General features: G+C 68.7%; 52 protein-coding genes and 1 tRNA gene (2 of these 53 cut by a window edge). 25 read left to right on the forward strand and 28 right to left on the reverse strand.

What is annotated here, in order from left to right:
- Positions 1 to 96, reverse strand: partial view of a YajQ family cyclic di-GMP-binding protein gene (locus H4281_RS08390; protein ID WP_009072171.1) — the 5' end (the start) only. 396 nt of this gene lie to the left of the window's left edge; only the first 96 of its 492 coding nucleotides appear in the window; its start codon is at positions 94 to 96; the stop codon falls past the left edge of the window.
- 118 nt (positions 97 to 214) lie between these two features.
- On the opposite strand from H4281_RS08390, the gene H4281_RS08395 reads away from it, so the two are divergent.
- The 4 genes from H4281_RS08395 (at position 215) to H4281_RS46550 (ending at position 2054) form a co-directional block, all read left to right on the forward strand.
- Positions 215 to 296 (forward strand) — tRNA-Tyr (locus H4281_RS08395).
- A 102-nt stretch (positions 297 to 398) separates the two neighbouring features.
- Positions 399 to 710, forward strand: a complete 312-nt coding sequence (locus tag H4281_RS08400) for an EthD family reductase (protein ID WP_182890323.1) — start codon at positions 399 to 401, stop codon at positions 708 to 710.
- A 43-nt stretch (positions 711 to 753) separates the two neighbouring features.
- Positions 754 to 1242: a VOC family protein gene (locus H4281_RS08405; RefSeq protein WP_182890324.1), complete on the forward strand. Its 489-nt coding sequence runs from the start codon at positions 754 to 756 to the stop codon at positions 1240 to 1242.
- A gap of 17 nt (positions 1243 to 1259) precedes the next feature.
- Complete coding sequence (locus H4281_RS46550) at positions 1260 to 2054, forward strand: MerR family transcriptional regulator (protein WP_182890325.1); 795 nt, start codon at positions 1260 to 1262, stop codon at positions 2052 to 2054.
- Between the two features lie 5 nt (positions 2055 to 2059).
- Here H4281_RS46550 and htpX read toward each other — a convergent pair whose 3' ends face one another.
- Positions 2060 to 2908 carry a zinc metalloprotease HtpX gene (gene htpX, locus H4281_RS08415; RefSeq protein WP_182890326.1) on the reverse strand — a complete coding sequence of 283 codons (849 nt, stop codon included), beginning with the start codon at positions 2906 to 2908 and terminating at the stop codon, positions 2060 to 2062.
- A 147-nt stretch (positions 2909 to 3055) separates the two neighbouring features.
- Between htpX and H4281_RS08420 the strand changes: the two genes are divergently transcribed.
- The 15 genes from H4281_RS08420 (at position 3056) to H4281_RS08490 (ending at position 17983) form a co-directional block, all read left to right on the forward strand.
- Entirely contained in the window at positions 3056 to 4018 is a 963-nt protein-coding gene (locus H4281_RS08420) for a YncE family protein (protein ID WP_182890327.1), read from the forward strand.
- Between the two features lie 39 nt (positions 4019 to 4057).
- A complete protein-coding gene (locus H4281_RS08425; RefSeq protein ID WP_182890328.1) occupies positions 4058 to 4927 on the forward strand; it encodes an LLM class F420-dependent oxidoreductase in 870 nt (289 codons plus the stop codon).
- Positions 4924 to 5796 (forward strand): LLM class F420-dependent oxidoreductase, encoded by an 873-nt coding sequence (locus tag H4281_RS08430; RefSeq protein ID WP_182890329.1) that lies wholly within the window; start codon positions 4924 to 4926, stop codon positions 5794 to 5796. Before H4281_RS08425 ends, H4281_RS08430 begins: the two co-directional genes overlap by 4 nt.
- Before the next feature lie 202 nt (positions 5797 to 5998).
- The gene (locus H4281_RS08435; RefSeq protein ID WP_182890330.1) at positions 5999 to 7237 is read left to right on the forward strand and encodes a class I SAM-dependent methyltransferase; all 1239 of its coding nucleotides are present in this window, start codon (positions 5999 to 6001) and stop codon (positions 7235 to 7237) included.
- Positions 7234 to 8022 carry a glycosyltransferase family protein gene (locus H4281_RS08440; protein WP_182890331.1) on the forward strand — a complete coding sequence of 263 codons (789 nt, stop codon included), beginning with the start codon at positions 7234 to 7236 and terminating at the stop codon, positions 8020 to 8022. Before H4281_RS08435 ends, H4281_RS08440 begins: the two co-directional genes overlap by 4 nt.
- The gene (locus H4281_RS08445) at positions 8019 to 8663 is read left to right on the forward strand and encodes a PIG-L deacetylase family protein (RefSeq protein WP_182890332.1); all 645 of its coding nucleotides are present in this window, start codon (positions 8019 to 8021) and stop codon (positions 8661 to 8663) included. Before H4281_RS08440 ends, H4281_RS08445 begins: the two co-directional genes overlap by 4 nt.
- 4 nt (positions 8664 to 8667) lie before the next feature.
- On the forward strand, positions 8668 to 9690 hold the full coding sequence (locus tag H4281_RS08450) for an NAD-dependent epimerase/dehydratase family protein (protein WP_182890333.1): 1023 nt from the start codon (positions 8668 to 8670) through the stop codon (positions 9688 to 9690).
- A complete protein-coding gene (locus H4281_RS08455; protein ID WP_182890334.1) occupies positions 9690 to 10955 on the forward strand; it encodes a DUF4910 domain-containing protein in 1266 nt (421 codons plus the stop codon). The genes H4281_RS08450 and H4281_RS08455 overlap by 1 nt, the downstream gene beginning before the upstream one ends.
- Positions 10956 to 10995: 40 nt before the next feature.
- On the forward strand, positions 10996 to 12288 hold the full coding sequence (locus tag H4281_RS08460) for an MATE family efflux transporter (protein ID WP_246411632.1): 1293 nt from the start codon (positions 10996 to 10998) through the stop codon (positions 12286 to 12288).
- The gene (locus tag H4281_RS08465; RefSeq protein WP_182890335.1) at positions 12285 to 13238 is read left to right on the forward strand and encodes a glycosyltransferase family 2 protein; all 954 of its coding nucleotides are present in this window, start codon (positions 12285 to 12287) and stop codon (positions 13236 to 13238) included. The genes H4281_RS08460 and H4281_RS08465 overlap by 4 nt, the downstream gene beginning before the upstream one ends.
- Entirely contained in the window at positions 13235 to 14416 is a 1182-nt protein-coding gene (locus H4281_RS08470; protein ID WP_182890336.1) for a polysaccharide pyruvyl transferase family protein, read from the forward strand. The genes H4281_RS08465 and H4281_RS08470 overlap by 4 nt, the downstream gene beginning before the upstream one ends.
- Positions 14413 to 14952, forward strand: a complete 540-nt coding sequence (gene rfbC, locus H4281_RS08475; RefSeq protein ID WP_182890337.1) for a dTDP-4-dehydrorhamnose 3,5-epimerase — start codon at positions 14413 to 14415, stop codon at positions 14950 to 14952. The genes H4281_RS08470 and rfbC overlap by 4 nt, the downstream gene beginning before the upstream one ends.
- 6 nt (positions 14953 to 14958) lie before the next feature.
- Complete coding sequence (locus H4281_RS08480; protein ID WP_182890338.1) at positions 14959 to 16269, forward strand: glutamate-1-semialdehyde 2,1-aminomutase; 1311 nt, start codon at positions 14959 to 14961, stop codon at positions 16267 to 16269.
- Between the two features lie 345 nt (positions 16270 to 16614).
- Positions 16615 to 16803: a hypothetical protein gene (locus tag H4281_RS08485; RefSeq protein WP_182890339.1), complete on the forward strand. Its 189-nt coding sequence runs from the start codon at positions 16615 to 16617 to the stop codon at positions 16801 to 16803.
- A gap of 22 nt (positions 16804 to 16825) precedes the next feature.
- Positions 16826 to 17983: an SGNH/GDSL hydrolase family protein gene (locus H4281_RS08490; protein WP_182890340.1), complete on the forward strand. Its 1158-nt coding sequence runs from the start codon at positions 16826 to 16828 to the stop codon at positions 17981 to 17983.
- A 42-nt stretch (positions 17984 to 18025) separates the two neighbouring features.
- Here H4281_RS08490 and H4281_RS08495 read toward each other — a convergent pair whose 3' ends face one another.
- From H4281_RS08495 to H4281_RS08560, 14 genes are all read right to left on the reverse strand, one after another.
- The gene (locus tag H4281_RS08495; RefSeq protein WP_182890341.1) at positions 18026 to 18667 is read right to left on the reverse strand and encodes a phosphatase PAP2 family protein; all 642 of its coding nucleotides are present in this window, start codon (positions 18665 to 18667) and stop codon (positions 18026 to 18028) included.
- Between the two features lie 8 nt (positions 18668 to 18675).
- Positions 18676 to 19845: a glycosyltransferase family 4 protein gene (locus H4281_RS08500; RefSeq protein ID WP_182890342.1), complete on the reverse strand. Its 1170-nt coding sequence runs from the start codon at positions 19843 to 19845 to the stop codon at positions 18676 to 18678.
- Positions 19842 to 21050 carry an O-antigen ligase family protein gene (locus H4281_RS08505; protein WP_220506938.1) on the reverse strand — a complete coding sequence of 403 codons (1209 nt, stop codon included), beginning with the start codon at positions 21048 to 21050 and terminating at the stop codon, positions 19842 to 19844. Before H4281_RS08505 ends, H4281_RS08500 begins: the two co-directional genes overlap by 4 nt.
- 1 nt (position 21051) lies before the next feature.
- Positions 21052 to 22575, reverse strand: a complete 1524-nt coding sequence (locus tag H4281_RS08510) for a right-handed parallel beta-helix repeat-containing protein (RefSeq protein WP_376771851.1) — start codon at positions 22573 to 22575, stop codon at positions 21052 to 21054.
- Positions 22572 to 24452, reverse strand: coding sequence for a heparinase II/III family protein (locus H4281_RS08515; RefSeq protein ID WP_182890344.1), 1881 nt, complete (start codon positions 24450 to 24452; stop codon positions 22572 to 22574). The genes H4281_RS08510 and H4281_RS08515 overlap by 4 nt, the downstream gene beginning before the upstream one ends.
- The gene (locus H4281_RS08520; RefSeq protein WP_182890345.1) at positions 24452 to 26617 is read right to left on the reverse strand and encodes a bi-domain-containing oxidoreductase; all 2166 of its coding nucleotides are present in this window, start codon (positions 26615 to 26617) and stop codon (positions 24452 to 24454) included. Before H4281_RS08520 ends, H4281_RS08515 begins: the two co-directional genes overlap by 1 nt.
- Positions 26614 to 28518, reverse strand: coding sequence for an asparagine synthase (glutamine-hydrolyzing) (asnB, locus tag H4281_RS08525; protein WP_182890346.1), 1905 nt, complete (start codon positions 28516 to 28518; stop codon positions 26614 to 26616). Before asnB ends, H4281_RS08520 begins: the two co-directional genes overlap by 4 nt.
- Before the next feature lie 14 nt (positions 28519 to 28532).
- Positions 28533 to 30134 carry a Wzz/FepE/Etk N-terminal domain-containing protein gene (locus tag H4281_RS08530; protein WP_182890347.1) on the reverse strand — a complete coding sequence of 534 codons (1602 nt, stop codon included), beginning with the start codon at positions 30132 to 30134 and terminating at the stop codon, positions 28533 to 28535.
- A complete protein-coding gene (locus H4281_RS08535) occupies positions 30131 to 31432 on the reverse strand; it encodes a YveK family protein (protein WP_182890348.1) in 1302 nt (433 codons plus the stop codon). The genes H4281_RS08530 and H4281_RS08535 overlap by 4 nt, the downstream gene beginning before the upstream one ends.
- Before the next feature lie 149 nt (positions 31433 to 31581).
- Positions 31582 to 32703 carry a glycosyltransferase family 4 protein gene (locus H4281_RS08540; RefSeq protein ID WP_376771852.1) on the reverse strand — a complete coding sequence of 374 codons (1122 nt, stop codon included), beginning with the start codon at positions 32701 to 32703 and terminating at the stop codon, positions 31582 to 31584.
- A gap of 82 nt (positions 32704 to 32785) precedes the next feature.
- Complete coding sequence (locus H4281_RS08545; RefSeq protein WP_182890349.1) at positions 32786 to 34120, reverse strand: nucleotide sugar dehydrogenase; 1335 nt, start codon at positions 34118 to 34120, stop codon at positions 32786 to 32788.
- Positions 34121 to 34340: 220 nt separating this feature from the next.
- Complete coding sequence (locus tag H4281_RS08550; protein WP_182890350.1) at positions 34341 to 35027, reverse strand: glycoside hydrolase family 75 protein; 687 nt, start codon at positions 35025 to 35027, stop codon at positions 34341 to 34343.
- 205 nt (positions 35028 to 35232) lie between these two features.
- Complete coding sequence (locus tag H4281_RS08555) at positions 35233 to 35865, reverse strand: polysaccharide deacetylase family protein (protein ID WP_182890351.1); 633 nt, start codon at positions 35863 to 35865, stop codon at positions 35233 to 35235.
- Between the two features lie 177 nt (positions 35866 to 36042).
- On the reverse strand, positions 36043 to 36504 hold the full coding sequence (locus tag H4281_RS08560; RefSeq protein ID WP_182890352.1) for a CGNR zinc finger domain-containing protein: 462 nt from the start codon (positions 36502 to 36504) through the stop codon (positions 36043 to 36045).
- 97 nt (positions 36505 to 36601) lie between these two features.
- Here H4281_RS08560 and H4281_RS08565 point away from each other — a divergent pair, with 97 nt between their 5' ends.
- Entirely contained in the window at positions 36602 to 37462 is an 861-nt protein-coding gene (locus H4281_RS08565) for an alpha/beta fold hydrolase (RefSeq protein ID WP_182890353.1), read from the forward strand.
- 29 nt (positions 37463 to 37491) lie between these two features.
- Here H4281_RS08565 and ddaH read toward each other — a convergent pair whose 3' ends face one another.
- Positions 37492 to 38337, reverse strand: coding sequence for a dimethylargininase (gene ddaH / locus H4281_RS08570; RefSeq protein ID WP_246411613.1), 846 nt, complete (start codon positions 38335 to 38337; stop codon positions 37492 to 37494).
- 74 nt (positions 38338 to 38411) lie between these two features.
- Between ddaH and H4281_RS08575 the strand changes: the two genes are divergently transcribed.
- From H4281_RS08575 to H4281_RS08590, 4 genes are all read left to right on the forward strand, one after another.
- Positions 38412 to 38855, forward strand: coding sequence for an Lrp/AsnC family transcriptional regulator (locus H4281_RS08575; RefSeq protein WP_037712217.1), 444 nt, complete (start codon positions 38412 to 38414; stop codon positions 38853 to 38855).
- A 284-nt stretch (positions 38856 to 39139) separates the two neighbouring features.
- Positions 39140 to 39901, forward strand: a complete 762-nt coding sequence (locus tag H4281_RS08580; RefSeq protein ID WP_182890354.1) for an enoyl-CoA hydratase — start codon at positions 39140 to 39142, stop codon at positions 39899 to 39901.
- A 286-nt stretch (positions 39902 to 40187) separates the two neighbouring features.
- Positions 40188 to 42116, forward strand: coding sequence for a 2-oxoacid:acceptor oxidoreductase subunit alpha (locus H4281_RS08585; protein ID WP_182890355.1), 1929 nt, complete (start codon positions 40188 to 40190; stop codon positions 42114 to 42116).
- Positions 42113 to 43177, forward strand: coding sequence for a 2-oxoacid:ferredoxin oxidoreductase subunit beta (locus H4281_RS08590; protein WP_182890356.1), 1065 nt, complete (start codon positions 42113 to 42115; stop codon positions 43175 to 43177). Before H4281_RS08585 ends, H4281_RS08590 begins: the two co-directional genes overlap by 4 nt.
- Before the next feature lie 72 nt (positions 43178 to 43249).
- Here the strand turns inward: H4281_RS08590 and H4281_RS08595 are convergent, their stop codons facing one another.
- Both H4281_RS08595 and H4281_RS08600 read right to left on the reverse strand, forming a co-directional pair.
- A complete protein-coding gene (locus tag H4281_RS08595) occupies positions 43250 to 44683 on the reverse strand; it encodes a sunset domain-containing protein (protein WP_182890357.1) in 1434 nt (477 codons plus the stop codon).
- Between the two features lie 12 nt (positions 44684 to 44695).
- Positions 44696 to 45733, reverse strand: coding sequence for a polyprenyl synthetase family protein (locus tag H4281_RS08600; protein WP_037816359.1), 1038 nt, complete (start codon positions 45731 to 45733; stop codon positions 44696 to 44698).
- Between the two features lie 249 nt (positions 45734 to 45982).
- Here H4281_RS08600 and H4281_RS08605 point away from each other — a divergent pair, with 249 nt between their 5' ends.
- Positions 45983 to 46633, forward strand: coding sequence for a hypothetical protein (locus tag H4281_RS08605; protein WP_182890358.1), 651 nt, complete (start codon positions 45983 to 45985; stop codon positions 46631 to 46633).
- 257 nt (positions 46634 to 46890) lie between these two features.
- On the opposite strand, the gene nuoN is transcribed toward H4281_RS08605, so the two are convergent.
- The 9 genes in view from nuoN to nuoF are tightly spaced (at most 13 nt apart) and all read right to left on the reverse strand, a layout consistent with a single transcriptional unit that may run on beyond the window.
- Positions 46891 to 48456: an NADH-quinone oxidoreductase subunit NuoN gene (gene nuoN, locus H4281_RS08610; protein ID WP_220507000.1), complete on the reverse strand. Its 1566-nt coding sequence runs from the start codon at positions 48454 to 48456 to the stop codon at positions 46891 to 46893.
- 12 nt (positions 48457 to 48468) lie between these two features.
- A complete protein-coding gene (locus H4281_RS08615; protein ID WP_182890360.1) occupies positions 48469 to 50019 on the reverse strand; it encodes an NADH-quinone oxidoreductase subunit M in 1551 nt (516 codons plus the stop codon).
- A gap of 1 nt (position 50020) precedes the next feature.
- Positions 50021 to 51928, reverse strand: a complete 1908-nt coding sequence (gene nuoL / locus H4281_RS08620; protein WP_182890361.1) for an NADH-quinone oxidoreductase subunit L — start codon at positions 51926 to 51928, stop codon at positions 50021 to 50023.
- 13 nt (positions 51929 to 51941) lie between these two features.
- Positions 51942 to 52241 carry an NADH-quinone oxidoreductase subunit NuoK gene (gene nuoK, locus H4281_RS08625; RefSeq protein WP_033291119.1) on the reverse strand — a complete coding sequence of 100 codons (300 nt, stop codon included), beginning with the start codon at positions 52239 to 52241 and terminating at the stop codon, positions 51942 to 51944.
- Positions 52238 to 53116: an NADH-quinone oxidoreductase subunit J gene (locus H4281_RS08630; protein WP_182890362.1), complete on the reverse strand. Its 879-nt coding sequence runs from the start codon at positions 53114 to 53116 to the stop codon at positions 52238 to 52240. Before H4281_RS08630 ends, nuoK begins: the two co-directional genes overlap by 4 nt.
- Positions 53113 to 53658 (reverse strand): NADH-quinone oxidoreductase subunit NuoI, encoded by a 546-nt coding sequence (gene nuoI, locus H4281_RS08635; RefSeq protein ID WP_182890363.1) that lies wholly within the window; start codon positions 53656 to 53658, stop codon positions 53113 to 53115. The genes H4281_RS08630 and nuoI overlap by 4 nt, the downstream gene beginning before the upstream one ends.
- On the reverse strand, positions 53645 to 55003 hold the full coding sequence (nuoH, locus tag H4281_RS08640; RefSeq protein ID WP_182890364.1) for an NADH-quinone oxidoreductase subunit NuoH: 1359 nt from the start codon (positions 55001 to 55003) through the stop codon (positions 53645 to 53647). Before nuoH ends, nuoI begins: the two co-directional genes overlap by 14 nt.
- Positions 55000 to 57504, reverse strand: coding sequence for an NADH-quinone oxidoreductase subunit G (locus H4281_RS08645; RefSeq protein ID WP_182890365.1), 2505 nt, complete (start codon positions 57502 to 57504; stop codon positions 55000 to 55002). The genes nuoH and H4281_RS08645 overlap by 4 nt, the downstream gene beginning before the upstream one ends.
- Positions 57501 to 57671 carry the 3' end of an NADH-quinone oxidoreductase subunit NuoF gene (gene nuoF, locus H4281_RS08650; protein WP_182890366.1) on the reverse strand. The gene runs 1113 nt beyond the window's last position, so 171 of the gene's 1284 nt are visible here — the last part of the coding sequence; the start codon falls outside the window, past its right edge; its stop codon occupies positions 57501 to 57503. The genes H4281_RS08645 and nuoF overlap by 4 nt, the downstream gene beginning before the upstream one ends.

Raw genomic sequence — 57671 nt, forward strand, 5'->3', positions numbered from 1 at the left:
GAACCGCGTGCCCAGTTCCTTGCTGGCCTGGTTGAGCGCGTTGTCCACCTCCTGGCGGTCGACCTTGCTCACCACGTCGAAAGAGGGATCCGCCACGTGTCCTCACACCTTGTCTCAGCTCGTCAGGGACCCCCAGCGTAGCGCCGGGGGATCCCGGTTGACCGGCCGTCTGGACCGTTGGGTATCCTTCTTCCCGGCCGGTTCGCCCGGCCATGGCAGGTTACCCAAGCGGCCAAAGGGATCTGACTGTAAATCAGACGGCTCAGCCTTCGGGGGTTCGAATCCCTCACCTGCCACACCAGCCAAGAACGCCCCGGGCCCCTGCCCGGGGCGTTCTTCGTGTGCGTGGACCAGCCCGGACGGCGGCTGTCCGGTGCCTCCAGGATGTAATGGCTCTCATGCACAAGCTGGTCGTTCTGTATCCCAAGCCCGCCGATCCCGAGCACTTCCGCGACTACTACGTGTCCACCCACCTCCCGCTGGTCGCACAGATGCCGGGCCTGCTCGCGTACCGCTACAGCTTCGACGTGACCGGGGCGCCCGGACAGGAGCCGTACTTCGCGATCTTCGAAGCTGACTTCGCGGACGGTGCGGCGATGACCGCGGCCAGGTCGTCTGAGGAAGGGCGGCGGGTGTCCGCCGACGTCGTCAACTACGCCACCGGCGGGGCGATCGTCATCGACTATCCGGTGCGGGACGGCGTCGTCTGACGGGCTTGACCCTCCTGCGACAGGAGGCTGCACGCTCTTCGGCATGAACGAATTTCGCGGCCCGGTTCCGACTCCCGCCTACGACGCGGTGTCGCCGGGCAACTATCTCGGCTTCTACGGGATGCCGATGTTTCCCAACGTGCCCACCGCCGACCTCGAAGCTTCGACCGACTTCTGGCTTCGCGGGCTCGGCTTCGACAACCTTTTCGCCATCCCCGGCCAGGTCGTGCACCTGCGTCGCTGGGCGTTTCAGGACGTGCTGCTCAAGCCGGGGACCCCGGCGGCCCCGAGCGAGGTCAGCATCAGTTTCTCCTGCGTGCTCAGCGAACTCGACGAAATCGCCAAACGGTGCGAGGAAATCGCGCCGGCGTGCACGAGCGGACCGGAGTTGATGCCGTGGAACTCGCGGGAGCTGACGGTCGTCACGCCGGAGGGCACGAAGGTCGTGATGACCGCGGCGGAGCCGATCGATCCGGACGGGCCCGTCGCGGAGCGGTTGCGTGCTGCGGGGATCGACGTGCCGCGGCCGTGACCTGCGACACTGAGGTCGTGACCGAGCAAGACGGCCTCACTGTCGGACGCACGGCGACGCTGGTCGGCGTGAGTGTCAAAACCCTGCACCACTGGGACGCTGTCGCCCTGGTGCGTCCGAGCGGGCGCACCAGGGCCGGCTACCGGGTGTACTCCGCCGAGGACATCGCGCGGTTGCATCGGGTGCTCGTTTACCGCGAGCTGGGCTTCCCGTTGTCGGAGATCGGCCGCCTCCTGGACGACCCGACCACCGACGCACACGCGCATCTGACCCGGCAGCGACGCGAGTTGCGCGAGCGGATCGAACGGCTGGAGCACATGGTGTCCGCAGTGGACCGGATGGCGGCGGCCACTCGTGGCGGGATGCAGTTGACGGCCGAGCAGCAGGTCGAGATCTTCGGGTCGGACTGGAACCCGGAGTGGGTCGACGAGGCCGCGGAACGCTGGGGCGACACGCGGCAGTGGGCGGAGTATCGCGAGCGGACCACCGAACTGACCCCGCAGGACTGGCGGGAGGCCGCGGCCGAGCACGAGACGCTCCACGCGGACCTGGCGGCGGCGCGGCGGGCTGGGGTCGAGCCTGGGTCACCGGAGGCGAACACGCTCGCGGAGCGGCATCGGGCGACGTTGTCGAGGTACTTCGACTGCACGCATTCGATGCAGGTGTGCCTGGGCCGGAAGTTCGTGGAGGAGACCGGGTACACCGAGTACTACGACGGGTTGGCTCCCGGTCTCGCCGGTTGGCTGCGGGACGTGATTTTCGCCAACGCCATCGCGCACGGCGTCGATCCGGCTACGGCGGTGTGGGAGTAACGCCGTCAGCGGCCGCGGGCCATCTCCTCGAGCCGCCGGATCCGATCCTCGATCGGCGGGTGCGTGGAGAACATCTTGCTCAGCCCGGCCCCGGGCCGGAACGGGTTCGCGATCATCAAATGCGACTGCGACACCACGGCGGGCTCCGGAGCCAAAGGAGCAGCCCGAGTCCCCCGCTCCAACTTCCGCAACGCCGAAGCCAACGCCAGCGGATCCCCTGTCAGCTCAGCCCCGGAAGCATCCGCCTGATACTCCCGAGACCGGCTCACCGCCATCTTCACCACGCCGGCCGCGATCGGCCCGATCAGCACCAGCAGCAGCGACATGAACGGGTTGCCCTCGCGGTCGTTCCCGCCGAAGAAGAACGCGATATTTGCCAGCACACTGACCACGCTCGCCAGCGCCCCGGCAACGCACGAGATCAGAATGTCACGGTTATACACGTGGGACAGCTCGTGCCCGAGCACCGCGCGCAGTTCGCGCTCGTCGAGCAACTCCAGGATCCCGGTGGTGCAGCACACAGCCGCGTGCTGCGGGTTGCGTCCGGTCGCGAAGGCATTGGGCGCCGCGGTCGGGCTCACGTACAGCGAGGGCATCGGCTGCCGCGCGGACGTCGCCAGCTCCCGCACGATCCGGTACATCGCGGGCTGCTCGACCTCCGACACCGGCCGCGCGTGCATCGCGCGCAGGGCCATTTTCTCGGAGTTGAAGTAGGCGTAGGCGTTCATCCCCAGCGCCACGACCAGGCCGATCACCAGGGCGCCGCGACCGAACAATCCGCTGATCCCGACGATGATCGCCGAAAGCAGACCGAGCAGCATCGCCGTCTTCAGCCCGTTGTGGTGCTTGTGCACGCGCGCTCGCCTCCGTCCGCTCTGGCAGGTGCCGCAAGGTGGGTTACTCACTGGAAACAACGCGATCGGGGGACCCGAAGTTCCTTCGCCCGATCCTTGTCCGAGTTAGGGTCGGCGGGCAACCCAACCGACCGGGGCAGGTGAGCGATGCGCGGTTCCCAGTTGTCCCGGAGAGGGCTGTTCGGCCTGGTCAGCGCGGGTGCGGCGGCGTTGCTCGGCGGTACCGCGGGCGCGGTCGAGCGGGTCACCAGCGTGCAGGTCGGCGGGACTCTTTCGGCGCTGGCCGTGAGTCCGGTCACCGGGCTCGTCTACGCGGCTGACCAGGCGTCCGGCATGGTTCTCGTCCTCGATCCGGACGCGGGGCGGGTCGTGGCCGCACTCGCGGTGGGCGGGGAGCCGAGCGACGTCGCGGTGGACACCGAGCGGATCTACGTCGCCAATCCGCCCGGCGGCACGGTGCTCGCCTTCGACAGCCAGACGCATCGGTTGCTGAGCGTGGTCAGCGCGGGGGCGGGCGCCTCGGCGCTCGCGATCGATCCGCGGGCCAACCTCGTGTACGCGGTGAGCGGCAAAACCGGCACGTTCGCGGTGCTCGACAGCATCAGTCTCACTCAGCAGGACCTGCTGCCCGCGCCGAAGCCAGGATTAGCCGGTATCGCGCTCGACCGCGGCAGGCGGCGGGCCTACTGCACCAGCCCGACGACGAACTCGGTCGAGATCTGCGACCTTGACCAGGGGGCGTTCACCGCGAGTGTTCCGGTGGGGGCGTCTCCTGCCGGGATCGGCGTGCACGAACTGAGCGGCTCGGTGTACGTGGCGAATTCGGCGATCCACCATTTGTCCATTGTAGACGGATCAGCGCGGGCGCAGGTCAAGACGGTGTTGTTGCGCAGCGAGGCGTCGTCGCTCGCGGTGCACCAAGGCAGCGACGTCGTATACACCAACGGCGGGCAAAATGGACTGTCTCGTGTGGACGGACAAACCGGAACCCTTACCGGCGAGCTGAGTCTCGGGGTGAATCCGGGCGACGTGGCGGTGGATCAGCGCACGCGCACGGTGTACGTCACCGATCCGCTGCACGGCACGATCAACGTCGTGCGCGATTTCTGACTGCTCGCATGAAGTTACTCCAGGTATACGGTGTCGAGTATGGAACTTGGCCTCCAGGTCCCCGACTTCACCGTGCCGGGAGGGACCGCCGCGCTCGGCGCCGAACTGGCCGGGACGGCGCGGGCGGCGGACGACGCGGGGTTCGCGTATCTCGCGGTGATGGACCACTTCTTCCAGATTCCCAGTGTCGGCCCGAGCGACCGCGCGATGCTTGAGGCGTATACGACGCTCGGCTACTTCGCCGCGCACACCCAGCGCGCGAAATTGTTCACCTACGTCACTGGCGCGATTTACCGGCATCCAGGGCTGCTCGCGAAGACGGTCACCACGCTCGACGTGCTGTCCGGCGGGCGGGCCATGCTCGGCATCGGAGCCGGGTGGAACGAGGAAGAAGCCCGCGGGCTCGGTTTTCCGTTTCCGTCCACATCGGAGCGGTTCGAGCTGCTCGAGGAGAACCTGCGGTATGTCCGGCAGATGTGGAACGAGGACGACAAACCGTTCTCCGGCAAGCATTTCACCGCCGAAAGGCTGCTCAACAGCCCGCAGCCGCTGCGCCGGCCGCCGATCATGGTCGGCGGTGGCGGCGAGAAGAAAACCCTCCGGCTGGTCGCGAAGTACGGCGACTACTGCAACATCGGCAACGGACCGGATCTCGAACGCAAGCTCGACGTGCTCAAGCGGCACTGCGAAACCGAGGGCCGCGACTACGCCGAGATCGCCAAGACCGTTTACCACTACCTGGACATCGGTCCGTCCGGGGAGAAAACCGGCGAATTTCTCGCCGAGGCGCGCCGGCTGCACCGGCTCGGCGTGCACGCCATGATCGGCCCGATACCCGGCGGTGCGGACCGGGCCAGGATCGAGATTTTCGCGCAAGACATCATTCCGGCGGTTAAGGAGTTGGCATGAAACTCGGGTTGCACCTGGCTCAGCAGACCTGGCCGAACGGCCCGGCGGCGCTCGGCTCCGACCTCGCGCGGGTGGCCCGTAGCGCGGACGAGGCCGGGTTCGCATACCTGTCGGTGATGGACCATTTCTTCCAGATTTCCAGCTACGGCCCGCCCGAGCACGAAATGCTGGAAGCCTGGACCACGCTCGGCTTCCTCGCCGCGCACACCGAACGCGTCAAGCTGCTCACGCTTGTCACCGGCGTGATCTACCGGCACCCCGGACTGCTCGCGAAGGCGGCGACGACGCTCGACGTGCTCTCCGGCGGGCGGGCGATCCTCGGCATCGGAGCGGGCTGGAACGAGGAGGAGTCCCGTGCGCTCGGATTCCGGTTCCCGCCGATGAAGGAGCGGTTCGAACAGCTCGAGGACGCGCTCCGGTACGTCCACCAGATGTGGGCCGAGGGCGACGAACCCTTTGCCGGCACGCACGTCAGCGGTGAGCGGTTGCTCAACAGCCCGCAGCCGATCCAGCGGCCGCATCCGCCGATCATGATCGGGGGCAGCGGCGAGAAGAAGACGCTGCGGTTCGTCGCACAATACGCCGACATCTGCAATTTGCTGCCCAACGCGGACCTTCCGCGCAAACTGGAAGTGCTGAAGCAGCACTGCGAGGACGTCGGCCGCGACTACTCCGAGATCACGAAAACCGCATCGCTGCGGCTGGATACCGGTGAAAACGGCGAGAAAACCGGGCAACTGCTGGATGAACTGGGCCGGCTGTCGGAGCTCGGGTTCAGCGTCGCGACCGGCTGGGCGCACGGCGTCCCGGATCCCGCGGTGCTCGAACGATTCGCCACCGAAGTGATCCCGGCGGCGGAAAAACTGTGATCCGCTGACGAACGGGTGACGGCTGCGCCATCCGGTGCCTGCCGCCCACCCGTTCGTCGCAGCACCTCGCGGCATTCCGCCGCTGTCATTGTCTCGGTTCCGAATCGACTCCGGTGACGTTCCCGGCGCGCTGTAACGACGGCCGGGTGCGGATCGACCTGCCCTACGCAGATCGCGCACACGAGTCGGAGGAGCCCGGTACATGACCACATGTCGACTCTGCGGTTCGGAAAGAACCGCCAGCGTGGTCGACCTCGGCGCGACCCCGCCGTGCGAGCGGTTCCTGACCGCCGCGCAGCTGGCCGAGCCCGAACCGACTTTCCCGCTGCATCTCGAAGTGTGCACGGAATGCTGGCTCGCGCAGCTCCCGCCGTTGCTCGACCCGGCCGACACTTTCACCGATTACGCGTATTTCTCGTCTTTTTCCACCTCGTGGGTCGAGCACGCGAAACGGTTCACCGACGACGCGGTCGAGCGGCTCGGGCTGACCGACCGGTCTTTCGTCGTCGAGGTCGCCAGCAACGACGGATACCTCCTGAAGCACGTCGTGGAGCGCGGAATCCGTTGCCTCGGCGTGGAACCTTCGGTGAACGTCGGGCAAGCCGCGCGCGAGTCCGGGGTGCCGACGCACACCGCGTTCCTCTCCGAGGAGACCGGCCGGGAGGTGCGCGCCGAACACGGTCCGGCCGACCTGGTCGTGGCGAACAACGTTTACGCCCACATCCCGGACATCCGCGGGTTCACCCACGGGCTGCGCGCGCTCGTCGCGAACGACGGCTGGGTGTCGATCGAGGTGCAGCATCTGCTCACGCTGATCGAGAAGAACCAGTACGACACGATCTACCACGAGCATTTCCAGTACTACACCGTCGAATCCGCGCGACGGGCGCTGGCGGGCGGCGGGCTGACCGTCGTCGACGTCGAACTCCTTCCCACGCACGGCGGGTCGATCCGGCTCTGGGCGCGGCCGGCGGAGTCCGCCGGGGAGCCGAGCGCGCGGATGACCGACGTGCTGGCGCGGGAGAAGGCCGCCGGACTGCACGAGCTGTCCGGGTACACCGAATTCGCCGACCGGGTCACCCGCGTCCGGCTCGAATTGCTCGAATTTCTCCTCGCCGCCCGGAAAACCGGGAAAACGGTCGTCGGCTACGGCGCGCCCGGCAAGGGCAACACCCTGCTCAACCACTGCGGCATCCGCCCGGACCTGCTGGCCTACACGGTGGACCGCAATCCCTACAAGCACGGGCGGTTCACTCCGGGCACCCGGATCCCGGTCGTGGAGCCGGACCGGATCGCGGCCGACCGGCCGGACTACGTGCTCGTCCTGCCCTGGAACCTGCGGGACGAACTGACCGAGCAGCTCTCCTACGTCGGCGCGTGGGGCGGCAAGCTCGTCTTCCCGATTCCGCGCCTGGAAATCGTCGAGGTGGCAGTGAAGTGAAGGTCGTTCTGTTCTGCGGCGGGTACGGCATGCGGATGCGCAGCAGCGAAGCGTCCGACGTGCCCAAGCCGATGGCAATGGTCGGGCCGCGCCCGCTGATCTGGCACGTGATGCGCTACTACGCGCATTTCGGGCACACCGAGTTCGTGCTGTGCCTCGGCTACGGCGCGCACCACATCAAGGACTTCTTCCTGCACTACGAGGAAACGACGTCCAACGATTTCGTGCTGCGCGGCGGGAAGCCGGAACTGCTGTCCACCGACATCGCCGACTGGACAATCTCCTTCGTGCAGACCGGCATCGAGTCGCCGATCGGCGAACGGCTGCGCCGCGTGCGCGACTATCTCGACGGCGACGAGATGTTCCTCGCCAACTACGCCGACGTCCTCACCGACGCACCGCTGGACAACATCGTCGAGCGGTTCGCGGGCAGCGACGCGGGCGCGTCGATGCTCGTCGTGCCGCCGCAGTCGTCGTTCCACTGCGTCGAGATGGACGAGGGCGGCCGGATCGGCGCGATCACGCCGGTCAGCGAACTCCCGCTGTGGGAGAACGGCGGTTACTTCGTGCTGCGGCAGGAGATTTTCGACCACATCCCGGAGAACGGCGACCTGGTCGCCGACGGCTGCGGCGAACTCGCGAAGCGCGGCCGGCTGCTCGCCTACCCCTATCGCGGGTTCTGGAAGCCGACCGACACGGTCAAGGAACGCTACGCACTCGACGCCGCCTACACGCACGGCGACCGGCCGTGGGCGTTGTGGGAACGCGAAAAGGTGCACGCGTGATCCGTCTCGGCGCCGAGTTGAAGAGCATCGTCGTGCTCGGCGCGCATTGCGACGACATCGCCATCGGGGCGGGCGGCACGCTCCTCGAGATCTGCGGACAGCGTCCCGGGCTTCAGGTCGACGCGCTGGTGCTGTCCGGCGGCGGCACCGACCGGGAGACCGAGGAACGCGCCGCGCTGGCCGCGTTCTGCCCGGGTGCGGAGCTGAACGTCACCGTGCTCAAACTGCCGGACGGCCGCCTCCCCTCGCATTGGGAAGAGGCCAAGAACGCGCTGGAAGACCTCCGCCGCCGCACCGATCCGGACGTCGTGTTCGCGCCCCGCACCATCGACGCGCACCAGGACCACCGAGGGCTCGCGCAACTCGTTCCCACGGTGTTCCGCGGGCATCTGACGCTGGGTTACGAGATCGTCAAATGGGACGGGGACCTCGGACGGCTGCCCGCGTACGCGCCGATGTCCGACGACGTCATGCAGCGCAAGATCGAACTGCTGCACCAGCATTACGGCTCGCAGCAGCACCGGCCGTGGTACGACCGCGAGGCGTTCCTCGGCCTCGCGCGGATTCGCGGAATCGAATGCCAAGAACGCTATGCCGAGGCGTTCGAGGCGAACAAACTCGTCATCGACCTAAGGGGCTGAAGGAATGCGCGTGCTGCTCACGGGGCACACGGGATATCTGGGCACGGTGATGGCTCCGGTGCTCGCCGCGGCGGGACACGAGGTCGTCGGCCTCGACTCGGGCTTGTTCGCCGCCTGTGTGCTCGGCCCGGCCCCGCGCGATCCGGTCGGGCTGGCCGTCGACCTGCGGGACGTGAAAGCCGAACACTTGCGGGGGTTCGACGCGGTGATCCACCTCGCCGCGCTGTCCAACGACCCGCTCGGCTCGCTCGCCCCCGAGCTGACCTACGACATCAACCACCGCGCGTCGGTCAAGCTCGCGAAACTCGCGAAGGATGCCGGGGTTTCCCGGTTCCTCTACGCCTCGACCTGCTCCGTCTACGGCGCTTCCGGCGGCAGCGGCCTGGTCGACGAGGACGCGCCGCTGCGGCCGGTGACGCCGTACGCGGAGTCGAAGGTCCGCGTGGAAGCCGAGGTTTCCGAACTCGCCGACGACGGCTTCACCCCGGTGTACCTGCGCAACGCCACCGCGTTCGGCTTCTCGCCGCGGCTGCGCGCCGACATCGTGCTGAACAACCTCGTCGGCCACGCCTATCTGTCCGGCGAGGTCCTCGTGCTCTCCGACGGCACACCGTGGCGGCCGCTCGTGCACGCCGACGACATCGCCCACGCCTTCACCGCCGCTCTCGAAGCGCCGCGCGAAGCCGTGCACAACAAGGCGTTCAACATCGGCACCGAACGCAACAACGTGACCGTCGCCGAGATCGCCGAAGAGGTCGTCGCGGTGGTGCCCGGCTCGAAGCTGCGGATCACCGGCGAGGCCGGGGCCGACCCGCGTTCGTACCGGGTCGATTTCTCCCGGTTCCGCGACGCGGTCCCGGCGTTCGACTGCAAGTGGGGCGTGAAAGACGGTGCGCTGCAACTGTTCGACGCCTACCGCCGCAACAGCCTCACCCAGGAGCAGTTCCAGCACCGCTTCACCCGGCTGAACTGGTTGAGCGACCGGCAGGCCGCCGGCGCGGTCGACGCCACCCTGCGGCACGCCTGATGCGCACGGGGCCCGAGATGCACGCTCTGGTGGAACGGTTGTACCCGTTCTGCCGGAGCATCACCGGCGACGGCGTCCGGCAGACCCTTGCCGTCATCGGCGAGCACCTCCCGCTCGACCGGTACGAGGTGCCCAGCGGCACCGAGGTGCTGGACTGGACCGTGCCGCCGGAGTGGAACATCCGCGACGCCTTCGTCGCGGATTCCTCCGGGCGGCGGGTGATCGATTTCCGGAAGTCGAACCTGCACGTGGTCGGCTACAGCGTCCCGGTCGACCGGGTCGTCAGCCTCACCGAACTGCGCACGCACCTGCACACGCTGCCGCAGCAGCCGTCGCTGATCCCGTACCGCACCAGCTATTACTCCCCCACGTGGGGTTTCTGCCTCGCCCAGGACGTGCTCGACACGCTCCCGGACGGCGACTACCACGCCAAAATCGACTCGACGCTCGCCGACGGCCATCTCACCTACGCCGAGCACGTCGTGCCGGGCGAGGTGTCCGACGAGGTGCTCGTCTCGTGCCACCTCTGCCATCCGTCACTGGCCAACGACAATCTCGCCGGCATCGCGGTAGCCGTGGCGCTCGCCCAGGCGCTGGCCGAGGAGAAGCCGTACTACACCTACCGCTTCCTGTTCATGCCCGGCACGATCGGCGCGATCACCTGGCTGGCGCGCAATGCCGAGCGCATCGAGCAGGTCAAGCACGGCGTCGTGCTGGCCTGCGCCGGCGACCGGGGTTCGCTGACCTACAAACGGAGCCGACGCGGCAACGCCGACATCGACCGGGTCTTCGCACACATCCTCAAGGACAAACCGCACGAGATCCGCGAGTTCTCGCCGTACGGCTACGACGAGCGCCAGTTCTGCTCCCCCGGCTTCAACCTCGGCGTCGGATCGCTCACGCGCACGCCGTACGCGGGCTACCCGGAATACCACACCTCGGCGGACAACCCGTCCTTCGTCGACCCGGACTCGATGGCCGACACTCTCGACACACTGCGGACGGCGTTCTCCGTGCTGGACCGCAACCGGCGCTATGTGAACCTCAGCCCGTACGGCGAACCGCAACTCGGCAAGCGCGGACTGTACGACTCGCTCGGCGGGCGCAGCGACGCGAAACAAGCGCAACTGGCCATGCTGTGGGTGCTCAGCCTCTCCGACGGCGACCACAGCCTCCTCGACATCGCCGAACGGGCGGACCTGCCGTTCGGTGCCGTAGCCGCGGCGGCCGATGCCCTTCAGGCCGCCGGACTGCTGAAGGAGTGAGGCCGTGCCGTCGATCCTGCGTTCGCGAGCCGTCCGCGCGATGGCGGGACGGCTCAGCTGGGGCCTTGGGGACCAGGCTGTTTCGAGCCTGACCAACTTCGTGGTCGGCCTTTACGTCGCGCGTTCGCTCGGCGCGACGGCGTTCGGCCTGTTCAGCATCGCGTGGGTGACGTACGGCGTCATTCTCAACATCTCGCGCGGCCTCGCCACCGACCCGCTGATGGTGCGCTTCTCCGGCGTCGCCAGGGCGAGCTGGCGGACCGCGGTGGGCCAGGCCGTCGGGACGGCGTTCGTGGTGGGCGTCGCTTCCGGGCTGGTCAGTGTCCTGTTTGGACTCGTCGTGGGCGGGGAGCTCGGCGCCGCGTTCGTGGCGCTCGGGGCGGTGCTGCCGTTCCTGCTCGTCCAGGACGCCTGGCGGTTCGGGTTCTTCGCGCAGGGCACCGGGCACAAGGCGTTCGTCAACGACGGGATCCAGGCCGTCGCGTTGTTCCCGGCGCTGGTGCTGGCCGCGCGCTACGACACCGTGGTCGCGTTCCTGCTGGCCTGGGGCTGTTCGGCCGGGGTCGCGGCCGCGTTCGGCTGGGTGCAGACGAGCGTGCTGCCGCGGCTCGGCGGGGTGCGCGGGTGGCTGCGGGACCATCGCGATCTGGGTGTGCGCTACCTCGTCGAGAACGTCAGCAACAGCGGTTCGTCGCAGCTGCGCGCGTACGGGCTGGGCGCGATTTCCGGGCTGGCCGCGGTCGGCACGGTGCGCGGGGCGGAACAGCTGCTCGGGCCGTTTCTCGCGCTGCTCATGGGACTTTCCCTCGTCACCGTCGCCGAGGGGGCGCGGGTGCTCCGGCAGTCGCCGCATCGGCTGTGGCATTTCTGCGTGGTGCTCGGTGCCGCGCAGGCGGCCGCTGCCCTGATCTGGGGACTCGGACTGTGGTTCTTCGTTCCCGAAGACGCCGGCCGGTTCGTGCTCGGGTCGCTGTGGGACAGCTCGTCGCTGCTGGTCCCGGCGGTCACGATGGCGGTCGTCGGCGCGAGCTTCACCACCGGCGCGACGGCCGGGCTCCGCGCGCTCGGGATGGCGCGGCGGAGCTTGCGGTCGCAGCTGATCGCGTCCGCGTGCTACGTCGTGTTCGGCCTGATCGGGGCGGTGCTCGGCGGCGCGGCCGGTTCGGAGTGGGGCGTCGCGGCCGCCACTCTCACCGGTTCGGCCGTGTGGTGGTGGCAGCTGCGCAGCGCACTGCGCGACCACTTCGCCGCGGACGTCGAATTTCCCGCCGCGTCAGGTTCATTCAGCCAAGCAGAACTCCATTCGGCTTCCGAGGAGATGAAACCGGCATGAGCACGGTGCCCCGGCTGACCATCGGTCTGCCCGTCTACAACGGAGAGGAATTCCTCAGCGAAGCACTCGACGCGCTGCTCGGGCAGACCTACGAGGACTTTGAGCTGATCATCTCCGACAACGCGTCGCAAGACGGCACGGAAGAGATAGCCCGGAAGTACGCGCAGGAGGACTCGCGGATCCGGTATCTGCGCCAGCCGCGCAACATCGGCGCGACCCCGAACCACAACGTCCTGCTCGACCAGGCGCGCGGCGAGCTGTTCAAATGGGCCTCGCACGACGATCTCTACGGCCGGGAGCTGCTGGCGAAGTGCGTCGAAGCGCTCGACGCGCGGCCGGAGATGATCCTCGCGCATTCGCATCAGGCGATCATCGACGAGAACGGCGCGGTGACCGTGCCGCTGGACTACCGGCACCAGACGGACGCGCCGCGGCCGTCGATGCGGTTCAAGAGCCTGCTCTTCGAGCCTGGCGGGGACGATTTCTACGGCGTGATGCGCACAGACGTGTTGCGTCGGGTCACTCCGATGGACAGCTACCACCACGCCGATCGCACCTACGTGGCCGAGCTGGCGTTGCACGGGCCGTTCTACCAAGTGCCTGAGCTGCTGTACTTCCGCCGCGACCATCCGGACCGGGCGGAGCGCGCGAACCCGAGCAAACGCTCCCGCTGCGCGAACCTCGATCCGAAGCGCGGCAACGCGCTGCTGAACCCGACCGCGCGGCTGCTCGCCGAGTACGTCTGGGGTTTCGTGCACGGAATCCGCTCCGCGCCGCTGTCGTCGGGAGAACGCCGCGCCTGCTACCTCGCGCTGGTGGAATGGTTTGCCAGCCGGGCCCGGCCCGGCGGCGGCGGGGAACGCGTCGAGGACCGAGCTCCAGTGCACGCGGCCGAACTCAACCTCACCGTCGACCGGGTGGTCGCGGGACGCGAACGGCGGGTGCCGTGACTGTTCGAGTCGGAGTCTTCGGACTGCTCGGTTCAGGCAACCTCGGCAATGACGGCTCGCTGGAGGCGGTACTCGGCTTCCTGCGCGCCGAACATCCGTACGCGAAGGTGTCCGCGTTCTGCGGCGGGGCGGACACCATCCGGGCGCGGTACGGGATCCCCGCGGTGCGGCTGAACTGGTACAGCGGCGAGTACCGGCACGCTTCCGGGCTGCGGTCGATCGTGACCAAGGGCCTCGGGAAGATCATCGACGTTTTCCGGACGGCGTGGTGGGTCCGGCGGCAGAACGTGGTGATCGTTCCCGGCATGGGCGTGCTGGAGGCGACGCTTCCGTTGCGGCCGTGGGGATTTCCGTACGCGCTCTTCCTGCTCTCGCTGTGCGGGCGGCTCGGGCGGACGAAGGTCGCACTGGTCAGCGTGGGTGCGGATCGGATTCGGGTGCCTGCCACACGGTTCCTCGTGCGGGCCGCGTCCCAGCTCGCGACGTATCGGTCCTTCCGCGATGAGCTCTCGCGCTCGGCGATGGCCGACATGGGTGTGCGGGTGACTGACGACCGCGTGTATCCCGATCTTGCGTTCGCCCTGCCGACGCCTGCCGCGGTCGAGGATCCGCGTGCCGTGGGCGTCGGGGTGATGGCTTACTACGGCGGCAACGACGACCGTGCCCACGGCGAGGAGATCTACCGGGCGTACGTGGACGCGATGACGGAGTTCGTGCGGTATCTGGTCGCACAGGAGCGTCCGGTCCGGCTCTTCATCGGCGACCGGATCGACCGTGAGGTGGTGGACGAGATCGTCGCGACAGTCGACTCTCCGCTGCTCTCCGCGGCCGTCCCCGGCACGCTGGGCGAGCTGATGCGCTCGATGGCCGAGGTGGGCACGGTCGTGGCTACCCGGTACCACAATGTGTTGTGCGCGTTGAAGGTCGGACGGCCGACGGTGGCCATCGGCTACGCGAAGAAGAACGACGTGCTGATGGCCGAAATGGGGCTCGGCGAGTTCTGCCAGGAAGCGCGCGCGATCGATGTGCCGCGGTTGGTCGAGCAGTTCGAGGAATTGCAGCGGCGAGCTCCGGAGCTGAAGGCGGAACTCGCCGCTCGCAACGAAGCCTGCAACCAGCAGTTGAAGGACCAGTTCGCGCTGTTGTCGAGGACGCTCATTCCCGCGGAGGTGTCGTGAAAGCCGTTCCCGTGCCGTCGATTTCCGGCGTGTGGCTCTTTCAGCCGACACCGCACCGAGATGATCGCGGCTTCTTCTCGAGGACCTTCGACGCCGACGTCGCCCGGTCGGCCGGCATCGATCCGGACGCGTTCTTGCAGGACAGCGTGTCCCGCTCGGTGCGCGGCGTGGTGCGCGGGATGCACCTGCGGTCCGGCGCCGGCGAGGCGAAGCTGGTGCGTTGTTCATACGGAGAGGTGTTCGACGTCGTGGTCGACCTGCGGCCGGACTCGCCGACTTTCCGTGCCATGGAAACGTTTCGCCTCTCCGGCGACACCCAGGAGAGCATCTACATCCCGGCCGGCTGCGCACACGGTTTCCAGGCGCTGAGCGACATCGCCGACGTGTCGTACCGGATCGACCGCGCGCACGACCCGTCCGAGGACGTCGCCATCGCGCACGACGACCCGGAGCTCGCCATCCCGTGGCCGCTGCCCGCGGCATTGCTGTCCGAACGCGACGCGTCGGCGCCAACGCTTGCCGATGCCTTGAGGTGACCCGTCATGGACCTGCCACTCTCCCGGATCGCGAACGAACGCCTGCACCGCGCCATCCCCGGCGGTGCGCACACCTACGCCAAAGGCGAGGACCAGTACCCGGAACATCTCGCACCGGTCATCTCGCACGGCCGCGGCGCCTACGTCTGGGACGTCGACGGCAACCAGTACCTCGAATACGGCTCCGGCCTGCGCGCGGTCAGCCTCGGCCACGTGCATCCGCGGGTGACCTCGGCCGTGCACGACGTGCTGGAGCGGGGCAACAACTTCGTCCGTCCATCCATTGTGGAGCTTGAGGCGGCGGAACAATTCCTGGAGACCGTGCCGACCGCGGACATGGTGAAGTTCGCGAAGAACGGCTCCGACGCGACGACCGCCGCGGTCCGGCTCGCCCGCGCCGCCACCGGGCGGCCGCTGGTCGCCCAGTGCGCCGACCACGCGTTCTTCTCCACCGACGACTGGTTCATCGGCACCACCCCGATGTCCGCCGGCATCCCCGCCGCGACGATGGCGATGACCGTGCCGTTCCCGTACGGCGATCTTCCGGCGACCGAACAGATGCTGCGGCAGTTCCACGGACAGGTGGCGTGCCTGATCCTGGAACCCACCAAAGGCGTGGCCCCGCCGGACGGCTATCTCGCCGGGCTGCTCGAACTCGCGCATCAGCACGGCGCGTTGGTGATCTTCGACGAGATGATCACCGGGTTCCGCTACTCCGAGCACGGCGCGCAGGGGTTGTACGGCGTGACGCCGGATCTCTCGACGTTCGGCAAGGCCCTCGGCAACGGCTTCGCGGTCGCTGCGCTGGCCGGCCGGCGGGACTTGATGGAACTGGGCGGGCTGCGGGATTCGCGGGACCGGGTGTTCCTGCTGTCGACGACGCACGGCGCGGAGACCCCCGCGCTGGCTGCCGCTATGGCGGTAATCGATGTCTACGCGGCGGAGGACGTGACGGCCCGCCTGCACGCGCTCGGGGCTCGGCTGGCTGCCGGAGTGACCGAGGTGGCGGCCGCACACGGAATCGGCGAACGGGTGCTGGTGCGGGGACGGGACAGCAATCTGGTGTTCGCGACCCTTGACGCGGATGGCGCGCCCTCGCAGGAGTATCGGACGCTGTTCATGCGGTGCCTGCTGGAGAACGGGGTGCTGGCTCCATCCTTTGTGGTCAGTGCGGCGATGACGGAGGAGGACATCGACCGGACGGTGGAGGTGGTCGCGTCGGCCTGCGTGGTGTACCGCAAGGCGCTGGAGGCCGGTGATCCCTCGCCGTGGCTGGGCGGGCGGCCGGTGAAGCCGGTGTTCCGCCGGAAAGCCTGACTCACCTCGCCCCGGCCCAACGTCTGCGAGGGGAACCTGCACGGACTCTGATTCCTCAAGGTGGCTCTCACGACCCTCGGCAGGCGGCGTGATGGGTGCGGCTGAGACGTGTCCGCCCAGGCCGAATCCGCTGGCGGACCGTTAGCTTGCGTCGGAGGCGACGCGGGCGGCGGAACTGGGCATGCCGTCCGTGAGGGAATCTCGCGGATCTGTTCGCAACGGGCAGCCCCGTCGATCTTCGCGCGTCTGCCGGTTAGCCGCCCGAACCGGGGTGTGCGCGCCGTGTGAGCCGCGTGTGAGCGGTGGCGGGCACTGTCGAGCTCACCGCACGAGAAGGAGGTTGTCTTGCATGACGCAGTGAGCGCGGGAGCCGGGCCGGTCGGTCTGTTCCTCGCCGACGGCACTCGCCTCGGCGCACTGCTGCGGGACGGCCAAGGCGTCGCCCTCGGCTACGCCGCCGTGCTCGTCCGGCAGCAGTTCGCCTGGGCAAGCGGCCACGGCTCGTTCGAAGACGCCCTTTCTCGCTGGTTCTGACCCGCACCTGGAGGTAGACATCATGGAAAACCGCTGGATCGCTGCTTGGGGAACCGCGCAGCAGCTGGCACCCGCGGCCGAGTCGGGCGGTGGGCCGGAGATGCCCGACGAGGCACTGCCGGAACCGACTCTCGACACCGTGAGCGCACAAACCGTCCGCATGGTGGCGCGTTCGACGGTCGGCGGATCGGCTGTGCGCGTCGCACTTTCGAACTCCTTCGGCCACGCGCCAGTCCGCATCGGCGCGGCCTTCCTCGACGGCACGCGGCTGACCTTCAGCGATCGTCCCGAAGTGGTGCTGCCGACTGGCGCGCAGATCTGCAGCGACCCGATCGAGCACGCCGTCTCCGCGCAGACCGACCTGACCGTCTCGCTGTATCTCCCGGGCGAGAAGGTCACCCCGACGATCCACGAGGTCGGGCTCCGCACCGCGTGGCTCGCCCCCGGCGACCAGACCGCCGAATCGGAACTGCGGGACGCCACCGAGTTCCAGTCGTACCTGTGGCTCACCGGCATCGACGTGCTCGCGCCGGGTACCGCCGCCACCGTCATCGCCTTCGGCGACTCGCTGGTGGACGGGATGGAGACCACGCCCGGCGCCGACGCGCCCTGGCCCTCGGTGCTCGCCCGCCGACTCGCCGCCGAGCCAGGTCTTCCGCCCCGCGCGGTGGTCAACATGGGTATCTCCGGCAACCGCGTCCTGCGCGAGACGGACGGCATGGGCACCAGCGCGCTGGCCCGCTTCGACCGCGACGTGCTGGCCCGCCCCGGCGCCCGCTGGCTCGTCCTCTTCGAGGGCGGCAACGACCTGATTTTCGGCTCCCTGCCAGGAATGCCGGACAGCGAACGGGCCACCGCGGACGACCTCATCGACGGCTATCGCCTGCTGCTCGCCCGAGCGCGCGCACACGGCCTGCGTGTGATCGGCTGCACGCTGCCGCCGATCGGTGGCTCCCCGGTCTTCACACCGGAGTTCGAGGAAGCCCGCCAGCAGGTGAACCGCTGGATCCGCGACAGCGGCGAGTTCGACGCGGTCACCGACCTCGAAGCGGCGCTGCGCGATCCAGCCGATCCGACGAAGACACGCGCCGAACTGGTCACCGCCGACGGCGTCCACCCGAACGACGCCGGACACACGGCGATCGCCGACGCCTTCGACCTGGAACTATTCCGGCACTAGCCCGACTGTCCGTGAGGGGAACCCTGAGGGGCTCTGATTCCCTCACCGACGATCCGCGACCCGGTCGATCCAATACGCCGTGACCGGCACGATCGCCAGCGCCGCCGCGAAGCCGCCGATCGTGTCGGTCGGGTAATGCGCACCCAACCCGACCTCAGCCCATGCCATCAGGAACCCGAACACCAAAGCCAGCCCCAGCGCCCACGCCACCGCAGCGACCCGGCCCCGCCGACCGGCCACGACGTAAGCTCCGATCAACGCCAAAGCCGTCGCGAAGGCGGTGTGGCCGCTGGGGAACGACAGATAGCTCCCGTGGATCGTCCGCCCGGTGAGCGGCTTCAGCACCGAAGTCACCCCGACCGTCAGCCCGCAGCCGACCACCGCCAGCACCGCCGTCCGGAGGCGGTGGGTCAGCAGGCAACCGCCGATCACCAGGATCAGGATCAGCACCGCGCCCAACGGTTCGCCGCAGAAGTCGATCGCCGTCGCGAAGTACCACCACGGGTCGGGGATGAGGTCCGGGCCGGGCAGGAGCGGGGCGTCGAACGCGCTCGGCACCGAGTGGCCGGCGAAGCGCAGGCCGAGAGCGATCAGCGCCAGGAAGCCGAGCACGGCCAAGACCAGCGAAGGCGTGCGCAGAACGGCCGGAAGCGCCCGGGGCGAGGTCTTCAGTCGGTCGCGCACAACTTCCTTCATACCGTGGAAATCGCTTCCGCATAGCCGTCGAGCAGCCGTTTCAGCCCGACTTCCGGGGTGAAGTCCGTGTCGTACCGCTGCCGCGCGGCCTCGCCCATCTTCTGGTTCAGCTCGACGTCGGCCACCTCGCACAAAGCCGAGGCCAGCGCCGCCGCGTCGCCGGGGGTGTGCAGCAAACCGGTTACGCCGTCGGTGACGAGTTCTTCGAACGCTCCGTGTGCGGGCGCGACCGTCGGCACCCCGGCGGCCATCGCCTCCACCACCACGAGACCAAACGCTTCCAGCCACGTCGAGGGCACCACGACCGCTGCCGCTCGGGCGATCAGTTCCTGGCACGAAGCCCGGTCCTGGAGTCCGACGTACGACACGTTCTCCCGTCCGGCGGCCCAGGCCGCGACGTCGTCGGACAGCGGCCCGGTCCCGGCGATCAGCAACGGCAGCTTGCCGGAGTACCGCTCCCACGCCGCCCTGAGCAGCGGGATGCCTTTCTCCTCGGTGAGCCGCCCCAGGAACAGGAGGTGCTCGCCGTCGCCCACGCGCCGCCGGCCCTGGTCCGGAACGAAGTTGTGCTTGACCGTCATCCGCGCGGCGGGCAGGCCCGCGTCCACGAGAAGGCGGCGCTGGGCGTCGGAGATGCAGAAGAATCGGGTCACGCCGGTGCGCCAGCGCTCCCGGTTGACCAGCAGGTTGACCGCCATCGGCACGGTCGCCGCGGCGGAGTCGCGGTAGCAGCCGTGCCGGACGGCGGGCACCGGCAGACCGCCGACGCAATCGGTGCAGATCCGGCCGTCGCGGTAGAGCGTGCCGGGTGGGCAGACGAGGCCGTAGTTGTGCAGCGTCGCGACCACCGGCACCCGCGCGTCCGCGCACGCGGCCAGCACCGACGGCGACAGCAGCGGGAAGGTGTTGTGGACGTGCACGACGTCCGGCCGCTCCCTGCGCAACTGGGCCAGCAACGCCGTCCGCGACGCGCGGTTCCACGGCACTTGCAGCGGCACCAACGCCTTGCGCGCCAACGGCATCGAGGCGATGTCGTCGCTGTGCCGCTCGAACCGCCGGACGTCGACGCCGGCCGAGGTCAGCAGCGAGACCTCGGCGTCGACCACGTTGTTCTCGCCGCTCGGCTGCTCCGACCGATAGCGGTTGTGCACCACCAGAACCTTCACGCCAGCTTCTCCCTCGCTGGAGCCTCGCCCGTGGCCAGCAACGACGCGGCGACCGCCAGATGCAGCAGATACGGCGACGCGTCGCCGAGCCCGGCTTCGGTGTAGGAAGCGGAAACGCAGTACGCGATCAGGAAGATCGCGCAGGCCCTGGCCAGCGACGGCGGCCGCAGCACCGCGATCGCGATCAGCACCAGCAGGATCGCCGCGACGATCCCGATCCCGACGAAGCCCTGCTCGTGGTAGATCGCCAGCCAGCTGTTGTCGATCGGCAGGCCGTCATAGGACTTGTCGGTGAGACCGACGCCGAAGATGTACTCGAATCCGGTCCTCGGCGCGGACAGCAACGCGTCCCACACCTTCGCGCGGCCGGTCAGGCTGGAGAAATCGTCGGTGCTCTGGCCGCGCAGGAACCACGCCTGCAGCAGGCCGCCCAGCACCACCGCGGCGAAGCCCGCCACGAGCACGATCCCGGCGAACACCTTCCGCGCCCGCGCGCTGACCAGGCCCTGCGACAGCAGCGCGACGATCAGCCCGGCGACGAGCCCGAGCGTCGCGGTGCGGGTGTGCGTCAGCAGCAGCACCCCGAGCGACGGCACGACGACGATCAACGCGCTCTTGGCGTCCGTCCGTTTGCCCAGCCACAGCAGCACCGCGAGGCCCGCGATCACCGCCGCGTACTGGCCGATCTGCGGCGGCGTCAGCGGCCACACCGCGCCGGTGAGCCTGCCGCCGTAGATGTCCGGCATCGCCTTGCCCGGCGCGATCACCAGGCCGAGCACCACCGAAATCAGCACCGCGCCGAACATCCGGATGTGCGCCCGCACGAACGTGAACGCCCCGTCCCACCAGCCGCTGAGCAGCCAGAGCGTCGCGACGAACACGGCGAACCGGAAGCAGCGGAACAGCGCGCCGAAGCCGGATTCCAGGTGCACGCTGGCCACGATGCTCGTGAGCAGCAGAAAGGACAGGAGCATCAGGTACGCGCTCGGCCGGATCCTGATCCGCAGGTTCACCATCAGTGCGAGCAGGAACGCGGCCATCAGCGAGCCCATGGTGACCAGCTGGATCACCGTGCGCGGCAACGGGATCACCGTCTGCGCGCCGGCCGAGCCGAGGGTGTTGAGGATGAGCAGCGCCCAAGCCGCGCTTACCGCTTTCGGCGCCGATTTCGTTTCGGCGGGCAACGTGGCGGTCAATTCGGCCATGTCAGCCCCCGTTCGGCTTATAACTGGAATTCGCGTCCTGGCGGTACGGCGCGCTCTGCCATTCGCCGATGCCGATGATGTTGCTCATTTCCTTGGCGACGAACGTCCACGGCCCGGCGTACGCGTTGTCGTGCCAGGAATTGTCCTGCTGGAACGTGATCGCCTGCTGAATCACCGCGCCCTGATACGGCGACCAGTCCGGGTAGCTGCCGAAGTTCGACAGCACGCCCGTCCGGCCGCACACCTCCTCGCAGCCGAGCGCCTTCGAGTTGAGCGTGAACTGGTTGTGCTGCACCACGACCCGCTGGGTCTTCCACCGGCAGTCGCCGTACAGCGGCTTCTTCGCGATCCCCGGCGCGGAACAGGTGCTGACGTTCGGCACGAGTTTCGTGCACGAGCCGCTGGAGGTGTTGGCCGGGCTGTTGCAGAACCGGTCCGCGTTCTCCCACAGGATGACGCCGTTCCAGTTGTCCTGCAGCAGGTTTCCGGAAATTTCCAGATTGCTCGTCCGAGCCTTCAACCGCGGTTCGCCGCCGGATTCGGAAAGGTAGATCGTCGCCGACGGGAACGGGTCGCCCCGATCGGCGTGCGCACGGCCGTCAGGCAGGTTGTTGCGGCGGAAGGTGTTGTTGCGGATGACCGCGTTGTAGCTGGTCTCGTAAATGATCGCGGCGCTGTCGTTGTTCTCGATCAGGTTGCCCTCGATCAGGAAATCGTTGTTGTTCGTGTCGGCCCACAGCCCGGTGCCGCGGTTGTCGTGGATCCAGTTGCCGACGACGTCCGCGCCGTCCACCGCCCAGAACTTCATGCCGCCGGTGCAGCCGCACTCCGGGACCTTGGCCTCCCAGTTCGCGGTGTTGTTGCCGGTGACCTCGGTGCCGCGCAGCACCAGCCCGGTCACCGCCGCGGAACCGGAGTAGGCGTTCAGGCCGTACTGCCCGTTGCGCCGCAAGCAACTGTCGAGGATCTGCTGTTTCGGCCCGGCCATCAGCCCGGCCCCGTCGTTGTCCTGCACGGTCAGGTGCTGGATGACCCAGCCGGGCGCCGAATCGTGGTTGACCACGCCCTCGTCGCGCGGCGCGGTGAAGCCCTGCACGGTGAACGAGGCGAGCCGGACGTCCTTGGCCGGGCCGGCGAAGGCGTACCGGTTCTTCTTGCGCCCGTCGAAGACCGCGCCGGGAGCGCCGAGGTAAACGTCGCCGTCCTTGGGCTGTACCTGGGCGTACTCGTCGTCGCTGAGCCGGTGCGTGCCGGGGGCGAGCCAGAACGTGGTGCCCGCCGGGGAGTTCTTCGTCTTCGTCGGCAAATCGTCCACCACGGCCGGATCCACCGGGACGGCACCGGCGGGCGCGGCCGCCGGACCCGGCGGCACGTGGTCGCAGACCGCGGCGACCGGGCCCCGCGGCGACGTCGATCCGGCGGCCGGAGCGGGCGCGGCTCCGGACGAGCTGCACGAAGCCAGCGCGAGCGGGAGCAGCACTCCCAGCAGCAAAGTCCTTCGCACGGCGGATCCTCTCGACATCAGGGCAGGCGGAGCACGGTGGTCAGCGGTCCGGTGACCGGGCCGGAGCCGACGAGCGTGGTGGCGGGTTCGCGACGGCCGAAGCCGGGCGAGTACCAGCCCAGCGGCGGATTCGTCTCGCCCCGATGCGCGGTCCAGCCAAGCTGCGGCGGCAGCTCCATCGTCGCGCTACGGCCCTGCCAGGTGAGCCGCGCGGTGTTCCCGTCCAGCTCGACCTCCAGCAGCGGGCCGAGGTGGAAGGCCAGTTTGGCTTGGCCGCTGCCGGTCACCTCGTCGACCACGGTCAGCGTCCGGCCGGACAGCTCGACGGTACGGCGATGCAACGCCGGGGCGTAACCGTCGTGTTCGGCCTGCCACTGCGTGGGCGTCGAGGCGAGAGTGCGCGAGTTTGCCTGCCGCGTCCACAGGAACGGGCCGCCGGAAGTCGATTGGTCGACACCGCCGAGCTGCAGCGTGTTGTGGCCGAGCGTGGAGCGGAAGTACGCGCGCCACTCGGGTTCGCCGTGATAGCAGTACGTTCCCGGATCGGCGAGGATGTCGACGCCGTCGTGCCGGACCTCGATGGACAACGCGTCGGCGTGCGCGTGCGCGGCGATGGCGAGAAAGCCGTGCGGGCCACTGTCGCAGCGGCACCAGATCTCCGGACCGTTGTCGCTGCGCAGGATCGTCAGGCCCGCGTCGGCGAAAACCGGCTGCTGGCGGACGTTGTCGAGCTGCGGCACCCGGAAGCGCAATGCCGTGAACAACGCGGTGCGCACGTCGTCGGCGGGCAGCTTCGGCCACCATTCCGCGCGGCCGAACAACGCGTCGCCGGTGGCCAGCAGCGAATGCCAGCGGTCCGTGTCCGGCCCGTCCACGATCAGGCCGAAGCCGTCGTCGGCGTCGCCTTGGCGCGGCGGCCGTCCGGCACAGTCCACAATGGCCGCGAGCGCGTCACACATCGCCCGCAGTTCCAGCCAAGTCGAGCGCGGCAGCCGCGGACCCGCTTCCAACGCGGCGGCGAGGCCCAGTTCCAGCACGAGCCCGTGGTACTCGGTGGCGAGCTCGCGGTTCAGCCCGGAGGTAAAGGTGTTGGCCCGCAAGTGGAAGTCGAGCGAGTGGATCGCGTCCGATCGCCAGCGCGCGGACTCCGGGTACCAGTCGAACGCACACGACGCCGCCAACTGCCCGGCGGCCTCGGCCAGCACGTGGTTGTTCGCCGACGTGCCCCGGCTCGGGAACGCCGCCAGCCACCGCTGGTGATGCCAGATCTGCCGCAGCGCCTCGGGATTGTCCTCGAACAGCCCGGACGCGCCGGACCAGCCGTCCAGCAACCGGCGCACCCACACCCACGACAGCAGCCGGATCCCCAGCTCGATCCCGCTCAGCCAGTGCACGCCGCGCATCGGCGGGTTGGCCGCCCACCAGGACTTCAGCTGGTCGGCCACGCGATGCGCGTAGCGGTCGTCGCCGGTCACCCGGTACGCCGCGGCCAGCACGGTCAGGTGCTGATGCCGCGAGGGTTCCCAGATCTGCTTGATGTCGCCGATCGCGTTCTCGTCCCGGTACGGGATCTCGAACGAGTACTGATCGCCCGGCGCGCGCCGCCCGGTCTTCGGATCGAACGCCCAGTCCGGCGCGACCAAATCGTCCCGCTCCACCCCGAAGTACTCGGCGTGCCCGTCCATCAGCCGGTCCGCCGCCGCGACCAGCCGGTCCCGGCCAGTCGCGGGCACCTCCGGCTCGGCGGGCCAGACCGGGAACCGCCGGGTCGCGGACCAGGCAGGCTGCCGCTGGGCTTCGCCGCGCCACCGCTGCTTGCGCACGATGTCGCCGACGCGGCCGACGATCTCCGCCGGTCCCATCGCGGACAGCCGGCGCAGGTACCAGGAAGGGTCCATCACTGCTCCAACCGCACCGGCGCACCGGTTTCGAGGCTGCGGTGCACGGCCAGCGTCGCCAAAGTCGTGGACACGAGCGAGTCGAGGCTGATCGGCATCGCGACGCCGGTCTTCAACGCGGTGATGAACGCGTCCAGTTCGGCCTGCTGACCTTTGTCGCGGGCCTTCGGGAGCCGCGAGCTGGTCCAGCGCTTGCGCCCGTACACCGAGGCGCGGACGAAATCGTCGAATTTCAGCACCTTGCCGTCGGCGAGCACCTCCAGCGTTTCCTTGGGGAACGCCGTGCTGCCGCTGGTGATGTAGCTGATCGTCGCGGTCGAGCCGTCCGCGTAGCGCAGCAGCACCTGGAGGTCGTGGTTGCCGGGCGTACCGGTGGCGTAGACCGAAACCGGGTCGCTGCCGAGGAACCAGCTGACCGTGTCGATGAAGTGCCCGCCCTCGCCGACGAACCGGCTGCCCTCGGAGTCGGCCTGGTTGTACCAGCTGTTCGCGTCCAGCCTGCCCGCGTTGACCAGGTACCGCACCGAAGCCGGGCCGACGCGCGGGCCGAACTGGTTTTTCGCCTCGACCAGCAGCGGCGCGAACCGGCGGTTGAACCCGACCTGCAGCCGGTTGTTGCCCGATTCCGCGACCGCGTCCACGACGCCGCGCAATTCCTTCTCCGACAACGCGAGCGGCTTCTCCACGAAGACCGCCTTGCCCGCCAGCAGCGCGCGCCGCGTCAGCTCGGCGTGCGAGCTGTGCCGGGTCACCACGAAGACCGTGCTGACCTGGTCGTCTTCCAGGAGCGCGTCGACGTCGGTGCTCGCCGAGACGAAACCGAACTTGCGCTTCGCGTTGGCCCCGGACAGCGCGGACGTGGTGACGACGTCGGTCAGCAGCACGCGTTCGTCCCCGGCCAGGTGCGGCAGGATCATCGACGACGCGTAGTTGCCCGCGCCGATGAACCCGATCCGCAAGTCCCGCAACGGTTCCGGCCGATTGTCGACGACCGGAGCCGCCGGAACCGCGGACACCACGCTTTCGTCCTCGGCGGGCGGCGCGTCCGGGTAGCGGAACAGCACCGCGACCGCCTTCAGCTCGCCCTCGTTGAGCGCCCGGTAGGTCTCCACCGCTGCGGAAAAGTCCGCGGTGTGGCTGATCAGCGGCGTCACGTCGAGCTTGCCCCGCGCCGCCAGGTCGAGGAAGCACTCCAGGTTGCGCCGTTCCGTCCAGCGCACGTAGCCGATCGGGTAGTCGCGGCCCTCCAGCTCGTAGGCCGGGTCGTAGCGACCGGGCCCATAAGACCGGGAGAACCGGACGTCGAGTTCCTTTTCGTAGTAGGCGTTCCACGGCAGGTTCAGCGAGATCTTGCCGATGTCCACCACCCGGCCGCGGTCGCGCGCGAGCCGCGCGGCCAGCTCCACCGGATCGTTCGACGCCCCGCCCGCGGCGAGATACACCTGGTCGACGCCGTGCCCGCCGGACAGCTCGGCCACCGCCTGGTCGATCTCCCCGGAAGCCGGATGTCCGCAGGCGAGCGCGCCCAGCTCCCGTGCGAGTTCGCAGCGCTGCGCGTCCGGATCCACGCCGACCACGCGCGCGCCGGCCGCCACCAGCAACTGCACGACCAGCTGCCCGATCAGGCCGAGCCCGATCACCAGCGTGAGGTCGCCGAGCTGCGGTTCGCCGCGCCGGACGCCCTGCATCGCGATCGCGCCGACCGTCGCGAACGCCGCCTGCCGCGGCGAAAGCCCGGACGGCACCTTCGCGTACAGATTCTTCGGCACCCAGTTCAGCTCGCTGTGCAGCGCGTGCTCGTTCCCGGCGCACGCCACCAGGTCGCCGACCACGACGTCGTCGATGCCCTCGCCGACCTGCTCGACCACGCCGCACAGCGAGTAACCCAGCGGCGTATAGGAATCGAGCTTCCCGGACACCTTGCGATACGTCGCGGCGAGCCCGTTCGTCGCGACGCTCTGCATGACCTTCGCGACCTGGTCCGGCCGCGACCGGGCCTTGCCCAGCAGCGACATCCCGGCCTCGGACACCTTCATCATCTCGGTGCCGGTCGAGATCAGCGAGTACTGGCTGCGGACCAGCACGCCGCCCGGTTTGCACGCCGGCACCGGGACGTCGAGCAAAGCCAGCTCGCCGCTCTTGTAGTTCTGCACTACCTGTTTCACTGGACTCCTAGCCGCTCTCCGCGGAGAGCCCCGCGGTACCAGTACTCGAGGGTCAGCACGTGCCAAAGATGTTTCGCGCGGTCCTCGCGCCCGGCGGCGTCCTCGGCCACCAGCTTGCGCAGGGCGTCGCGCTGCAGGAATCCGGATTCGACCAGTACGCCGTCCTCGATGACCTCCCGCACCAGCGGTGCGAGGTCCCGGCTCATCCACGCCCGCAGCGGCGCGCTGAACAGGCCCTTCGGCCGATAGACGATTTCGTCCGGCAGGATCGCCGTGGCCGCCTTCTTCAACGCCACCTTGCCTTGCCGGCGGGCGATCTTCTCCCGCCCAGGCACCCGGAACGCCGCGCGGACCACCTCGACGTCCACAAAGGGCGTTCGCACCTCGGTGGAAGCGGCCATGGTGGACCGGTCGGTGTAGGTGAGGTTCAAGCCGGGCAGGAACATCCGCGCGTCGGCGAGACACATGCGGTTGACCTGGTCGGTCAGCTTCGTGTCGTAGTAGACGTCGGCGTGCTCGGTGAGCACATCGTCCACTTCGGACTGAAGATCCGGCGAGACCAGGTCGAGCAGTTCGGCCCGGTCGTACATGGTGTAGCTGCGCCGGAACGCCGTTTCCTCCGGAAGGTCCGCGAAGGACAGGAACCGCTTCGCGAACCGCACCGACCGGTAGCCGCGCGTGGACGACGCGACCGGCAGCCGGTCGACCGCCGCCCCGATCGCCCGGCGAGCCACCCCCGGCACCCGGCGGTAGCGCAGCGCCAGCAGGTTCGCCAGATGCTTGCGGTACCCGGCGAACAACTCGTCCGCGCCCATCCCGGACAGCAGCACCTTCACCCCGGCCTCGCGCGCGGCCGTGCAGATCAGGTACGAGTTGATCGCCGCCGGATCGCCGATCGGTTCGTCCAGGTGGTGCGTCATCCGCGGCAGCAGGTCCTGCACGTCCGGCGCGATCTCGATCTCGTGCAGGTCCACGCCGAACTGCCGGGCGACGATCCGCGCGTAGCGGAGGTCGTCTGGCATTGCCTCGAATTTCGCGTCCTCGGGACGGAAACCGATCGTGTAAGCCGAAATCCCCGGCTGCTCGCGCGCGGCCAGCGCGGTGAGATAGCTGGAGTCGAGACCGCCGGAGAGGAAGGTCGCCACCGGGACGTCGGACAGCAGGTGCTTGCGGGTGGAATCCTCGACGACCGCGTGCAGGTCGACCTCGCCGCGATACGCCGCGCCTTCCTCGGCGACCTCGCGGAGCGACCAGTAAGTCCCGGTCTCCGTGCTGCCGTCCGGCCGGAACCGCAACCACGTGCCTGGCGGCAGTTTCTCTGCCTCGCGGTAGGCGCAGCGGCTGTCGGGGACCCAGTAGTACAGCAGCGAAGCGATCATCGCCGCTTGGTCCACGTTCAGGGTGTCGCCGAGTTCGCGGGCCAGTGCTTTCAGCTCCGACGCGAACACGACCCCGCCGCCGCGCCGTACGAAGAACAGCGGCTTGATCCCCAGCTGGTCCCGCACGAGGACCAGCTCGCCGGTGCGTTCGTCGTACACCGCGAAGGCGAACATCCCGCGCAGCCGCGGCAGGCAGTCCGTTCCCCATTCCCGCCAGGCCCGCAGCAGCACCTCGGTGTCGGAGGTGCCGCGGAACCGGACCCCGGCAGCCTCGAGTTCGGCCCGCAGCTCCGGCGCGTTGTACAGCTCGCCGTTGTAGGTAAGGGCGAGGCCCTCGGCCGTCATCGGCTGCGCGCCCGTTTCCGAGAGGTCCACGATGGACAGCCGCCGGTGTCCTAAGTGGACGTCCCGGTGGTCGTAGCGGCCGTCGCCGTCCGGCCCCCGGTGCGCGAGGCACTGGGTGAGCCGATCGGTGAGCGGGCCGCCGTCCGGCCAGCTGTACGCGCCCGCGATGCCGCACATGCGCTTGGTTCCCCCTAGCTTTCCTGGACGGGTTTGAGCCGTCTCGTCGGCGCGTCCGGATCCACGTCCATCCGCTCGTGCGGCGACGGCGGACGGGTCCGGTCGAGCGGACGGCGCCTGCGCTCGGTGTCGCGCTTGCCCGGCCACTCGATGGGTTTGGCTTCCTCGCGCAGTTCCAGCTCGGCCGACTGCTTTTTCGCGACTACCGCCGCCCGCCCTCGCAACGCCGTGTGCAGCCCGTCCCAGAGGGTGCCGTCGGTGTGGTCCTTCGGATCCGGATCGACCAGCACCACCCCGAGGATCGGCACCCCGCAGTCGGCGAGTTGCCGCGCGACGGTGTGCAGCCACTGCGTGTTCGCGAACCCGGCGCGCACCACCAGCACGGCCTCCGCGCCGAGTGCCGACAGGTCGGTCCACGCCGTGCCCGGAGCGGCCGTGCCGACCCCGACCCGGCGCACCGCCCGCGCCACCGCGGGGTCGCCTGCCTCGACCACCTGGACGTTCCCCTCCACCGGCAGCTTCGACACTTCCTTGCCCGGCAGGTCGTCCACGAGCACCACCGGCCCGTCCTCGGCCAGCGACCGGCCGAGTTCCACGGCCAGCTCCGCCGCGGTCGAGGCCGCGCCGATCTCCAGCAGCGACAACGACGCCCGGTCCTCCCGCGCCGCCCGCGCGAGCGTGAGCGCGACCCGGCTGGACTCGGTCACCGCCTTCGACCGCCGCCACAGCTTCGCCGGGCCAATCGGCTTCACGCCGACCTGCGCGATCACCGAAGCCCCGAGGTGCTCCGAAATTTCGCGGCGCAAGACCGGCCGGTCCCGGACCAACGCGGTCACCGCGGCGAACGCGAGCCCGAGTGCGAGGCCAAGGGCCAGCCCGACGCCGCCGTCCGTCCCATAGGTCTTCAGCTTCGACACCGGCTGGATCGCCGGCGCGTCCACGATCTGCGTCCCGGCGATGACCTCCGGCGACCCGATCCCGGCCTGCTGCGCCTGGTTCTGCAAATCGGCGATCTTCGACACCAGGTTCGCGCGCTGGGTGTACAGCTGCTCCAGCGCACCGGCGTTGGAGTTACGGCCCTTGCCGACCTCAGCCGCCGCCTGGTTGTCGATGTCCGCCAGCTGCGCCTGTGCCTGATCCCGCTGCTGCAGCAACGCCTTCGAACGGCCGGTCGCGGCTGCCTGCGTGCGCTGTGCGTGATCAGCGATGAACGCTTCGGCGAGCGCCTTGGCCTTCGCGACCGCTTCGTCCTTCGACTTCGCCTTGACCGTCACCTGCATGACGTTGTTGGTGAGGCCGAGTCCGGCGTAGTCCTTGAGGAAATCGGACGGCGATTCGGGGTTGTTGATCCGTTTCAGGGCGGCCGCCGCCATGTTCGCCGTCGAAAGCACGGCGACGTCGGTGCGCATCAGCGTGCCGCTGTCGGTCGGTGAATCGTCCGGGTGGATCACCATGATCTTCGTGACCGCGGTGGGCGGCGCGGGCAGGAAGATCGCCACCGCACAGCCGAGGATCAGCCCGGCCAGCGCCGTCGTCAGCCAGAACCGCCGTTTGCGGCGCAGCGCGACCACCAGCCGCTGAAGATCGACCAGCGGCTGGGCCTGTCCCGCGCTCATCGCGCACCCGCCAGCTCGTCAGTGCGCTGCTTCGCGACCGGCTTCTGCTTCGGCCCGCCGGCCAAGTGGACTTCGCGGGCCAGCACAGTGCCGAGAATTTCGTGCCCGGCGTCCGAGCAAGCCTCCGAAATCGCGACCAATTCCCACGCGTTGCGCGAGCCGAGCGACACCACCACGAGCACCCCTGCCGTTCCGTCCGGCACGATCGGCTGCGCCCCGGGTACCACCTCGATCTCGGTCACCGTCGCCTCGACCCGGATCCGGTCGCCGCGCGCGGTGTCCGCGAACTGCTCCGCGACCTGCCGCGCCGAGGCGTCCCCGCGCGGAACGAGGATCAGCAGCCGCAGCACTCCGTCGCGATCCGCGCCCAGCCGCGCGAGCACACGGCGGTACCGCACCTCGCGCGCCGCGTCGTCCGCCGACGCCGGCACTTCGGGCAGATTCCACGGCCGGTCGTTCCCGACCGCTTTCCGCCACCACTTCGCCGGTGCGTCCGAGGCCGCCGGGATGTCAATGCTCGCCAGCACCGGAGCACCCAGCGCGGCACCGATTTCGCCTTCGCTGCGCGGCCTCCGGTCGGTCCTCGCGCCGAACAGGTAGCCCAGGATCCCGAGTACGAAGAACAAGACCGCGCCGCCGACCGTCAGCTGAAGGAACGTCGGCGCGGACGGCGAAGACGGCCGTTCGGACGGGCCAAGCACGACCATGTTGCCCGCGCCGGTCGCCGCGTCCGCCGCGTTGAGGTTGTTGACCGCCTGCTCCAGCGCGGTCCGCAGTCCCTGCAACGTCGTGCGGGCCTGCACGCCCTCGACGCTGTCGCCGTTCGCCACGGCCTTCGACAGATCGAGGATCCGCTGGTTGGTCTGCGTGATCTGCTGCCGCAGCGCTTCCTTCTGCTGTTGCGCCAGTTGCGCGGCCTGATCCGCGGAATTTCCGAGCAATTGCGTCGAATACTTCACGAACTCGCCCGCGACCTGGTCGGCCAGCTGCTGCGAGCGCTCCGGGCTGGAGCCTTTCGCGGCAATCGTCACGACATTGCCCTGCGCGACCGACGCGGCGACCGATTTCTGCAGATCCGTCCCGCGAATTCCGAGGCCCAGCGCGGCGGACGCCCGGTCGAGCACGACCGAACTCGTCGCCACCTGCGCCTCGGTCAGCAGTTCGTCCGGCTGCCGCGGTCCCTGCAGCAACACGCTGGCCTGCGCCTCGTATCCCGGCGAAAGCACAGTGGAAGCCCCGGCCCCGGCACCCGCGCCGACCACCGCGAGCAGCAGCAACGCTCGCCATCGTCGTCGCACGACCTTCCCCACGACGGAGAGGCGTATTGTTTCGTCACTCAAAACCAGGTCTCCCCTCACGGGCCGACGCACGGGTCATTGACCCCGTCGCGGCACCGCACCGGTTGGTTACACCAACCGGCCGAACCTTGTTCGAACTGCGACCCGGTTCAAGCCAGCGCACGCTCGTACGCCTTGATCAACGCCGCCTGGGAATTGCCCCAGGCGAGCGGTCCGCGCACGCGTTCCCTGCCGAGCTTGCCCATGCGTTCCCGCTGCTCCGGGTCGTCAAGGAGCACGGCGACGAGCTTCGCGAACTCCGCGACGTCGTTGGCCGGGGCGTACAGCGCGGCCTCGCCCGCCGACACCCGCGCCTCGCGCAATTCGAACGACACCATCGGTTTGCCCATGGCCATGTACTCCATGACCTTGTTCATCGTCGACACGTCGTTGAGCGGGTTGAGCGGATCCGGCGAAAGGCACACGTCGGCCGCGGACAAATACCGCAGCAGATCCTCGTCCGACACCCGGCCGGTGAATTCCACCTGCCCGGACAATCCGAGCTGATGCGACAACTCGACCATCTCGTCGAACGTGTCGCCCGCGCCGACGAACACCGCGTGCCAGTCGTCGCGGCCCACCTCGTCGCGCAGGGAAGCGAGCGCGCGCAGGGCGTAGTCCACACCGTCCTGCGGACCCATCACGCCGAGGTAGCACAGCAGATTCGGCTTGCCGCGCTTGAGTTCCGGCTCCGCCGGCACCTCGTGGAATCGCTCCACGACCGGAGCGCTGCGGACCACGAACACGTCTTCGGGCCGCTTGCCGCCGCGGATCCGCGCGACCTGGCGGTAGCTCTCGTTGGTGGAGAGCACGACGTCCGCGGCGCGATAGGTGGAGCGTTCCAACGCACAAACGCCGCGGTAAAGGAAATCCTGCCCGCGGTCGAACCGCGACAAATACAGTTCCGGCACCAGGTCGTGCTGATCGAAAATGAACTTCGCACCACGTCTTCGCAACATGCGGGCGACGAGGAACAGCAGATCCGGCGGGTTGCAGGCGTGCACGACGTCGACCCGGCCGATCTTGCGCGCGAGACGGAACGTGTGCCACAGCGCGGATCCGTACTCGCGCGCGTATCCCGCGGGCCCGCCGGTCGCCGCCTGCAGCGGATACCGGTGGATGTGCACGCCGTCGAGCACGACCTCGGCTTCGGTGTCCCGTTTCGTGCCCTGCGGGCAAATCACGTGCACCGTCATGCCGGCGTCGCGCAGCGTCTGGCATTCCTGCCACACGCGCCGGTCGAACGGCACCGACAGATTCTCCACGAGAATCAGCGCGATCCGGTTCCGCAGGATTTCGTTTTCGGAAAAGCCTTCACCAGGCAAGGCCGACGTACCCCTCTTCCGCCCGGCGCACAGCGGCGTCCGGGACGCGAACCAGATCGACCAGCACCGGCCCGCTGCCGTGCGGCAGTGCGGCCAGCACCTCCGGATCCGAGGTGCCGATCAAGCACACCTCGGCGTGGTCGAGCACCTCCTGCACCGACCCGGCGAGCAGTTGCCCGAGGTGCGGCAGGCGGCTTTCGATGTACTCGCGGTTGGCCCCCATCAGCCGCGACAGGCTGACGTTGGCATCGTGGATCTTGAGGTCGTATCCCTTGCCGAGCAAGCGTTCCGCGAGTTCGACCAGCGGACTCTCGCGCAGGTCGTCAGTACCCGGTTTGAACGACAGCCCGAACAGCCCGACCTTGCGTTTCCCGGTCCGCGCGACCAATTCGAAGGCCCGGTGGAGATGTTCGGCATTCGACGGCAGCACGTGGGCGAGCAACGGCACCGAGACGTCCGCCTGCCGCGCGGCGTAGACCAGCCCGCGCAGGTCCTTCGGCAGGCAGGAGCCACCGAACGCGAACCCTGGCCGCAGGTAGGCCGGGCTGATGTTGAGCTTGCGGTCGGCCAGGAACACGTCCATCACCTGATGCGAATCAAGTCCGAGTGCCCGGCAGATCGCGCCGAGTTCGTTCGCGAACCCGATCTTCACGCCGTGGAAAGCGTTGTCCGCGTACTTGGTCATCTCCGCGACCGGGATCGGCACGCGGAACACGTCGCCGGGCAGCCCCTCGTACAGCTTCGCCACGACGTCGCCGCTGCCCGGATCGAACTCGCCGATCACCGTTTTCGGCGGCTGGAAGAAGTCGCGGACGCTGGTGCCCTCGCGGAGGAATTCCGGGTTCACCGCGACGCCGAAGTCGACCCCCGCGGTACCGCCGCTGTGCTTTTCCAAGATCGGCACGAGCAGCCCGAGACAGGTGCCCGGCAGCATCGTGCTCCGGAACACCACCGTGTGCCGATTTTCGTTGCTGCCCAAAGCTTTTCGTTCTTTCAACGCGTCACCGATCTCCTCGGCGACGCGCTGCAGATACTCGGTGGAAAGACTCCCGTTGGGCGCGGACGGCGTACCGACGCACACCAGGGAAACGTCCGTCTCGAGGATCGCTTCGGCCACCTCGGTCGTCGCCCGCAACGCACCGGACCCGACCACCTCCGCGGTCAATTCCCCGATCCGTTCCTCGACCACCGGCGCCTTGCCGGCCTTCACGAGATCCACCTTCGCCGGATTGACGTCTACTCCGACGACCTCGTGTCCTTCTCCCGCCAGGCAAGCCGCGGACACGCACCCGACGTACCCCAGCCCGAAGACGCTGATCTTCACAACGAAACCTCCGCCCGACCGCTCGCTGCTCATTGGTCGGAGCACGGACGGGCTTCGTTACCGGTTCCGCATAACAAGGCGGGAACCCGTGTCACCGCACGGATTCCCGCCTTGCGCCGCCCACCGGACCGGCGGTTACCCCATCCGGCCCTACCGGCAGGGGAATTTGCCCACGGTTGTCCGGAAAGGGCAGTGAATGCCTTCCGAAGCTTCGAAAAATTCAGTTTCCGCCGACGAACTCGGAAGCCAGCTTTTCACCCGTGCTCGTGGCCGCGGAGTGGTCCTCGATCGGGTTCACCGTCGAGTTCTTGAAGCACACGTAGGTGACCCCGGAGTCGACTCCGCCGTTCTTCGGGTCCGGGTTGATGCCGAGATCCTTGGCCGTCGCGTAGGACGCCTCGCCGATGATCTTGTTCGGCCCGGTGTCCCCGATGACCGCGTACTCGACCTTGCCGTTGTAGATCACCGCACAGGAGCCGCCGCCGCTGAGCCCGGAGTTCTCGTAGTTCCAGATGCTGCTCGAACTGGGGACGACGATGTACGGCAGTTTGGCGGCGTCGAGCGGTTTCCCGTCGGATTGCGGGAAGGCGGTGTCCGGGAGGAAGCAGCAGTCGGTGTTCTCGTTGCACTCGGTGGTGCGCTGGCCGTCGCAGTCGATGTCCATGTCGGCTTTCCAGAAGACCGCCTTGCCCGCGTCGCAGACCGGGACGGTCGCACTGCCGGAGTCTTCGTCGGTTTTGTATTTGCCGTTGGAGATCTGCTTGCAGGACGCCACCTTGGCAAGAATCTGGTCCGCGGTGGGGCCCGCCTGAACCGCTTCCGGACCGGTGGTCGCCGCGGCGGCGAGCGCGGTCGGCAGGACGGCGGCGGCTATCGCCAGAATCGCGAGCAGGACGAGTTTCCGCATCGACGCTCCCTGTTTATTAGGAAACTTTCCTTACGGCGGCGCGCGCTCAGGATGCCGCCGACCGGATGCGGTCACAACCCGCCAAAAGAGGGTGTTTTTTCCCGCCGAACCGATCAGTCCGTGAAGGTGCCCCCAAGAATCCCGGTCCGTGAAGGACCCCTTGAGGGCATCTGAGTACGTGAAGGAGCCCTTCACGGCCCGCGGGTTACCGCCCGGGCCGCGATGCCCACCGCGCCGGGAATCGACGCGGCCGGCGGCTCACTGCCTCGGCCCACCGAGGGCTCAGGTCCGACCGGATTTCCGTCCGCGACCGCACCAGCGCCGCCCCGCGCACCCCGCCGACGTTCGCGTACACCCGCGTCGCGCCGGCCTCGCGCAAATGCGTCAGCACCCGCCGGTCGAACCGGCCCTCCGGCAGCGAAAACCGCCGCACCGGCGTCCCGCTCAGCTGCTCCAGCAACCGCGGCGCCTCGTCCAGCTCGCGGCGCACCGCGAAAGAACCGTCGAACCGCCGCCAGTCCAGCCGGTCCCAGCCGTGCGATCCGACGTGCATCCCCGCGTCCACCAGCTGCCGCAGCCCGTCGCGGTCGACGTACCCGCGCTCGCCGACCCGGCCCGCCAACGGGAAGAACTCGGCGTACAGCCCGCGCTGGACCAGCCGCGGCAACGCGATCTCGACATCGGAGGAGTTCCCGTCGTCGAAGGTGAGCTGCGCACCCGTTCCCGAGACGACGTCCAGCAGCGCGTCGAACTGCTCCACGGTGATCCACCGCTCGTCCTCGCCAGGATCGAGCGCCCGCTGGGGCTTGCCAATGCCGTGCACCGCAAAGGTGATCATCGCGCCTCCCGTCCGTCGTACCGTACCCGATTAATCGGATTCGCAAACGGAGTAGTTACCGACGCCGATCCCATGGTCAACACTGCATTTCCGGCTCAGGCTAAACACTCCCGCAGGAAAATCGGAATACGTCCACACTTGTAGACAGCTGACAGCTTCACACGTTTGGGTGAAGGTTCAATGATTGCGCTGATAGTGCCGCCGCGCCTTCTCCCGGTTGCCGCAAGCCGCCATCGAACACCAGCGCGCGCGATTGGCCCGGCTGCGGTCGAGCAGGAACAGCTGGCACTCGTCATTCGCGCAGGCCCGCAACCGTCCGGGAAGATCCTTTTCCAGCGCCGCCCAATCCAGAACCGCTTCGGCGGCCAGCCGAGCATGCGACGGCGTCTCCACTGACCAATGCAGCCCGCCCGCGGAAACCTCCGGAACCTGGCGCACCCCGTCGAGGAGCGGACGCAACACGACCGGCGAACTGTCCCCGCGCACGACGTCGCGCAGGAGATCTCGCGCCTGACGCAGCAATTCCAGCTCCGCGGCGCTCCCGTCACCGCCCCGCTCACGCGCCCACCGCTGGTCCAGCGCGTCCTGTTCCTCGCCATTGATCAGCGGCCTGCTGTTGAGCAGGTCGAGCACGTCCATCGAAGCTCCCTAACCAGATCGAACCCTTTGACAGGTTAGCTCCGCCATGCTTCCATGGCGAACACCTAACCAGATTAAAACTACAAAGGGGTTAGACATGATCCAGCACCGGACGACGACCGTCGACGGCCACGAGCTCTTCTACCGCGAGGCCGGTCCCGCCGACGCCCCCGCGATCGTCCTGCTGCACGGGTATCCGACCAGCTCGTTCATGTTCCGGCACCTCATCCCGCTGCTGGCGGGCCGCTACCGCGTGCTCGCGCCGGACCACCTCGGCTTCGGCTACTCCGCCGCGCCCTCAGCCGACGAGTTCGACTACACCTTCGACGCACTCGCCGACCTCACGTCCGGCCTGCTCGACCAGCTCGGCCTCGACCGCTACGCGGTTTACGTCCAGGACTACGGGGCCCCGATCGCCTGGCGGCTCGCGCTCAAGCACCCCGGCCGGATCTCCGCGATCGTCACGCAGAACGGCAACGGATACGAGGAAGGCTTCGTCGACTCGTTCTGGACCGGCCTCTGGGCCTACGGCGCGAATCCCGGCCCGGACACCGAACCGGCCGTCCGCGCGGCGCTGAGCTACGACGCCATCCGCTGGCAGTACCTGCACGGCGTCCCCGACCCGAGCCTGGTCAGCCCCGACACCTGGGAACACGACCACGCCCGGGTCTCCCGCCCTGGCAACGACGAAATCCAGCTCGCGCTGTTCCGCGACTACCAGCACAACCGCCCGCTTTACCCGCGGCTGCACGAATTCCTGCGCACCCACGACGTCCCGGTCCTCGCCGTGTGGGGCCGCAACGACGAGATCTTCGGCCCGGCCGGCGCGGAGGCCTTCGCCCGCGACGCTCGCGACACCGAAGTCCACCTCATCGACGGCGGCCACTTCCTGCTGGAAAGCCATCTCGACGTCGTCGCGGGCTACCTGCACGGCTTCCTCGGCCGCGTACTGAAGTAGCCAGGCTCGCCCCGCCTGCCCGAACTGACCTACTTCCGGATCTCCAGCGTGCAGCACTTCGGCCCGCCGCCGGCCTTCCGCAGCTCCGAAATGTCCACGTACACCGGCTCGTAACCCCGAGCAGCGAGCCGCGCGCCGAGGCCGGTCGCCTCGACCGGCAGCACCACATTGCGGCCGTCGGACACCCCGTTCAGCCCGAAGCACTCGGCGTCGGCCGCGGTGGCGAGGACGGCGTCCGGGAACATCCGGCGCAGCACGCGCTGCGAGCCCGGCGAGAACGCGTCCGGGTAGTAGACGACCTGCGCCGTCGTCGTGTCGGTCGCTTCGGCCAGCACGAACAGCGCGGTGTCGAGGTGGTAGTAGCGCGGGTCCACCAGCTGCAGCGACACGACCGGGACGCCGAGCGCCTCCTGCGCCTCGGCGTGCGCGGCCGGGTCGGTGCGGAAACCGGTGCCGGCCAGCAGCACCCGGCCGGTCCAGGCGAAATCGCCCTCGGCCTCGTTGATCTTCTCCGGCATGGTCAGGTCGCGGTAGCCGTGTTCGAGGAACCAGCGGCGGAAGTGCTCCGCCTCGGCGGTGCGCTGCGGGGCGCGGAACCGCGAGCCGAGCACGCGCCCGTCGACGACGGTGCCCGAGTTGGCCGCGAACACCATGTCCGGAAGGCCGGGCTGCGGGTCGATTTCCTCGACGGTGTGGCCGAGGCGGCGATAGGTGTCGCGCAGCTCGGTCCATTGCGCGACGGCGACGTCCGCGCTGACCGGCTTCGAGGGGTCCATCCAGGGGTTGATCGCGTAGTCGACGGCGAAATAACGCGGCGGGCACATCAGGTAACGGCGGGGTGTGGGCACCCGCGGCGGCACAACCTCTCCCTGCATGCAACAAGGCTAAGGTCGACCTAATCTCGCAATCAATCGCTGTTCACTGCGCACCTGCGTGCTAAACATTGCGTGTGAACACCATCGACCAGCGAATCGTTTCCTGCCTGGTGGCCAACGCCCGCTCCAGCTACGCGGAGATCGGCAAGGTGGTCGGGCTGTCCGCCCCGGCGGTGAAACGACGCGTGGACCGGCTGCTGGAAACGGGCGTGCTGCGCGGCTTCACCGCGGTCGTCGACCCGGAGGCGCTCGGCTGGGGCACCGAGGCGTTCGTCGAGGTCCACTGCCAGGGCAACGTCACGCCCGGCCGCATCCGCGCCCGGCTGGAACCGCTGACCGAGGTCGTCGCCGCGTACACGGTGTCCGGCGCGGCAGACGCGATCGTCCACCTGCGCGCCGCCGACATCCACCACCTCGAGACCGCCTTGGAACGACTCCGCGGACTCGAAATCATCGACCGGACTGTGTCCACGGTGGTGCTGTCCCGGCTGTTGGAGAGACCGCCGACTCCGTCGTGAGTGCCTACTGTCGTGAGTGGCGATCACGGTTCTAACCGTGATCGCCACTCACGAGCCCCGCACCCGCCCCCAGCTGGCTCGCCCGCCCTGGCTCGCCCGCCTGGCCCGCCTCGCCCGCCTGCCCCCGCCTCGCCTGGCCCGCCTCGCCTGGCCCGCCTCGCCTGGCCCGCCTCGCCCGCCTCGCCCGCCTGCCCCGCGCGAGTGTGCGTTGCCGTCGGGTGTCGTGAGTGGCGATCACGGTTCTAACCGTGATCGCCACTCACGACGATGCGATGCTGACCCCTATGACCGACCGCATTCACAGCGAGCACGACCAGGGCGTCGCACTGCTCACCGTCGACGCTCCGAAAAGCCGCAACGCACTCACCCTCGACCTCTCCGCCGAGCTGGCCGCCGCGGTCGCGCGCGCCGAGGCCGACGAGAGCGTGCACGCCGTGATCGTTACTGGCGCCCCGCCAGCGTTCTGCGCGGGTGCGGACCTCACCGCGCTCGGCAAGGCCGACGCCGAAGGGCTGCGCTCGGTGTACGCCGGGTTCCTCGCTGTCGCCGGATGCAGCCTGCCGACGATCGCTGCGGTCGGCGGGGCCGCGGTCGGCGCTGGTCTGAACCTCGCACTGGCCGCCGACGTCCGGCTCGTCGGACCGCACGCCAAATTCATCCCTCGGTTCCTCGAACTCGGCTTGCATCCCGGCGGCGGCATGACCTGGATGTCGCAACGAATCCTCGGTCCGCAGCAGGCGTCCGCGATGGCGTTGTTCGGCGAAACCCTTACCGCGGAATCCGCGGTAAGGGTGGGGTTCGCACTGCGCTTTGTGGACGGCGATCACGACGCATTGGTCCAGGCCGCCCGCGACCTCGCCGCCCCGACGGTCGCCGCTCCGCGCGAGGTAGTGCTGTCCACCAAGCGGACTATGCGGCAGACGAGCGGCCTCACCGAGCACGCCGCCGCGGTCGACGCCGAACTCGCTCCGCAGCTGGAATCGCTGGCCGCACCGGCATTCGCCGAGCGATTGGCGGCGATGAAGGCACGCATCAGCGGCCGCTGAGCGCCGTCGCGCACAAATTCCCACATTCCGGGAACCCTCAACCTGGAGCAAACTGCTGGTCAGTGCCGCACGGGCGGTGAGAGACGCGCGTCACTCCGGACGCGGGCCCGATTCGCCCTACGATCGAGGACACCCCGGTGGGCACTCGGCCTGGACACCCCACACTTGACCGCACTCCGACCGCCGCCTGAGGTGTGGCGAGTAACCTCGGAAGCAGGCCTCGGCGGGCTCCCCGGGGAGCCGACCCTGGCCCGCAGCACGCCGGGAGAGAGGGATTCCCTGACCCATGAGCACCAGTGCGAACGGCAGCGCGGCCGGGAACGGGCAAGGCGCGCTGACCGCGTCCCGCTCCACCGAGGTGAACAAGCTGGACCGGGTGGTCATCCGGTTTGCCGGCGACTCGGGCGACGGGATGCAGCTGACCGGCGACCGGTTCACCTCGGAGGCGGCGGCCTTCGGGAACGACCTGTCGACCATGCCCAACTTCCCGGCCGAGATCCGGGCGCCGCAGGGCACCATCCCCGGCGTCTCGTCCTTCCAGGTGCACTTCGCCGACTACGACATCCTCACCCCGGGCGACCGGCCGGACGTGCTCGTCGCGATGAACCCCGCCGCGCTCAAGGCGAACGTCCGCGACGTCCCCCGCGGCGGGACGATCATCCTCAACACCGACGAGTTCTCCAAGCGGAACCTGGTCAAGGTCGGCTACGACACCGACCCGCTCGAGGACGACTCGCTCGCGCCGTTCCAGGTGCACCGGGTCGCCATGTCGAGCCTGACCCAGGGCGCGCTCGCCGACACCGGCCTCGGCAAGAAAGACGCCGAACGCTGCAAGAACATGTTCGCCCTCGGCCTGCTGTCCTGGATGTACCACCGGCCCACCGAGGGCACCGAACGCTTCCTGCGCGAGAAGTTCGCGAAGAAACCGGACATCGCCGAGGCCAACATCCTCGCCTTCCGGGCAGGCTGGAACTACGGCGAGACCACCGAATCGTTCGCGACCACCTTCGAGGTCGCGCCCGCGAAGCTGGACAAGGGCACCTACCGGCAGATCACCGGCAACACCGCGCTCGCGTACGGGATCGTGGCCGCCGGACAGCAGTCCGGGCTGCAGATCCTGCTCGGCACCTACCCGATCACCCCGGCCTCGGACGTGCTGCACGAACTGTCCAAGCACAAGAACTACGGCATCATCACCTTCCAGGCCGAAGACGAGATCGCCGGCATCGGCGCCGCCCTCGGCGCCTCCTACGGCGGCGCGCTGGGCATCACCTCCACCTCCGGCCCCGGCGTCGCGCTGAAATCGGAGACCATCGGCCTCGGCGTGATGACCGAACTGCCGCTGGTGATCATCGACGTGCAGCGCGGCGGCCCGTCCACCGGCCTGCCGACCAAAACCGAACAGGCCGACCTGCTGCAGGCCATGTTCGGCCGCAACGGCGAATCCCCGGTCCCGATCATCGCGCCGCTCTCGCCCGCCGACTGTTTCGACGCCGCGATCGAGGCCACCCGGATCGCGCTGCGCTACCGCACCCCGGTGCTGCTGCTGTCCGACGGCGCGATCGCCAACGGCTCCGAACCCTGGCTGGTCCCGAACGTCGAGGACCTGCCCGACCTGCGCGTGGAATTCGCCTCCGAACCCAACTCCGACAACGGATCCGGCGAGTTCTGGCCGTACGTGCGCGACCCCGAGACGCTCGCGCGGGCGTGGGCGATCCCGGGCACTCCCGGGCTGCAGCACCGCATCGGCGGGCTGGAGAAGGCCGACGGCACCGGCCACATCTCCTACGACCCGGACAACCACGACACGATGGTCCGGCTGCGCCAGGCGAAGATCGACGGCATCGACGTCCCGGACCTGGAGGTCGACGACCCGTCCGGCGAAGCCCGCGTGCTCGCTTTGGGCTGGGGCTCGTCCTACGGCCCGATCGGCGCGGCCTGCCGCCGCGTGCGCAAGCTCGGCATGCCGATCGCGCAAGCGCACCTGCGCCACCTCAACCCGTTCCCGCACAACCTCGGCGAGGTCCTCGCCCGCTACGACCGGGTCGTCGTGCCGGAGATGAACCTCGGCCAGCTCGCGCTGCTGCTGCGGGCGAAGTTCCTGGTGGACGTGCATTCCTACACGAAGGTCGCCGGCCTGCCGTTCAAGGCCGAGGAACTGCAGAACGTGTTCGCCGACATCATCGCCAACCTCGTTCCGGAGGGCGTCAAGTGACCGCCATCGATCTCGGGCTGCCGCAACTGGGCGGCATCGACCTGGTGCCGACCACCGACGAACCGCAGAAGGCCAAGGACTACAAGTCCGACCAGGAAGTCCGCTGGTGCCCCGGCTGCGGCGACTACGTCGTGCTCAACGCCGTGCAGTCGTTCCTGCCCACCCTCGGGCTCAAACGCGAGAACATCGTCTTCATCTCCGGCATCGGCTGCTCCTCGCGGTTCCCGTACTACCTCAACACCTACGGCATGCACTCGATCCACGGCCGCGCGCCGTCGATCGCGACCGGGCTCGCCACCACCCGCCCCGACCTGTCGGTCTGGGTCGTCACCGGCGACGGCGACGCCCTGTCCATCGGCGGCAACCACCTCATCCACGCGCTGCGGCGCAACGTGAACATCAAGATCCTGCTGTTCAACAACCGCATCTACGGACTCACCAAGGGCCAGTACTCGCCCACCTCCGGCCAGGGCATGGTCACCAAATCCACCCCCATGGGCTCGCTCGACACCCCGTTCAACCCGCTGTCGCTCGCGATCGGAGCCGAAGCCTCGTTCGTCGGCCGCGCGATGGACTCCGACCGCAAGGGCCTCACCGAAGTCCTCGAAGCCGCCGCGAAACACCGCGGCTCGGCACTGGTGGAGATCTACCAGAACTGCCCCATCTTCAACGACGGCGCCTTCGACGTCCTGAAAGACAAAGACGAAGCCGCGTCCCGGCTCATCCCGCTCCGCGCGGGCGAACCCATCCGCTTCGGCCCCGAAAGCGAATACGGCGTCCGCCGCGGCGACTGGGGCGGCCTCGACGTCGGCAAGGTCGCCGAAATCGGCGAAGACAACCTCGTGGTGCACGACCCCTCCATCGCCGACACCTCCTACGCCTTCGCCCTCACCCGCCTCGGCGACCAAAACCTCAACCACGTCCCCACCGGCATCCTGCGCCAAGTCGAACGCCCCACCTACGACGACGCCGCACGCGCCCAAGTCGAACAAGCCCGCGAGGCCAAGAAGCCGGACCTGCAAGGACTGCTGCGCGGCAAGGACACCTGGACCGTCGCGTAAGTTCTCAGTCCACTCACGACAGAGGCCGCCACTCCCGACTTTCGGGGAGGGCGGCCTCTGTCTTATGTGGACTCAGTGCAGGGGACGGAACCCCACCCGCTCGGCATCGGCGGCGCTGCGGAACCACACCTCAGCCACCATCTTCGGGAACTGCGGCGAATCCTCCCCGCAATACCGCAACGCCGTCACGCTCGCCTTCACCGTGAAACCCTCCGCCGGACGACCGCCGCCCGGACGCGGCATCGCCGAACCCGGACCGAACGGTCCCGGCGGCACCGCGTCGTCCGCGCTCTGCCGGGCAGGCGGCGGCTCGGGAGCGGCCATCGCGGCCTGGTTCGGCTGCACGGACGGCTCGAACAGCGAACCGCTGTGCCCGCCCGCGAGATCCGGTTCGCGGCGTTCCACCGGGCGCATCGACGGCTGGATCGGCCGCGGCGGGTCGAAACCGCCGCGCGGGGATTCGCGGCGCTGGCGCTTCGGCAAGCCCTGGCTGCCTTCCGCGGTGTCCTCTGTGGACTCGGCGGCGGCGGGCTCGGCGCGCGGGATCAGGTGATCGGTCGACGAATCCTCTTCGAGGTGGCCGACGGCTGACTCGACCGGTTCCGCGGGTTCCTCGAACGGCGACCGCTGCACCGCGTCCGGCTGGTTGAACCAGTCCGGTTCCGGTTCGGTCGCGCGGCCAGGGCCCGGGCGGAACAGCGAGACCGGCTCCGGCTCCGAAGCGGTGCTGTCCAACGGAGTCGGGTCGAGCCGTCGCTCCAAAGAGGACAGACCGTCGGCGGGCTCGGCCAGGTGATGACTCGGCTCTTCCTCGGCTGTGGGGCTCTCCGGCTCGGCGTGGTCCGCCGCGGGGACGTCGGCCGGTTCCGGAATCCGGTGGTAGCCGCTGTCGTGCTCGTCCGCCGGTTCCGGAATCCGGTGGTAACCGCTGTCGTGCTCGTCCGCAGGCTCCGCGACGCGGTGGTAGCCGCTGTCGTGGTCCTCGGCCGGTTCCGCGATGCGGTGCGAACCGGTGTCGGCCGGCTGCAGGTACTCGGTGGCCGCGGCGCGGTAGGCCGAACCGGAGTCCTCCGGAGCGCTCTCGGCAGGCGCACTCTCGAAAAGACCGTTCGCCGCTTGGTGTTCGCGGGCCTCCGCCTGAGCGAATGCCTCGTCGACGTCGTCCTCCGGAGAGTCCGCAGTGTCCACAGAGGCCGCCGGTTCCGGAGCCGTGCGGTATTCCGCGTCGTACTCTGCTTCCGGCTCGAAAGCGCTCGTCGCCTGGATGACTTCCGTCGGAGCGTGCTCGCGGCGGTCTCTGGTCCAGTCCTCCGCGGGCGGCAGCACCGCGGTGCGCGCGGGCGTGCTGGCCGCGGCGCGGGCCGTGTCAGCGTGCGCGCTCGCCAGTTCCGTTTCCAGTTCGCGTACCCGCTTGCGCGCCGGCCGCGCCAGCACCAGCCAAGCGATGAGCGCGCCGACAACGAAGGCCAGCAGGCTCCAGAGCCACACCTGCCCGAAAATGGACATCTTCCGCCCCTTTTAGAACGTTCGCGCGACCAGGTAGTCGGCGACCGACTCGCAAGCGTCGCGCGCAGGGGAAGCGGGCAGCGAGGCGAGCTCGGCACGTGCTCGGGAAGCGTAGTCGGAAAGAGTTTCGCGCGCGCGTTCGAGGCCGCTGGAACGGCGCAGCAGCTCGAGCGCCTCGGCGACCAGATCGTCGTCGGTGATCGGGCCGGCGAGCAGCTCGACGAGCCGCGGGTCGGTGCCCGGATCGGCCAGCGCGTACAGCATCGGCAGCGTGCGCACGCCTTCCCGCAGGTCAGTGCCCTGCGCCTTGCCCAGCTCGACCGAGGGCGACGCGATGTCGATGACGTCGTCGGAGATCTGGAAGGCCGCGCCGATGATGTCGCCGAAGCGGCGCAGCGCCTGGATGTGCTCCTCGGCCGCGCCGGACATCATGCCGCCGAAGCGTCCGGACGTCGCGATCAGCGAACCGGTCTTCTGCGCGATCACGGTGAGGTAGTGCTCGACCGGATCGTCGCCGGGCCCAGGCCCGACGGTCTCCCGCATCTGCCCGCTGACCAGCTCGCCGAACGTCTCGGCGATGATCCGCGCGGCGTCCGTGCCGAGGTCGGCGACGAGCCGGGAGGCGTGCGCGAAGAGGTAGTCGCCGGTGAGGATCGCGACGGTGTTGTCCCAGCGCGAGTTGACGCTCTCCGCGCCGCGCCGCATGGTCGCCTCGTCCATGACGTCGTCGTGGTACAGCGTCGCCAAGTGCACCAGCTCGACCGCGGCGGCCGCGATCAGCACCTGCTCGCCCTGCTTCGGCCCGAACTGCGCGGACAGCAGCGTGAACAGCGGACGAAAACGTTTGCCACCCGCCTCGACCAGGTGCAACGCCGCGTCGTGCACAGCGGGCACGTCGCTCTTCACGACGTCCCGCAGCATCGTCTCGACGTCCGCCAGCCCGCCCGCGATGGCGCGCAGCAAGGGCTCGTCCTGGATCTGCAGCCCGACGGTCGCGCGCAGGTCCTCGACAGCGCCATCCCGGGCCGCCCCCGGAGGTGGTGAAGACACAGACACGTCGGCTCCGCTCTCTCGTGGCGCTCTTCGCCAGTCGGTTACCCCCTTCAGGGTAGTGGTTGCCCCGCGGCCTGCCTTTACCCGCTGTCCTGCGGAAACGGTGACGAACGCGACACTGCCGCCCCGGTCCACGAACGGGTAGACCCGCGCTCCCGGACGGGTGATCGCCGCCCAAGGACGCAACGGGCGATTCGGACCTGCGGATAGTCCTGGGGAGGCAGCATCAGCAGCGAGGAGACGAACATGATCATCAAGCGCACCGCACTGGCCGGAGCGGCACTGGCCGCCGCCGGTTTGCTCGCCGCTGCCGGGACCGCCGCCGCGGACACCCCGGCCGGAGTCGCCGACATCGGTGCCGCGACTTTCTCGAAGGCCGGGACCGCCATCTCCATCCCGACGCAAGCCCCGTGCGCCGTAGAAGGCCCCACGAGCGCCTCCGCCGCGGCCGTGTCCCAACCAGGCATCCGCTTCGGCGGCGGCACGTCCTCCTGCACGACGGAGGTCACCGACCCAGCGAACGACGTCACCACCACGACGTCCACCGCCACCGGCAACAACTTCGAACTCTCGGCCCTGGTGAGCTCTGGCGGAAAACGCATCCGCATCTCGTCGTACACCGTGACCTGCAAGGCAACCCAGAGCGGCACGAACGCGAACTGGACCCTGAGCGGCCTCACCGGCATCAGCGGCCTGCCTTCACCGATCCCCGCGAACTACACCAAGCCACTGACGAAGTCGGACGGAACGCTGCTGGCGAACGCTGTCTTCAACATCCAAACGCTGCCCGGCGACGGAAGCATGACCCTGACCATGCTGCGCATCGACTTCGCCCCCGCCTCCGGCGCTTCCGGATCGGTCACCGTAGGCCACACCGCCTGCTCGCCTACTCCCTGAAGTCCGCGAAGGGCGGTAAGCCTTGCGGGTGCCTGGCGAGGCACGGGCGAAGCGCCCGCAGCCGATGCACCCAAAACGAGGCACCCACACCTCCCCCGCCCCCGATACGAGGCCAAAAACACGGCGCTGGGGTGCTTGTCAAGGCATCTTTCCCGCCTTGACAAGCACCCCAGCGCCGTAGTCACACTAAAAAATCGGGGTGCCCGCCTCACCACCGGGCGCAATGTCGCCGCCAGGCGACGAGCCGCCCACCCAGCTCAGGAAGCAAACCCTCCAGCCCCAGCCCAATCCAACGCAAAGGCAGGCAGAACCCCGAGCACCAACGTGACCACAACACCCAACGCAATAGCCGCAGTAGTAAACCCACCCGGCACAGTCACCGTAGGCCCGTCAGCAGCAGGCTCCGAGAAGTACATCAACACAATGACCCGCAGATAGAAGAACGCAGCCACCGCACTGAACACCAACGCGACAACCACCAACGGCGCCATCCCGTCCGACAACGCCGCCGAGAACACCACGAACTTCCCGACAAACCCGCTAGTCAACGGAATCCCCGCCAACGCCAGCAACAGGAACGTGAACACCCCGGCCAGCAACGGCGACCGCTTGGCCAGCCCAGCCCAAGCGGACAGATGCGTAGCCTCCCCGCTGGAATCCCGAACCAGGGAAACCACACCGAACGCGGCCAACGTAGTAAACCCATACGCCAGCAGATAGAACAGCGTGCTCGACAAGCCATCCTCAGTCATCGCAATAGCACCCACGAGCAAGAACCCAGCGTGCGCCACCGACGAGTAAGCGATCATCCGCTTAACATCCGTCTGCGTCAGACCCAAGATCGCCCCGAGCGCCATCGAAATTATGGCCACGGCCCACATAACCCCGCGCCATTCCCAGCTGGTCGAGGAAAACCCGACGCTGAGCACCCGGAGAATCGCCCCGAACGCGGCCACCTTCGTGCAGGCAGCCATAAACCCGGTAACCGGAGTAGGCGCACCCTGGTAGACGTCCGGCGTCCAGGTGTGGAACGGCCCCACCGACCCCTTGAACAGCAGGCCCACCACGAGAAGACCCAGACCAGCGAACAACAACGTGTCCGAGCGGTCCGACCCGGCAGCGGCGTGCGCGATGTCAGCCAGCTTCACCGAGTCCGCGTACCCGTACAGCAGCGCGAGCCCGTACAGGAAGAACGCCGACGAGAACGCACCCAGCAGGAAGTACTTGACCGCGGCTTCCTGCGAAATCAGCCGACGACGGCGAGCAAGACCGCACATCAGATACAACGGCAGCGAAAGCACTTCCAACGCGATGAACATCGTCAGCAGATCATTAGCCGCGCAGAACGTCATCATCCCGCCGAGCGCGAAGAGCGTCAGCGGGAAGACCTCAGTCTGCGAAGTAGTCGCAGACTGAGCGCGGTCCTGCACCGTGCCCGGCCGGATCGCCGCCTGGGCCACGAACGCGCCGCCCGCCTCGACCTTCCGGTCCGCGATCAGGAACACCGCGCCAAGCCCGAGCAGCAGCAGCGTGCCCCACAGGAACAGCGACGGCCGGTCCACCGAGATCGAGCCGGAGAACGTCGTCGTGCCGGCCTTCGACGAAGAAGAACCGGTCGCGTACAGGATCAGCGAAACCCCTGCGGCGATGATCGCGACGAGGGAGATCGTGACCTGGATCCCCCATCGCGTCGCCTTCGGCGCGAACGCTTCCACCAGCACGCCGATGCACGCGACGCCGAAGACGATCAGCATCGGCAGCACGGCCGCGTAATCGACCGAAGGCACTTCCAGCGGCGCTGCCGGCGCCTGCGCCAGGAACATGTCGAGCACGGTTTACTTGCCTCCCTGCACGGCAGACAGCGTCGCCTGCACCGACGGGGTGATCGTGTCGAGCATCGGCTTGGGATAGAAGCCCAGTCCGATGATCAGGATGACCATGGGCGCGAGGATCGCGATCTCGCGTCCGCCCAGGTCCTTGATGGCCTTGCGCGCGCCGAGCTCCGGCGCGATCGCGGTGCCCGGTCCCCCGCCGACGCCCACCAGGGCATCGCCGCGAACCGGGCCTTGCATGATCCGCTGGTACAGCCACAGCACGTAAGCCGCGGCGAGCACCATGCCGACGGTCGCCAGGATCGTGTACACCGGCTGGTCCACAAAGGACCCCAGCAGCACCAGGAACTCAGAGACGAACGAGTTGGTTCCCGGCAGCGACAGCGCGGAAAGCCCGGCCAGCAACAGCATTCCGCCGAGCAGCGGGGTTACCTTCGCCATGCCGCCGTAGTCCGAGATCTTGCTCGACCCGCCGCGCATCACGATCAGGCCGATCACCACGATCAGCATCCCGGTGGAGAGACTGTGGTTCAGCATGTACGACACCGAGCCGACCATCGCCTGCTCGTTGAAGGTGAAGATGCCCAGCGCGATGAACCCGAAGTGGGCGATCGACACGTAGGCGATGAACCGCTTCATGTCCCGCTGCCCGGCCGCGAGGATCGAGCCGTACAGCACGCCGATCACCGACAGGATCAGCACCAGCGGCGCGAGCGCCTTGCTGCCCTCCGGGAACATCGGCAAGCAGTACCGCAGGAACCCGAAGGTCCCGACCTTGTCGAGCACGCCGACCAGCAGCACCGCGACGCCGATCGGGGCCTGGCCGGCGGCGTCCGGCAGCCAGGTGTGGAACGGGACCAGCGGCGCCTTGATCGCGAACGCGAGGAAGAAGCCGAGGAACAGCCAGATCTGCGTGCCGGTCGGGGCGTCGCGCACCACCGTGACGAGAGTGGCCCAGTCGAACGTGCCCTTGCCGAGCTTGTCCGAGGCCAGCGAGTACGCCCCGATCGCCGAGGCCAGCATGATCAGGCCGCCGAGGAACGAGTACAGGAAGAACTTCACCGCCGCGTACTGCCGGTTCGCGCCGCCGTAACCGCCGATCAGGAAGTACATCGGGATCAGCATGATCTCGAACAGCACGTAGAAGAGGAACACGTCGGTCGCCGCGAAGACGCCGATCGTGATCGCTTCCTGCAGCAGGATCAGCGACAGGAACCCGCCCGCGCTGCGGCCAGCGGGCAGTTTGTCGGTGAGCCCGAGCGCGCCGACGACGATCGGCACCAGGAGCGCGATCACCGCGATCATGATGAGCGAGATGCCGTCGGTGCCGAACGAGATGTGGATGCCGAAGTTCGGGATCCAGTCCATCGTGGTCGCCTGCTGGATGCGCTCGCCCGAGGGCGAGTAGCTCGCCCAGAACGGGATGATCAGCAGGAACTCCACAATGGACACGGCGAGCGCCGTGGCGACCGCGGCCCGGTCGTTCCCCTTGAGGAACGCCAGCACCAGCGAGCCGGCCAGCGGCAGCAGGATGAGCGCCAGAAGCCAAGTCATGTCAGGAGAACCTCACCAGCAGAAGGGCCGCGAGAAGCAGGAACGTGCCGCCGAGCATGGACAGTGCGTACGACCGCACGAATCCGGTCTGCGTCCGGCGCAGCCGTCCGGACCCGCCGCCGAGTGCCGCGGCGAGGCCGTTCACCGCGCCGTCGACGCCGCGGTTGTCCACGTACACCAGCGCCCGCGCCAGCCAGGTGCCCGGACGGGCGACCAGGGTTTCGTTGAGCGTGTTGCCGTACAGGTCCTTGCGCGCCGCGCGGACCGGCCAAGACACCCGCTCGGGCTTCTCGATCGGGACGTCGCGCGAGGGACGGAACAGCCAGACCGCCAGCAGCACGCCAAGCGCGGCCAGCACCAGCGTCGCCGCCGGGACCGTCCACGAAGGAATCGGGGTGTGCTCGGCCTCCTCGAACTGGCCGACCACCGGGGCCAGCCAGTCGACGAACCGGTTGCCCAGCGCGAAGAACGCACCGGCACCGACCGAACCGACCGCCAGGATCGCCATCGGGACCCACATGATCGGCTTGGACTCGTGCGGGTGGAAGTCGCGCCCGTCGCTGCTCTTGATGTCCTTCCAGCGCTCCTTGCCGAAGAAGGTCATCATCATCAGCCGCGTCATGTAGAACGCGGTCAGCCCGGCTCCGATCACCGTCGCGAGCCCGAAAGCCCAGCCGCGCCAGCCTTCCTGGCCGAACGCCGCCTCGATGATCGCGTCCTTCGTGTAGTACCCGGTGAGGAACGGGAAGCCGATGATCGCCAGGTAGCCGAGGCCGAAGGTGACGAAGGTGATCGGCATCTTCTTGGCCAGCCCGCCGAACTTGCGCATGTCGACCTCGTCGTTCATGCCGTGCATGACCGAACCGGCCCCGAGGAACAGCCCGGCCTTGAAGAAGCCGTGCGCCACCAGGTGCATGATGCCGAGCGCGTAAATGCCCGGCCCGAGGCCGACCGCCAGCATCATGTAGCCGATCTGGCTGACCGTCGAGTACGCGAGCACCTTCTTGATGTCGTCGTAGGCACAGCCGACGACGCACCCGAGCAGCAGCGTGACCGCGCCGACCAGGGTGACCACCAGCCTGCCGTCCGGCGTCGCGGTGAAGATGACGTTGGAGCGGGCCACCAGGTACACGCCCGCGGTGACCATGGTTGCCGCGTGGATGAGCGCCGACACCGGGGTCGGGCCCTCCATCGCGTCCGGAAGCCAGGCCTGCAGCGGGAACTGGCCGGACTTACCGCAGGCGCCCAGCAGCAGCAGGATCGCGATGGCGGTGATCGCGCCCGGCGGGATCTTGCCCTGCGCGACGCCCTCGAAGACCTGCGCATAGCCGGTCGACCCGACGTACTTGAACATCAGGAAGATCGCCAGCGCGAGCCCGACGTCGCCGACGCGGTTCATCAGGAACGCCTTCTTCGCCGCGGTCGCCGCGGACGGGCGGTTCTGATACCAGCCGATCAGCAGGTACGAGGCGAGACCCACGCCCTCCCAGCCGAGGTACAGCGTCACGAAGCTGTTGCCCAGCACCAGGATCAGCATCGAGGCGACGAACAGGTTCAGGTACGCGAAGAACCGGTACCGGCCCTCGTCGTCGGCCATGTAGCCGATCGAATAGAAGTGGATCAGCATGCCGACGCCGGTGATCAGCAGCACGAACGTCAGCGACAGCGCGTCGATGCGCAGTCCGAAGTCCACTTGCAGCTGGGTCACCGGGATCCACGAGTAGACCTTGGTGTCGGTGACCGAGTGGCTGTCGGTGGAGAAGAACAGGATCACGGCGTACACGAAGGCGAGCGTGACGGTGGCACAGCCGAGCAGGTGCCCCCACGCCTTCGCGCGTTTCCCGGATAGCAGCAGGACGAGGGCGCCGAGGGCGGGAAGGGCCACCAGCAGCCACGATGATGCGGTCACTCGGTCGTCTCCCTCAGTACTTCAGCAGGTTCGTGTCGTCGACCGAGGCCGAGCGGCGGGTGCGGAAGATGGCCATGATGATCGCCAGTCCGACCACGACCTCGGCGGCCGCGACCACCATCACGAAGAACGCCATCACCTGGCCGTGCAGCCCGCCGTTGATGCGGGCGAAGGTGACCAGGGTCAGGTTCACCGCGTTCAGCATCAGCTCGATGCACATGAACACGACGATCGCGTTGCGGCGGACCAGCACGCCCACCGCGCCGATGCAGAACAGCAGCGCGGACAGCAGCAGGTAGTAGCTCGGGGTCACTTTCCTTCCCCTTCTTCTTCCTCGGCGGGCTCGGCCTTTTCGACGCCGCCGACCAGTGCGTGCGCGTCGGGCTTGGGGCCCTCGTCCGCGATGAGCTTGCGCTCGCGCATGAGCCGGATCGCCGAGGTGGATTCGATGATCTCCGACAGCGACTCCGGCGCGACCGAACCGTCCGGCAGCAGCGCCGGGGTCGAGACCGAGCTGGCGGTGGCGAAGACGCCGGGCCCGGGCAGCGGCGACGGGCGGTCGTGCTGGCCCTGGAAGCGCAGCTTGACCAGTTCGCGCTGGGAGAGCTTGCTCTTGCCGGTGCGGCCGGTGAAGGCCAGCACCATCGCGCCGAGCGCGGCGGTGATCAGCAGCGCCGAGGTCAGCTCGAACGGGAACAGGTACTGGGTGAAGATCAGCCTGCCGAGACCGCCGGGGCCGCCGCCGGTCTGCTGGTACGGGTCGAGCGGCTTGGCCGGGGTCACGTTCACCATCGCGCGGAACACGCCCGCGGCGATCAAGGCGGCGAGCCCGATGCCGAGCACCCCGGCGGCGAGCCGCTGCCCGCGCAGCACCTCGACCACCGAGTCCGAACTGTCCCGGCCGACCAGCATCAGCACGAACAGGAACAGCATCATGATCGCGCCGGTGTAGACGATGATCTGGGTGAACCCGAGGAACGGCGCGGACTGCGTCATGTACAGCGCGCCGAGCGTCAGCATCGTGAGCACCAGCCACAGCGCCGAGTGCACGGCGTTGCGGGAGAAGATCATCCCGAGCGCGCCCAGCAGCGAGAGCGGGCCGAGGATCCAGAACGCGATGGCCTCGCCGGTCGTCACCGACGCGTCGACACTGGCGGCCGGGGCCTGCGCGAGAAGGGCGGCGATCACTTCTTCGCCTCCTGCTGCTGCGCGTTCGCGGCCAGCTCGGGGCCGTTCACGTAGTAGTCCTGCTCGTTGTCGCCGAGCCGCATCGGGTGCGGCGGCTGCTCCATGCCCGGCAGCAGCGGGGCGAGCAGGTCTTCCTTGGTGTAGATGAGCCGCTGCCGGTCGTCGTCGGCCAGCTCGTAGAAGTTGGTCATGGTGAGCGACCGGGTCGGGCACGCCTCGATGCACAGGCCGCAGCCGATGCAGCGCAGATAGTTGATCTGGTAGTCCGCGCCGTAGCGCTCGCCCGGGGAGTACCGCTCTTCGTCGGTGTTGTTGCCGCCCTCGACGAAGATCGCGTCCGCCGGGCACGCCCACGCGCACAGCTCGCAGCCGACGCACTTCTCCAGCCCGTCCGGATGCCGGTTGAGCTGGTGGCGGCCGTGGTAGCGCGGTGCGGCCGGAGCGCCCGCCTCGGGGTACTCCTCGGTCGCGACCTTCTTGAACATCATCCCGAAGGTGACGCCGAATCCCTTGATGGGATTGAGGAAGTCAGTTGCCGCCATCGTCTGTTCCTTCCTGTGCGGCCGCCGCGGTGACGCTCGCCGGCTTGCGCCGCGCGGCCTTCGCCTCCGCCTTGGCCAGCGCCTTCTGCCGCGGCGTCGCGTCCGGGACCCGCAGGTCCAGCGGCGGCAGCGGGTAGCCGCTTCCGGCCAGGTCCACGTAATCCGATTCGGGCAGCTTCTTGTCCGGCAGCGCGAGGCTCAGCAGCACGAGCACCACCAGCACGATGCCGACCCCGATGAGGATCTGCGGCCAGCTCCACTGGACCGTCTTGATCGCGACCACGACCACGATCCACACCAGGTTGACCGGGACCAGGACCTTCCAGCCCAGCCGCATGAACTGGTCGTAGCGCAGCCGCGGCAGCGTGCCGCGCAGCCAGATGAAGCCGAACAGCAGGATGAACGTCTTGGCGAAGAACCAGAGGACCGGCCACCAGTTCTGGTTCAGCGCCGAATCGTCGCCGACGAACGGGAAGCGCCAGCCGCCGAGGAACAGCGTGGTGCAGAACGCGGAGACGATCACCATGTTGACGTACTCGGCGAGGAAGAACATCGCGAACTTCATCGAGCTGTACTCGGTGTGGAACCCGCCGACCAGCTCGGATTCGGCCTCCGGGAGGTCGAACGGCGCGCGGTTCGTCTCGCCGACCATCGAGATCACGTAGATCACGAAGCTCGGGATGAGCATGTAGAAGTACCAGCCGTGCGTCTGCGCCTGCACGATTTCCGACGTCTGCAGCGAACCGGAGTACAGGATCACCGCGACGATCGAGAGGCCCATCGCGATCTCGTAGGAGATCACCTGCGCCGCCGAGCGCATGCCGCCGAAGAGCGGGTACGGCGAGCCGGAAGCCCAGCCCGCCAGCACGATGCCGTACACGCCGACCGACGAGCAGGCGAGGATCACCAGCACGCCGACCGGGAGGTCCATCAGCTGCAGCACCGTGCGGTGCCCGAAGATCGAGACGACCGGGCCGAACGGGATGGCCGAGAGCGCGATCAGCGCGGGGACCGCGGACAGCACCGGCGCGAGGAAGTACACCTTGCGGTCGGCGGTGTCCGGGATGATCTGCTCCTTGAACGGGAGCTTGATCGCGTCGGCGAGCGACTGCAGGTAGCCGCCGGGGCCGACCCGGTTGGGGCCGGGCCGGTTCTGCATCCGGCCGATCGCCTTGCGCTCCCACACGATCAGGAAGATCGTCAGGACCGGCCCGATCAGCAGGACCACGACCGCCTTGATCAGGACGAGCCACCACGGGTCGTCAGCCAGTAGTCGAGCACGTGCAGCCGCATCAGGAAATGCGTCCGGGTACTCGGCGAGGAACTGTGTGAGCTGCGGGCTCACTGGTCACCTCCGGAGATCTGCACGAGCGCGCCGTGTCCGGCGGCGAGTGCGGCGCGGACGGCCGAGCCGTCGGAGTTGCCGGGCAGCCACACCACGCCGTCCGGCAGGTCGGCGACCTCGACCGGCAGGGTGATCGACCCGCGCTCGTTCGACACCCGGAGTGTCCCGCCGAGTCCTTCGGCGGTCTTCGCCGAAAGCCGCGCGACCGGCGGCCGCTGGGTGCCCTTGAGGTGCGGTTCGCCGTCCTGCAGCGAGCCGTTGTCGATCAGCTGCCGCCAGGTGGCGAGCACCGCCTGCCCCTCGCCCGGCTCAGAGCGCCCCAATGTGGCATTGGGTGCGTGAGATGCACCCAATGTGGCATTCGGTGCGCCAGATGCACCCAATGCCACATTGGGGCGGGTGCCCAGGCGGGCGAAGTCGGCGGCCGCGGCGGCTGGGGTCTGGGTGAACAGGTCGGCGTCCATCTCGACGGCCAGGGTGTCGAGCACCCGGCCGTCGGAGAGGGAACCGGTGCCCTCCAGCGTGATGTCGAAGTCGCGGCGGCGGCCCTCCCAGTTGAGGTAGCTGCCGGACTTCTCGACCGCCGGGGCGATCGGCAGGACCACGTCGGCCCGTTCGGTGACCTCGCTCGCCCGCAGTTCCAGGCTGACCACGAACCCGGCGTTGTCGAGCGCGCGGCGGGCCAGGTCCGGATCCGGCAGGTCGTTCGGGTCGACGCCGCCGACCACCAGCGCGTCCAGCTGTCCGCCGGAAACGGCCTGGAGGATGCCGGTGACGTCGCGGCCCGGTTCGGCCGGAAGCTCGGTGCCCCACTGCTTGCCGACCTCGGCCCGAGCCGCTTCGTCGGCGACCGAGCGGCCGCCCGGCAGAAGCGTTGGTACGCAACCGGTTTCGAGCGCGCCCCGGTCGCCGGCGCGGCGCGGGATCCACGCCAACCGGGCTCCGGTGCGGGCGGTGAGCCGCACCAGTGCGGAGAACAGGCCGGGGATCTCCGCGGCGCGCTCGCCGACCAGGATCACCGCGCCTTCGCCGCTGAGCGCGGCGTCGACGTCGGCCGCGTGCTGCGCGATGCCGTCCACCGCAGCCGCTTCGCCGCCGGGGACGCAGGCCAGCAGTTCGCCGAAGGTCTTGCGCACCGAGGAGGTCGTCCACTGTCCCAAGTGGACGACGCGGGTGTGGTTCTTGCGGGCCGCCTTGCGCAGCCGCAGGAACACGATCGGCGCTTCGTCCTCGGGCTCGAAGGCCACGCACAGCACCGTCTTGGCCCGCTCGATCTCGCCGAACGTGACGCCGGTTTCCGGCGTGGTGCCCACGACCGTCGAGCCGAGGAACGCCAGCTCCTCGTCCGAGTGCGCACGGGTGCGGAAGTCGATGTCGTTGGTGCGCAAGGCGATCCGGGCGAACTTCGAGTACGCGTAGGCGTCCTCGACGGTCAGCCTGCCGCCGGTGAGCACCGCGCCGCCCTTGCCCTCGCGGGCCTTCAGCAGCCCTTCCGCGGCGGTCCGGAGCGCGTCGGTCCAGGACGCTTCCTCCAGCTCGCCCTTGGCGTTGCGGACGAGCGGACGGCGGATCCGGTCACCGGCCTGGACGTAGCGGAACGCGAACCGGCCCTTGTCGCACAGCCATTCCTCGTTCACCTCCGGGTCGTCGCCGGCCAGCTTGCGCTGGACCTTGCCGCGCCGGAAGTCGGTGCGCTCGGCGCAGCCGGACGAGCAGTGCTCGCACACGCTCGGCGCCGACACCAGGTCGAACGGCCGCGACCGGAACCGGTACGCCGCGCTGGTGAGCGCGCCGACCGGGCAGATCTGGATCACGTTGCCGGAGAAGTAGCTCTGGAACGGCTCGCCGCCGGTGGTGCGGGAGGCCAGATCGAGCACGTCGGCGGTTTCCGCGGTGCCGATCTGCTGGTGCGCGCCGCGTTCGAGCAGCGCGATGAACGGGTCGCCGGCCACCTGGTCGGAGAACCGGGTGCAGCGCTGGCACAGCACGCAGCGTTCCCGGTCGAGCAGCACCTGCGACGAGATCGGCAGCGGCTTCGGGAACGTGCGCTTCGTGTCGACGAACCGCGATTCCGCGCGGCCGTGCGCGAGGGCCTGGTTCTGCAGCGGGCATTCGCCGCCCTTGTCGCAGATCGGGCAGTCCAGCGGGTGGTTGATGAGCAGCAGCTCCATCACGCCCTGCTGCGCCTTGTCCGCGACCGGCGAGGTGAGCTGCGTCTTGACCACCATGCCGTCGGCGACCGTCATCGTGCACGAGGCCTGCGGCTTCGGCATCGGACGGCCGCCCATTTCGACCTCGACCAGGCACTGGCGGCACGCGCCTGCCGGGTCGAGCAGCGGGTGGTCGCAGAAGCGCGGGATGCTCGTGCCGAGCCGCTCGGCGGTGCGGATCAGCAGTTCGCCCTTGGGCGCGATGACCTCTTCGCCGTCGATGGTCAGCTTGACATGACCTTCGGGGACCGGCGTTTCCGCCGTCTCGGGCTTGTCGGGGGCGATCGTCATGATGCCTGCGCTCCCACCAGTTCTCGCTTGTTGCTCTCACACAGAGCCAGGAACTCGTCCCGGAAGTACTTGATGCCGCTCTGGATCGGCGACACCGCGCCGTCGCCGAGCGCGCAGAACGAGCGGCCGAAGATGTTGTCGCACACGTCGAGGAGGGTGTCGATGTC

Origin of the sequence: Amycolatopsis dendrobii, assembly GCF_014145675.1 — a bacterium.
GTDB lineage: Bacteria > Actinomycetota > Actinomycetes > Mycobacteriales > Pseudonocardiaceae > Amycolatopsis > Amycolatopsis dendrobii.

What these genes read in the sequence shown, in the direction of transcription:
- H4281_RS08400 (WP_182890323.1), top strand. Translation starts at nt 399, where the DNA reads ATGCACAAGCTGGTCGTTCTGTATCCCAAGCCCGCCGATCCCGAGCAC.
- H4281_RS08405 (WP_182890324.1), top strand. Translation starts at nt 754, where the DNA reads ATGAACGAATTTCGCGGCCCGGTTCCGACTCCCGCCTACGACGCGGTG.
- H4281_RS08420 (WP_182890327.1), top strand. Translation starts at nt 3,056, where the DNA reads ATGCGCGGTTCCCAGTTGTCCCGGAGAGGGCTGTTCGGCCTGGTCAGC.
- H4281_RS08425 (WP_182890328.1), top strand. Translation starts at nt 4,058, where the DNA reads ATGGAACTTGGCCTCCAGGTCCCCGACTTCACCGTGCCGGGAGGGACC.
- H4281_RS08430 (WP_182890329.1), top strand. Translation starts at nt 4,924, where the DNA reads ATGAAACTCGGGTTGCACCTGGCTCAGCAGACCTGGCCGAACGGCCCG.
- H4281_RS08435 (WP_182890330.1), top strand. Translation starts at nt 5,999, where the DNA reads ATGACCACATGTCGACTCTGCGGTTCGGAAAGAACCGCCAGCGTGGTC.
- H4281_RS08450 (WP_182890333.1), top strand. Translation starts at nt 8,668, where the DNA reads ATGCGCGTGCTGCTCACGGGGCACACGGGATATCTGGGCACGGTGATG.
- H4281_RS08455 (WP_182890334.1), top strand. Translation starts at nt 9,690, where the DNA reads ATGCGCACGGGGCCCGAGATGCACGCTCTGGTGGAACGGTTGTACCCG.
- H4281_RS08460 (WP_246411632.1), top strand. Translation starts at nt 10,996, where the DNA reads ATGGCGGGACGGCTCAGCTGGGGCCTTGGGGACCAGGCTGTTTCGAGC.
- H4281_RS08465 (WP_182890335.1), top strand. Translation starts at nt 12,285, where the DNA reads ATGAGCACGGTGCCCCGGCTGACCATCGGTCTGCCCGTCTACAACGGA.
- H4281_RS08480 (WP_182890338.1), top strand. Translation starts at nt 14,959, where the DNA reads ATGGACCTGCCACTCTCCCGGATCGCGAACGAACGCCTGCACCGCGCC.
- H4281_RS08490 (WP_182890340.1), top strand. Translation starts at nt 16,826, where the DNA reads ATGGAAAACCGCTGGATCGCTGCTTGGGGAACCGCGCAGCAGCTGGCA.
- H4281_RS08505 (WP_220506938.1), bottom strand. Translation starts at nt 21,050, where the DNA reads ATGGCCGAATTGACCGCCACGTTGCCCGCCGAAACGAAATCGGCGCCG.
- H4281_RS08515 (WP_182890344.1), bottom strand. Translation starts at nt 24,452, where the DNA reads ATGGACCCTTCCTGGTACCTGCGCCGGCTGTCCGCGATGGGACCGGCG.
- asnB (WP_182890346.1), bottom strand. Translation starts at nt 28,518, where the DNA reads ATGTGCGGCATCGCGGGCGCGTACAGCTGGCCGGACGGCGGCCCGCTC.
- H4281_RS08530 (WP_182890347.1), bottom strand. Translation starts at nt 30,134, where the DNA reads ATGAGCGCGGGACAGGCCCAGCCGCTGGTCGATCTTCAGCGGCTGGTG.
- H4281_RS08550 (WP_182890350.1), bottom strand. Translation starts at nt 35,027, where the DNA reads ATGCGGAAACTCGTCCTGCTCGCGATTCTGGCGATAGCCGCCGCCGTC.
- H4281_RS08555 (WP_182890351.1), bottom strand. Translation starts at nt 35,865, where the DNA reads ATGATCACCTTTGCGGTGCACGGCATTGGCAAGCCCCAGCGGGCGCTC.
- H4281_RS08560 (WP_182890352.1), bottom strand. Translation starts at nt 36,504, where the DNA reads ATGGACGTGCTCGACCTGCTCAACAGCAGGCCGCTGATCAATGGCGAG.
- H4281_RS08565 (WP_182890353.1), top strand. Translation starts at nt 36,602, where the DNA reads ATGATCCAGCACCGGACGACGACCGTCGACGGCCACGAGCTCTTCTAC.
- ddaH (WP_246411613.1), bottom strand. Translation starts at nt 38,337, where the DNA reads ATGCAGGGAGAGGTTGTGCCGCCGCGGGTGCCCACACCCCGCCGTTAC.
- H4281_RS08580 (WP_182890354.1), top strand. Translation starts at nt 39,140, where the DNA reads ATGACCGACCGCATTCACAGCGAGCACGACCAGGGCGTCGCACTGCTC.
- H4281_RS08585 (WP_182890355.1), top strand. Translation starts at nt 40,188, where the DNA reads ATGAGCACCAGTGCGAACGGCAGCGCGGCCGGGAACGGGCAAGGCGCG.
- H4281_RS08595 (WP_182890357.1), bottom strand. Translation starts at nt 44,683, where the DNA reads ATGTCCATTTTCGGGCAGGTGTGGCTCTGGAGCCTGCTGGCCTTCGTT.
- H4281_RS08605 (WP_182890358.1), top strand. Translation starts at nt 45,983, where the DNA reads ATGATCATCAAGCGCACCGCACTGGCCGGAGCGGCACTGGCCGCCGCC.
- nuoN (WP_220507000.1), bottom strand. Translation starts at nt 48,456, where the DNA reads ATGTTCCTGGCGCAGGCGCCGGCAGCGCCGCTGGAAGTGCCTTCGGTC.
- H4281_RS08615 (WP_182890360.1), bottom strand. Translation starts at nt 50,019, where the DNA reads ATGACTTGGCTTCTGGCGCTCATCCTGCTGCCGCTGGCCGGCTCGCTG.
- nuoI (WP_182890363.1), bottom strand. Translation starts at nt 53,658, where the DNA reads ATGGCGGCAACTGACTTCCTCAATCCCATCAAGGGATTCGGCGTCACC.
- H4281_RS08645 (WP_182890365.1), bottom strand. Translation starts at nt 57,504, where the DNA reads ATGACGATCGCCCCCGACAAGCCCGAGACGGCGGAAACGCCGGTCCCC.